General features: G+C 64.4%; 47 protein-coding genes and 1 tRNA gene (1 of these 48 running past the window's edge). 38 read left to right on the top strand and 10 right to left on the bottom strand.

The features are described 5' to 3' along the window. A protein-coding gene (gene yihA, locus AC56LR_RS14940; RefSeq protein ID WP_497131549.1) for a ribosome biogenesis GTP-binding protein YihA/YsxC crosses the window boundary here: on the bottom strand, nucleotides 1–289 show its start. 464 nt of this gene lie to the left of the window's left edge; only the first 289 of its 753 coding nucleotides appear in the window; it begins with the start codon at nucleotides 287–289; its stop codon lies off the left edge, out of view. A 170-nt stretch (nucleotides 290–459) separates the two neighbouring features. On the opposite strand from yihA, the gene AC56LR_RS14935 reads away from it, so the two are divergent. The 5 genes from AC56LR_RS14935 (at nucleotide 460) to msrQ (ending at nucleotide 6,287) form a co-directional block, all read left to right on the top strand. Next, nucleotides 460–1,122, top strand: a complete 663-nt coding sequence (locus tag AC56LR_RS14935; RefSeq protein ID WP_497131547.1) for a c-type cytochrome — start codon at nucleotides 460–462, stop codon at nucleotides 1,120–1,122. A 186-nt stretch (nucleotides 1,123–1,308) separates the two neighbouring features. Continuing rightward, nucleotides 1,309–3,402 carry a cytochrome c biogenesis protein ResB gene (locus AC56LR_RS14930; RefSeq protein ID WP_497131546.1) on the top strand — a complete coding sequence of 698 codons (2,094 nt, stop codon included), beginning with the start codon at nucleotides 1,309–1,311 and terminating at the stop codon, nucleotides 3,400–3,402. A gap of 24 nt (nucleotides 3,403–3,426) precedes the next feature. Next, nucleotides 3,427–4,593 carry a c-type cytochrome biogenesis protein CcsB gene (gene ccsB / locus AC56LR_RS14925; protein ID WP_497131544.1) on the top strand — a complete coding sequence of 389 codons (1,167 nt, stop codon included), beginning with the start codon at nucleotides 3,427–3,429 and terminating at the stop codon, nucleotides 4,591–4,593. Between the two features lie 95 nt (nucleotides 4,594–4,688). Then, nucleotides 4,689–5,660: a protein-methionine-sulfoxide reductase catalytic subunit MsrP gene (msrP, locus tag AC56LR_RS14920; protein ID WP_497131542.1), complete on the top strand. Its 972-nt coding sequence runs from the start codon at nucleotides 4,689–4,691 to the stop codon at nucleotides 5,658–5,660. Nucleotides 5,661–5,663: 3 nt separating this feature from the next. Beyond that, nucleotides 5,664–6,287 carry a protein-methionine-sulfoxide reductase heme-binding subunit MsrQ gene (gene msrQ / locus AC56LR_RS14915; protein ID WP_497131540.1) on the top strand — a complete coding sequence of 208 codons (624 nt, stop codon included), beginning with the start codon at nucleotides 5,664–5,666 and terminating at the stop codon, nucleotides 6,285–6,287. A gap of 34 nt (nucleotides 6,288–6,321) precedes the next feature. Here msrQ and lysA read toward each other — a convergent pair whose 3' ends face one another. Both lysA and lptM read right to left on the bottom strand, forming a co-directional pair. Further along, entirely contained in the window at nucleotides 6,322–7,608 is a 1,287-nt protein-coding gene (gene lysA, locus AC56LR_RS14910) for a diaminopimelate decarboxylase (protein WP_497131539.1), read from the bottom strand. An 8-nt stretch (nucleotides 7,609–7,616) separates the two neighbouring features. Beyond that, nucleotides 7,617–7,784: an LPS translocon maturation chaperone LptM gene (gene lptM, locus AC56LR_RS14905; RefSeq protein WP_497131537.1), complete on the bottom strand. Its 168-nt coding sequence runs from the start codon at nucleotides 7,782–7,784 to the stop codon at nucleotides 7,617–7,619. A 41-nt stretch (nucleotides 7,785–7,825) separates the two neighbouring features. Between lptM and cyaY the strand changes: the two genes are divergently transcribed. Continuing rightward, entirely contained in the window at nucleotides 7,826–8,155 is a 330-nt protein-coding gene (cyaY, locus tag AC56LR_RS14900; RefSeq protein ID WP_497131535.1) for an iron donor protein CyaY, read from the top strand. A gap of 105 nt (nucleotides 8,156–8,260) precedes the next feature. Here cyaY and AC56LR_RS14895 read toward each other — a convergent pair whose 3' ends face one another. Further along, on the bottom strand, nucleotides 8,261–10,594 hold the full coding sequence (locus AC56LR_RS14895; RefSeq protein ID WP_497131534.1) for a penicillin-binding protein 1A: 2,334 nt from the start codon (nucleotides 10,592–10,594) through the stop codon (nucleotides 8,261–8,263). A gap of 353 nt (nucleotides 10,595–10,947) precedes the next feature. Between AC56LR_RS14895 and AC56LR_RS14890 the strand changes: the two genes are divergently transcribed. The 8 genes from AC56LR_RS14890 to AC56LR_RS14855 all read left to right on the top strand — a co-directional run bounded on the left by AC56LR_RS14890 (nucleotide 10,948) and on the right by AC56LR_RS14855 (nucleotide 20,932). Continuing rightward, complete coding sequence (locus AC56LR_RS14890) at nucleotides 10,948–12,012, top strand: pilus assembly protein PilM (RefSeq protein WP_497131533.1); 1,065 nt, start codon at nucleotides 10,948–10,950, stop codon at nucleotides 12,010–12,012. Continuing rightward, nucleotides 12,012–12,650, top strand: coding sequence for a PilN domain-containing protein (locus tag AC56LR_RS14885; protein WP_497131531.1), 639 nt, complete (start codon nucleotides 12,012–12,014; stop codon nucleotides 12,648–12,650). Before AC56LR_RS14890 ends, AC56LR_RS14885 begins: the two co-directional genes overlap by 1 nt. Next, nucleotides 12,647–13,354 (top strand): type IV pilus inner membrane component PilO, encoded by a 708-nt coding sequence (locus tag AC56LR_RS14880; protein WP_497131529.1) that lies wholly within the window; start codon nucleotides 12,647–12,649, stop codon nucleotides 13,352–13,354. Before AC56LR_RS14885 ends, AC56LR_RS14880 begins: the two co-directional genes overlap by 4 nt. After that, a complete protein-coding gene (locus tag AC56LR_RS14875; protein WP_497131527.1) occupies nucleotides 13,351–13,893 on the top strand; it encodes a pilus assembly protein PilP in 543 nt (180 codons plus the stop codon). The genes AC56LR_RS14880 and AC56LR_RS14875 overlap by 4 nt, the downstream gene beginning before the upstream one ends. Beyond that, the gene (locus tag AC56LR_RS14870; RefSeq protein WP_497131526.1) at nucleotides 13,890–16,064 is read left to right on the top strand and encodes a type IV pilus secretin PilQ; all 2,175 of its coding nucleotides are present in this window, start codon (nucleotides 13,890–13,892) and stop codon (nucleotides 16,062–16,064) included. The genes AC56LR_RS14875 and AC56LR_RS14870 overlap by 4 nt, the downstream gene beginning before the upstream one ends. Nucleotides 16,065–16,107: 43 nt before the next feature. After that, entirely contained in the window at nucleotides 16,108–18,057 is a 1,950-nt protein-coding gene (locus AC56LR_RS14865; RefSeq protein WP_497131524.1) for an Ig-like domain-containing protein, read from the top strand. Between the two features lie 125 nt (nucleotides 18,058–18,182). Then, a complete protein-coding gene (gene aroKB, locus AC56LR_RS14860) occupies nucleotides 18,183–19,793 on the top strand; it encodes a bifunctional shikimate kinase/3-dehydroquinate synthase AroKB (RefSeq protein ID WP_497131590.1) in 1,611 nt (536 codons plus the stop codon). 5 nt (nucleotides 19,794–19,798) lie between these two features. Further along, on the top strand, nucleotides 19,799–20,932 hold the full coding sequence (locus AC56LR_RS14855) for a deoxyguanosinetriphosphate triphosphohydrolase (RefSeq protein WP_497131523.1): 1,134 nt from the start codon (nucleotides 19,799–19,801) through the stop codon (nucleotides 20,930–20,932). Between the two features lie 180 nt (nucleotides 20,933–21,112). Here the strand turns inward: AC56LR_RS14855 and mutY are convergent, their stop codons facing one another. The 3 genes from mutY to mutM are packed head-to-tail and all read right to left on the bottom strand — an operon-like array spanning nucleotide 21,113 to nucleotide 24,977. Then, complete coding sequence (mutY, locus tag AC56LR_RS14850; RefSeq protein ID WP_497131521.1) at nucleotides 21,113–22,216, bottom strand: A/G-specific adenine glycosylase; 1,104 nt, start codon at nucleotides 22,214–22,216, stop codon at nucleotides 21,113–21,115. Then, complete coding sequence (locus tag AC56LR_RS14845; protein ID WP_497131519.1) at nucleotides 22,213–24,120, bottom strand: dynamin family protein; 1,908 nt, start codon at nucleotides 24,118–24,120, stop codon at nucleotides 22,213–22,215. Before AC56LR_RS14845 ends, mutY begins: the two co-directional genes overlap by 4 nt. Nucleotides 24,121–24,143: 23 nt before the next feature. Beyond that, a complete protein-coding gene (mutM, locus tag AC56LR_RS14840) occupies nucleotides 24,144–24,977 on the bottom strand; it encodes a bifunctional DNA-formamidopyrimidine glycosylase/DNA-(apurinic or apyrimidinic site) lyase (protein ID WP_497131517.1) in 834 nt (277 codons plus the stop codon). Nucleotides 24,978–25,081: 104 nt separating this feature from the next. Between mutM and AC56LR_RS14835 the strand changes: the two genes are divergently transcribed. From AC56LR_RS14835 to pth, 7 genes are all read left to right on the top strand, one after another. Continuing rightward, nucleotides 25,082–26,908, top strand: a complete 1,827-nt coding sequence (locus AC56LR_RS14835) for a tetratricopeptide repeat protein (RefSeq protein ID WP_497131516.1) — start codon at nucleotides 25,082–25,084, stop codon at nucleotides 26,906–26,908. Between the two features lie 50 nt (nucleotides 26,909–26,958). Beyond that, nucleotides 26,959–27,558, top strand: a complete 600-nt coding sequence (gene lolB / locus AC56LR_RS14830; RefSeq protein WP_497131514.1) for a lipoprotein insertase outer membrane protein LolB — start codon at nucleotides 26,959–26,961, stop codon at nucleotides 27,556–27,558. 6 nt (nucleotides 27,559–27,564) lie between these two features. Then, nucleotides 27,565–28,452: a 4-(cytidine 5'-diphospho)-2-C-methyl-D-erythritol kinase gene (ispE, locus tag AC56LR_RS14825; RefSeq protein WP_497131512.1), complete on the top strand. Its 888-nt coding sequence runs from the start codon at nucleotides 27,565–27,567 to the stop codon at nucleotides 28,450–28,452. Nucleotides 28,453–28,532: 80 nt separating this feature from the next. Beyond that, a tRNA-Gln gene (locus tag AC56LR_RS14820) sits at nucleotides 28,533–28,609 on the top strand. Between the two features lie 157 nt (nucleotides 28,610–28,766). Next, nucleotides 28,767–29,717 (top strand): ribose-phosphate pyrophosphokinase, encoded by a 951-nt coding sequence (locus AC56LR_RS14815; protein WP_497131510.1) that lies wholly within the window; start codon nucleotides 28,767–28,769, stop codon nucleotides 29,715–29,717. Between the two features lie 202 nt (nucleotides 29,718–29,919). Further along, complete coding sequence (locus AC56LR_RS14810) at nucleotides 29,920–30,507, top strand: 50S ribosomal protein L25/general stress protein Ctc (protein WP_497131508.1); 588 nt, start codon at nucleotides 29,920–29,922, stop codon at nucleotides 30,505–30,507. Nucleotides 30,508–30,845: 338 nt separating this feature from the next. Continuing rightward, on the top strand, nucleotides 30,846–31,430 hold the full coding sequence (gene pth / locus AC56LR_RS14805) for an aminoacyl-tRNA hydrolase (protein WP_497131506.1): 585 nt from the start codon (nucleotides 30,846–30,848) through the stop codon (nucleotides 31,428–31,430). A gap of 3 nt (nucleotides 31,431–31,433) precedes the next feature. On the opposite strand, the gene AC56LR_RS14800 is transcribed toward pth, so the two are convergent. Continuing rightward, a complete protein-coding gene (locus AC56LR_RS14800) occupies nucleotides 31,434–33,269 on the bottom strand; it encodes a DUF3857 domain-containing transglutaminase family protein (RefSeq protein ID WP_497131504.1) in 1,836 nt (611 codons plus the stop codon). A 96-nt stretch (nucleotides 33,270–33,365) separates the two neighbouring features. Here AC56LR_RS14800 and AC56LR_RS14795 point away from each other — a divergent pair, with 96 nt between their 5' ends. The 9 genes from AC56LR_RS14795 to AC56LR_RS14755 all read left to right on the top strand — a co-directional run bounded on the left by AC56LR_RS14795 (nucleotide 33,366) and on the right by AC56LR_RS14755 (nucleotide 47,329). Continuing rightward, the gene (locus tag AC56LR_RS14795) at nucleotides 33,366–34,463 is read left to right on the top strand and encodes a patatin-like phospholipase family protein (RefSeq protein WP_497131503.1); all 1,098 of its coding nucleotides are present in this window, start codon (nucleotides 33,366–33,368) and stop codon (nucleotides 34,461–34,463) included. 180 nt (nucleotides 34,464–34,643) lie between these two features. Continuing rightward, on the top strand, nucleotides 34,644–35,735 hold the full coding sequence (gene ychF / locus AC56LR_RS14790; RefSeq protein ID WP_497131501.1) for a redox-regulated ATPase YchF: 1,092 nt from the start codon (nucleotides 34,644–34,646) through the stop codon (nucleotides 35,733–35,735). A gap of 684 nt (nucleotides 35,736–36,419) precedes the next feature. Beyond that, a complete protein-coding gene (locus tag AC56LR_RS14785) occupies nucleotides 36,420–39,197 on the top strand; it encodes a type I restriction endonuclease subunit R (protein ID WP_497131499.1) in 2,778 nt (925 codons plus the stop codon). Then, nucleotides 39,197–40,765, top strand: a complete 1,569-nt coding sequence (locus tag AC56LR_RS14780; protein ID WP_497131497.1) for a restriction endonuclease subunit S — start codon at nucleotides 39,197–39,199, stop codon at nucleotides 40,763–40,765. Before AC56LR_RS14785 ends, AC56LR_RS14780 begins: the two co-directional genes overlap by 1 nt. Beyond that, nucleotides 40,762–42,750, top strand: coding sequence for an RNA/DNA-binding domain-containing protein (locus AC56LR_RS14775; protein WP_497131495.1), 1,989 nt, complete (start codon nucleotides 40,762–40,764; stop codon nucleotides 42,748–42,750). The genes AC56LR_RS14780 and AC56LR_RS14775 overlap by 4 nt, the downstream gene beginning before the upstream one ends. After that, nucleotides 42,747–44,207 carry a class I SAM-dependent DNA methyltransferase gene (locus AC56LR_RS14770; protein ID WP_497131493.1) on the top strand — a complete coding sequence of 487 codons (1,461 nt, stop codon included), beginning with the start codon at nucleotides 42,747–42,749 and terminating at the stop codon, nucleotides 44,205–44,207. The genes AC56LR_RS14775 and AC56LR_RS14770 overlap by 4 nt, the downstream gene beginning before the upstream one ends. A gap of 87 nt (nucleotides 44,208–44,294) precedes the next feature. Further along, the gene (bla, locus tag AC56LR_RS14765) at nucleotides 44,295–45,197 is read left to right on the top strand and encodes a subclass B3 metallo-beta-lactamase (RefSeq protein ID WP_497131491.1); all 903 of its coding nucleotides are present in this window, start codon (nucleotides 44,295–44,297) and stop codon (nucleotides 45,195–45,197) included. A 60-nt stretch (nucleotides 45,198–45,257) separates the two neighbouring features. Next, nucleotides 45,258–46,103 carry an MOSC domain-containing protein gene (locus tag AC56LR_RS14760; protein ID WP_497131489.1) on the top strand — a complete coding sequence of 282 codons (846 nt, stop codon included), beginning with the start codon at nucleotides 45,258–45,260 and terminating at the stop codon, nucleotides 46,101–46,103. A 107-nt stretch (nucleotides 46,104–46,210) separates the two neighbouring features. Next, nucleotides 46,211–47,329: a GGDEF domain-containing protein gene (locus AC56LR_RS14755; protein WP_497131487.1), complete on the top strand. Its 1,119-nt coding sequence runs from the start codon at nucleotides 46,211–46,213 to the stop codon at nucleotides 47,327–47,329. A 109-nt stretch (nucleotides 47,330–47,438) separates the two neighbouring features. Here the strand turns inward: AC56LR_RS14755 and AC56LR_RS14750 are convergent, their stop codons facing one another. After that, on the bottom strand, nucleotides 47,439–49,418 hold the full coding sequence (locus AC56LR_RS14750) for a monovalent cation:proton antiporter family protein (protein ID WP_497131485.1): 1,980 nt from the start codon (nucleotides 49,416–49,418) through the stop codon (nucleotides 47,439–47,441). A gap of 76 nt (nucleotides 49,419–49,494) precedes the next feature. Here AC56LR_RS14750 and AC56LR_RS14745 point away from each other — a divergent pair, with 76 nt between their 5' ends. From AC56LR_RS14745 to AC56LR_RS14710, 8 genes are all read left to right on the top strand, one after another. Next, nucleotides 49,495–50,517, top strand: coding sequence for a KpsF/GutQ family sugar-phosphate isomerase (locus AC56LR_RS14745; RefSeq protein WP_497131483.1), 1,023 nt, complete (start codon nucleotides 49,495–49,497; stop codon nucleotides 50,515–50,517). Beyond that, nucleotides 50,518–51,048 carry a KdsC family phosphatase gene (locus AC56LR_RS14740; protein ID WP_497131482.1) on the top strand — a complete coding sequence of 177 codons (531 nt, stop codon included), beginning with the start codon at nucleotides 50,518–50,520 and terminating at the stop codon, nucleotides 51,046–51,048. Nucleotides 51,049–51,066: 18 nt separating this feature from the next. Next, nucleotides 51,067–51,666, top strand: a complete 600-nt coding sequence (gene lptC, locus AC56LR_RS14735) for an LPS export ABC transporter periplasmic protein LptC (protein ID WP_497131480.1) — start codon at nucleotides 51,067–51,069, stop codon at nucleotides 51,664–51,666. A 28-nt stretch (nucleotides 51,667–51,694) separates the two neighbouring features. Beyond that, entirely contained in the window at nucleotides 51,695–52,249 is a 555-nt protein-coding gene (gene lptA / locus AC56LR_RS14730) for a lipopolysaccharide transport periplasmic protein LptA (protein ID WP_497131478.1), read from the top strand. Further along, nucleotides 52,246–53,019, top strand: a complete 774-nt coding sequence (gene lptB, locus AC56LR_RS14725; RefSeq protein ID WP_497131477.1) for an LPS export ABC transporter ATP-binding protein — start codon at nucleotides 52,246–52,248, stop codon at nucleotides 53,017–53,019. Before lptA ends, lptB begins: the two co-directional genes overlap by 4 nt. 2 nt (nucleotides 53,020–53,021) lie before the next feature. Further along, nucleotides 53,022–54,500 carry an RNA polymerase factor sigma-54 gene (locus AC56LR_RS14720; protein ID WP_497131475.1) on the top strand — a complete coding sequence of 493 codons (1,479 nt, stop codon included), beginning with the start codon at nucleotides 53,022–53,024 and terminating at the stop codon, nucleotides 54,498–54,500. A 58-nt stretch (nucleotides 54,501–54,558) separates the two neighbouring features. Then, nucleotides 54,559–54,912 (top strand): ribosome hibernation-promoting factor, HPF/YfiA family, encoded by a 354-nt coding sequence (gene hpf, locus AC56LR_RS14715; protein WP_497131474.1) that lies wholly within the window; start codon nucleotides 54,559–54,561, stop codon nucleotides 54,910–54,912. A 120-nt stretch (nucleotides 54,913–55,032) separates the two neighbouring features. Further along, on the top strand, nucleotides 55,033–56,115 hold the full coding sequence (locus tag AC56LR_RS14710) for an enoyl-CoA hydratase/isomerase family protein (RefSeq protein ID WP_497131473.1): 1,083 nt from the start codon (nucleotides 55,033–55,035) through the stop codon (nucleotides 56,113–56,115). Between the two features lie 107 nt (nucleotides 56,116–56,222). Here the strand turns inward: AC56LR_RS14710 and AC56LR_RS14705 are convergent. Then, nucleotides 56,223–57,671, bottom strand: a 1,449-nt coding sequence (locus tag AC56LR_RS14705) for an Ig-like domain-containing protein (RefSeq protein WP_497131471.1), incomplete at its 5' end; no start/stop codon positions are given.

Genomic DNA, 57,671 nt, shown 5'->3' with positions numbered 1-57,671 from the left:
CATAGCCGGGAAGATCGACCAGCAGGGCGCGGATCTCGTCGACGATGGTCGGGTCCTTGCGGTGCTGGCCCACGTGGGCGCCGCCGATCGAGAAATAATTGATGTGCTGGGTGCGGCCCGGCGTCTTCGACGCAAAGGCCAGGCCCTTTTGATTGGTGAGAATATTGATCGCCGTGGATTTGCCCGCATTCGAGCGCCCGGCGAAGGCAATCTCCGGCACCTGGGTGTCGGGGAGATCGCGCAGCTGATTAACGGTCGTGAAGAACCGGGCTTGCCATAGTTTGGACATGCGATTTGTGCGTGGGGAAAGGTTTAAGTGACAACTGAATGGCGATGAGGAAACAAAGCTATTGTACAATAAGGGGTTAATCCCTGCTCCGCCGGGGGGTATCGGCAAGACTGCTGCACTGTTTCACTGCAAATTCCAAAATCTGCTTTTGACTTTTTCAGGGTGCTTGAATGAATCGTTTGACGTTTTCGCTTGTGAAGTCCTTGTTGGTTGCAACCCTGGCCGTATGCGGCAGCGCGTCCGCCGCCGATGTGCCCCACGTCGCCAACAAGGCCGATCCGGCCAAGGGCGGTACCCTCTATGATTCGGGCGATGCCGCGCGCGGCCTGCCGGCCTGCATGTCCTGCCACGGCGCCGCCGGCAACTCGACGATCGTCGCCAACCCGAAGCTGTCGAACCAGATCGAAGCCTATACCTACAAGCAATTGGTCGATTTCACCACCCCGCAGCGCCAGCAGCCGGTCATGACGACCTATGCCAAGATGCTGACCGACGAAGAAAAGCGCCATATTGCGGCTTACCTCGCCGTGCAAAAGGCCAAGCCGGGCGCCGCCAAGAACAAGGACACCGTGGAACTGGGTCGCAAGATCTACCGCGGCGGCATCGCCGAGAAGGGCGTCGCTGCCTGCGCCAGCTGCCACGGCGCCACCGCCGGCGGCATGCCTGCCCAGTACCCGCGCCTGTCGGGCCAGCACCAGGACTACACCTATGCCCAGCTCGACGCCTTCAAGACCGGCACCCGCAAGAACAGCGTGCAGATGACCACGCTGGCGCAGCGCATGTCGCCGGAAGAAATGAAGGCGGTATCGGACTATATCGCCGGTCTGAAATAAGCAGCGCCGGTATCGTAAAATCGGCGTATTCACGCTGTTGAATTGGTAGGGTGGGCGGGTTTTCCCGCCCGCGCGTTCAGCCGGTAGATGAACAGCCGCACGGGCAGCATCACCGATGTTTGAACGCGCGGGCGGGAGACCCGCCCACCCTACGTTAGCGCGGGCGTTTCACGGAAGCTGTAGAACATGAGTACCACCGGAATTGAACTGAACACCCGCCGCCGCGGCTTTGCCGAAGCGGTCGAGCTGGTGTCGTCGATGCGCTTCGCCATCAGCCTGCTCACGATCGTCGCCATCGCCTCGATCATCGGCACCGTGCTCAAGCAGAACGAGCCGATGCCGAACTACGTCAACCAGCTCGGTCCCTTCTGGTTCGAGGTCTTCGACAAGCTCGGCCTGTACAGCCTGTATTCGAGCTGGTGGTTCCTGCTGATCCTGGTCACCCTGATCCTTTCGACCGGCCTGTGCGTCGTGCGCAACGGCCCGAAGATGATGCGCGACATGCGCAGCTGGCGCGAGAACGTGCGCGAAGAGTCGCTGCGCAATTTCCACCACAAGATGGAATGGACTGCGCCCCTGGCCAGCGCCGCGCTGGCCGGCCAGACCGCCGAACGCCTGCGCCACGCCGGCTACGCGGTCAAGCTGGTAGCAAAAGACGGCGGCACCCTGGTGGCGGCCAAGAAGGGCGCCGGCAACAAGTTTGGCTATATCTTCGCGCATTCCGCGATCATCATCATCCTGCTGGGCGGCATGCTGGACTCGGAATTGCCGGTCAAGTTCCAGCAATGGTTCCTGGGTAAGACGCCCTTCAGCGGCACCGGCGTGATCGCCGACATCCCGGCCCGGCACCGCCTGAGTACATCCAACCCCACCTTCCGCGGCAATACCCTGATCGCCGAAGGACAGGCCAGCAACAGCGCTCTGCTGCCCCAGGCGTCCGGCGTGCTGGTGCAGGAACTGCCCTTCACCATCCAGCTGAAGAAATTCGTCGTCGATTTCTACTCGACCGGCATGCCCAAGCTGTTCGCCAGCGAAGTGGTGGTGCACGACCACGAAACCGGCAAGACCTTCCCGGCCACGATCAAGGTCAACCACCCGCTGATCTACAAGGGCATCGCCGTCTACCAGTCGAGCTTCGACGATGGCGGCAGCAAGCTCACCCTCACCGGCTTCCCGATGGCGGGCAGCAAGGCGGACGCCTTCCAGATCGCGGGCGCGGTCGGTTCCAGCACCGAACTGAAGCAAAATGGCGAGACGTATTCGGTCGAATGGTCGGGCTTCCGCCCCTTCAACGTCGAGAACGTCGCCGCCGGCCAGGACGCGCGGGCGGTGGCGAAGAACACCTCGTTCAACGAGCAGCTCACGGCAACGCTGGGCAAGGCGTCCGGCTCGGCCGCAAAAAACGCGGACAACAAGGATTTGAAGAACGTCGGCCCGAGCGTGCAGTACAAGCTGCGCGACAAGACCGGCCAGGCGCGTGAATTCATGAACTACATGCAGCCGGTGACGATCGACGGCGCCCAGGTCTATCTGGCCGGCGTGCGCGCCAGCCCGTCCGAGCCCTTCAGCTACCTGCGCATCCCGGCGGACGACCAGTACAGCGTGCGCACCTGGATGCGGCTGCGCGCGGCGCTGGCCGACCCGGCCCTGCGCGCGGTGGCGGCAAAACGCTATGCCGAACGCGCGCTGGCGCCGGAGCAGCGTGGCGAGGGCGGCCTGGGCCGCCAGCTGGAAGAATCGGCAGCCCGCACGCTGGCGATCTTCTCCGGCGCGGACGGGCGCGGCGGCTTCGCCGGCGTGTCGCAGTTCCTGGAAAAGATCCCGGCGGCCGAGCAGGAAAAGGCCGCCACGATCTTCATGAAGATGCTCAACGGCACCCTGTGGGAGCTGTGGCAGGCAGCGCAGGCGCGCGCCGGCGAGCCGCCGGTCGAACCGACCGAGGCGCACGGCCGCTACCTGCAACTGGCTACCAATGCCCTGTCCGACAGCGTGTTCTACGGCGCCCCGGTCTACCTGCAGCTGGACGAATTCGTCGAGGTCAAGGCCTCGGTGCTGCAGCTGACCCGCTCGCCGGGCAAGCCGATCGTGTATTTCGGTTGTCTCTTGCTGGTAGCGGGCGTGTTCGCAATGTTCTATATTCGTGAACGACGCCTGTGGGTGTGGGTGCGCGAAAGCGACGAGGGCGCGCATGCGCTGATGGCCATGAGCACCCAGCGCAAGACGCTCGATTTCGAGCGCGAGTTTGTAGACCTGAAAGAAAAACTGCCGCAAACGGCGTAAGCCCCGCGGCATCTGGAGAGAACGATGGAACTGTCCCAAACGCAGGCGAGCCAGCCGAAGACCTATATCCGGGAAGCCGGTTTCTTCCGGCGCCTGAGCGCCATCGACTGGCTGTATGGCGCCGGCCTGCTGGCGGCGGCGCTGTTCGCGCTGAACCGCTACGGCCATTTCATGGACGGCTATGAGCAGGCCATCCTGGTGCTCACCGCGCCGACCTTTGCGCTGCTGGGCTGGCACTGGAAGCCGGTGCGCTGGCTGATGCCGCTGGTGGCGCTGCTGTCGCTGTGGTCGATCTCGATGTATGGCGGGTCGATCGACGCCGCCAACACCAAATTCTTCCTGAAATACATGCTGTCGAGCCAGTCCGCAATCCTGTGGATGAGCGCGCTGTTCGTGTTCTCGACCGTGTTCTACTGGCTGGGCCTGGCGAGCCGCTCGGAATTCGGCGGCGCCATCGGCAGCAAGCTGTGCTGGGCCGCCGTGGTGCTGGGCGCGACCGGCATGATGGTGCGCTGGTACGAGTCCTACCTGATGGGCGCCGACGTCGGCCACATCCCGGTGTCGAACCTGTACGAAGTGTTCATCCTGTTCTCGCTCATCACCGCGCTGTTCTACCTGTACTACGAGCAGCGCTATGCCACCCGCCAGCTCGGCGCCTTCGTCCTGCTGATCATCGCGGCGGCCGTGGGCTTCCTGCTGTGGTACACGGTGTCGCGCGACGCCGCGCAAATCCAGCCGCTGGTGCCGGCGCTGCAAAGCTGGTGGATGAAGATCCACGTACCGGCCAATTTCATCGGCTACGGCACCTTCGCGCTGGCCGCCATGGTCGGCACCGCCTACCTGCTCAAATCCCACGGCATCCTGGCCGACCGCCTGCCGGCACTCGAGGTGCTGGACGACGTGATGTACAAGTCGATCTCGGTCGGCTTCGCCTTCTTCACCGTCGCCACCATCCTGGGCGCACTGTGGGCCGCCGAAGCCTGGGGCGGCTACTGGTCCTGGGATCCGAAAGAGACCTGGGCGCTGATCGTCTGGCTCAACTACGCGGCCTGGCTGCACATGCGCCTCATGAGCGGCCTGCGCGGCCGCGTGGCGGCCTGGTGGTCGGTGGTGGGCCTGCTCGTGACCACCTTCGCCTTCCTCGGCGTGAACATGTTCCTGTCGGGCCTGCATTCCTACGGCGAACTGTGATTGTCCAAGGCGCGCCCACTCCTAAGTGGGCCGCCTAACGCAGGCTTAAGGGAAACTGGTGTAAGGTAAAACCTCAATCGCTTGCGAGGTTCGCCATGCTTATCAAACCCAGCCAGGACAAGCTCGTCCTCCCATCGGAAATCACGCCGCGCGAGGTCTACGAAGAGCGCCGCCGCTTCATCGCCCGCATGGCGGCCACGGCCGCAGTCGGCAGCGGCCTCTGGGAGATGGCCAACCGCGAAGCCTTTGCCCAAGCAGCCGGCCAGCGCCTCGCCGCCACCGCCAACGCCACCTTCTCCACGCAGGAAAAGCAGACCTCGTTCAAGGACGCGAGCTCGTACAACAACTTCTACGAGTTCGGCACCGACAAAGGCGACCCGGTCGAGAACGCGCACACCCTGAAAACCCGCCCATGGACGGTGACGATCGAGGGCGAAGTCAAGAAGCCCATCACGCTCGACATCGACCGCATCCTGAAACTCGCGCCACTCGAGGAACGCGTCTACCGCCTGCGCTGCGTGGAGGGCTGGTCGATGGTGATTCCCTGGGTCGGCTATTCGCTGTCGGCGCTGCTCAAGCAGGTCGAGCCGACGGGCAATGCCAAGTACGTCGAATTCACCACCCTGGCCGACCCGCGCCAGATGCCGGGCCTGCGCACCTCGGTGCTCGACTGGCCTTATGTCGAGGGCTTGCGCATGGACGAGGCCATGCACCCGCTGGCGCTGCTGGGACTGGGCATGTACGGCCAGGTGCTGCCGAACCAGAACGGCGCGCCGGTGCGCCTGGTGGTGCCCTGGAAGTACGGCTTCAAGTCGGCCAAGTCGATCGTCAAGATCCGCCTGACGAGCCGCCAGTCGCGGACCGCCTGGAACGATTCGGCGCCCAACGAATACGGCTTCTACTCCAACGTGAACCCGAACGTGGACCACCCGCGCTGGTCGCAGGCCACCGAGCGCCGCATCGGCGAGGACGGCTTCTTCCAGAAGAAGCGCAAGACCCTGATGTTCAACGGCTACGACCAGGTGGCCTCGCTCTACACCGGCATGAACCTGAAAAAATTCTTCTGACCGATGGCGTTCAACCCGTCCACCAAGCAGATCGGATACATCAAGGCGGCGCTGTTCGTGCTGGCGCTGCTGCCTTTCCTGCGCATGGCCTATCTAGTGGCGCAGGGCGTGCCGGTCGAGCCGCTCGAATTCCTCACGCGCGGCACCGGCGACTGGACGCTCTACTTCCTCTGCATCACGCTCACGGTGACGCCGCTGCGCCGCCTGACGGGCTGGAACTGGGTGATCAAGCTGCGCCGCATGTTCGGCCTGTTCTCCTTCTTCTACGTGGTGCTGCACTTCACCTGCTTCCTCTGGTTCGACCATTTCTTCGATGTCGCGGAAATGCTCAAGGACGTGGTCAAGCGGCCCTTCATCACGGTCGGCTTCATCGCCTTCGTGCTGCTCATTCCGCTGGCGGCGACCAGCACCAACGCCATGATTCGCCGCCTTGGCGGCAAGCGCTGGCAGCAGTTGCACCGGCTGATCTATGTGATCGCGCCGCTGGGCATCCTGCATTTCTGGTGGATGAAGGCGGGGAAGAACGATTTCGAGGAGCCGATCATCTTTGGGGTGATCGTGGCGGTGCTGCTGGGATTGCGGGTGTATTGGCGCTTCGCGAAGAAATCGCAGGCCACACGCGCATGAAAAAACCCGCCGGCGGCGGGTTTTCGCTTTTGCATCATGACGCTTGTTCGAGCATCGATTCCAGCGCAAACAAGTCCGCCGGATTCTCGCGCTGGCGGATCAGGTGGACCTGGTCGCCATCGACGATGACTTCGGCCGCGCGTCCGCGCGTGTTGTAGTTCGAGGCCATGGTCATGCCGTAGGCGCCGGCAGTCATAATCGCCAGCAGGTCGCCCGGCTCGACGGCGAGTTCGCGCTCGCGCGCCAGCCAGTCGCCCGATTCGCAGATCGGGCCGACGACGTCATAGGTCAGCTTGTCGCCCTCGCGCGGCGCCACCGGCTGCACGCCCATCCAGGCCTGGTACAGGGTAGGGCGCATCAGGTCGTTCATGGCCGCGTCGACGATCGCAAAATTCTTTTCCGCGCCGGGTTTCAGGAATTCGATCCGGGTCAGCAGCACGCCCGTGTTGGCCACGATCGAGCGGCCCGGCTCGAAGATCACCTTGATCGGCTGGCCGCCATGCTTCTCCGCGCGCCAGGCATCGATGCGCGCGAACAGGCGGCCCAGGTAGGTCCCGACTGGCACCGGCGGCTTGTCGCCCTCCGCGCCATAGTCCACGCCCAGGCCGCCGCCGATGTCCAGGTGGTGCAAATGAATGCCTTCGCTGCCCAGCTGGTCGATCAGTTCGATCAGCTTGTCCAGCGCCTCCAGCAGCGGCGCGTCGTCCAGCAGCTGCGAGCCGATATGGCAGTCGATGCCAACCACGTCCAGGTTCGGCAGCGCGGCCGCGGCGCGGTAGGTATCGAGCGCGTCGTCGAAGGCCACGCCGAACTTGTTGGCCTTCAGGCCGGTGGCGATATAGGGGTGGGTCTTGGCGTCGACGTTCGGGTTCACGCGCAGCGAGACCGGTGCGCGCTTGCCCATGCCGGCGGCGACCTCGTTCAGGCGGTGCAGTTCGGGGATGGACTCGACGTTGAAGCACAGAATGTTCCTTTCCAGCGCCAGTTTCATCTCGTCGACGGTCTTGCCGATGCCCGAGAAGATGGTCTTGCCCGGGTCGCCGCCGGCCGCGATCACGCGCAGCAGTTCGCCGCCCGAGACGATGTCGAAGCCCGCGCCTTCACGCGCCAGCAGGTCGAGGATGGCCAGGTTCGAGTTGGCCTTCATCGCATAGCACACCAGCGCATCGCGGCCTTTACAAGCATCGAAATAGGCGCCGAAGTTTTCCAGCAGCGCGGTCTTCGAATAAACATAGGTCGGGGTGCCGAATTGTTCGGCGATGGCGCTCAAGGCAACGCCGTCGGCGTGCAGCACGCCGTTCTGGTACGAGAAATGCGACATCAATGGCTTTATTTGGTCGGTGCCGGGACGGAGGCGTTGTTGGACGGGACGGGTTGGGCAGGCTGCGCGGCAGGTTTTGCGGGCGGGTTTGGCAGGTAGAGCGGGCCGGTCTGGCCGCAGCCGGCGAGGGCGGCGAGCATGGCTGCGCCGCAAAGAAGTGCGATCGAGGACTTCACGATTAGAATGGGGGTTTGATTAGCAGACTTTGGAGTGTAGCATGACCGAATCCGAATTTTTGGCGCTGGCCAAAAGCACCCTGGACCGCATCGAGGAATGCCTCGACCGCCTCAACGACGAAGACGTGGTGGACGTGGAATGCAAGCGTAGCGGCAACGTGCTCGAACTCGAGTTCCTGCGCAACGGCTCGAAAATCATCATCAACAGCCAGGCCCCGCTGCAGGAAATGTGGCTGGCGGCGCGTTCGGGCGGCTATCACTACAAGCGGATCGGCGAGGAATGGCGCAACACGCGCGACGATACCGAGCTGTTTGCCTCGCTGTCGCAATGCGTGACGGAGCAGGGTGGGGCGCCAGTCGCATTGGGTTGAATCGTAGGGTGGGCGGGAAACCCGCCCACCCTACGGTGCGCGGCGGACCTGGGTAAACAAAAATGGCGGCCAATCGGCCGCCATTTTTTTACAACTGTCAAAAAATCAGAACAATTCGTTCCTCACCGCGTCGCGCGCCTTCTGTTCGGCCGGCGCCGGCGGGGCGCCGACGTCCAGCGACTGCACCCCGGTGCCCGGCGGGTTCTCGGCGTAGTAGTACTCGCCATTGGCCTGGATCAGCCCCGGCGGCAGTTCGCGCTCGACGTTCTCCTCGCCCTTGAGCGCCTTGCCCATATAGCCGATCCAGATGGGCAGGGCCAGGCCGCCGCCGGTTTCGCGGTTGCCCAGGTTCTTCGGCTGGTCGTAGCCGATCCAGGCGATGCCCACCAGTTTCGGGTTGTAGCCGGCGAACCAGGCGTCGATCGAGTCGTTGGTGGTGCCGGTCTTGCCGGCCAGGTCGGTGCGCTTGAGCGACAAGGCCTTGGTGGCGGTGCCGTGGCGGACCACGTCGCGCAGCATGCTGTCGACCAGAAAGGCGTTGCGGCCGTCGATCACGCGGTTCGCTTCGATGCCGGCGCGCTCCGGACGCGCCTCGGACAGCACCTTGCCGGCGCTGTCGGTCACCTTCGAGATGATGTAGGGGCTGACGCGGTAGCCGCCGTTGGCGAACACCGCATAGGCGCCGGCCATCTGCAGCGGCGTGGTCGAACCCGCGCCCAGCGCCAGGGTCAGGTAGGCCGGGTTGCGGTCCGGGTCGAAGCCGAAGCGGGTCGCGAATTCCTGGCCGTAGCGCGCGCCGATCTTGTTCAGGATGCGGATCGAGACCATGTTCTTCGACTGCGTCAGGCCGCGCCGCATCGTCATCGGGCCTTCGTACTTGTTGTCGTAGTTCTTCGGCTCCCAGGCCTGGCCGCCGGTCTGGCCGGCATCGAAGCTGATCGGCGCGTCGTTGATCACGGTGGCCGGCGACAGCCCGCGTTCGAGCGAGGCCGAATAGATGAAGGGCTTGAACGAGGAACCCGGCTGGCGCCAGGCCTGCGTCACGTGGTTGAACTTGTTGCGGTTGAAGTCGAAGCCGCCCACCAGGGCTCGGATCGCGCCGTCGTCGGTGTTGGCCGCCACAAAGGCCGATTCGACTTCCGGCATCTGGGTGATGATCCATTGCGACTCGTCGTCCTGCATCACGCGGATCACGGCGCCGCGGCGCAGGCGGCGGTTCGGCGCGGCCTTCTCGGACAGCCAGGACTTGGCAAAGGCCAGGCCCGCGCCGTTCATCTTGATGGTCTCGCCCGAGGCGATGGTGGCGGTCACCTGGCTGGGCGAGGCGGCCAGCACGATGGCGGCCACGATGTTGTCGCTGTCCGGATGCTCGGCCAGCTCGGCTTCGATGGCTTCGTCGGCTTCGCCCTTCTCGCCCGGGATCTCAATGTACGACTCCGGCCCGCGGTAGGGGTGGCGGCGCTCGTATTCCATCACGCCGCGGCGCACCGCCAGGTAGGCCGCGTCCTGGTCGGCCTTGGTGATGGTGGTGAACACGTTCAGGCCACGGGTATAGGTGTCTTCCTTGAACTGTTCGTAGACCAGCTGGCGCGCCATCTCGGCCACGTACTCGGCGTGCACGCCGAAGGCCGTGCTGTCCGACTTGATCTTCAGCGGCTCGGCTTTGGCCTGGTTGAACTGGGCGTCGGTGATGTAGCCGAGCGAATGCATGCGCTGCAGGATGTACTGCTGGCGGGTCTTGGCCCGGGTCGGGTTGACGACCGGGTTGTAGGCCGACGGAGCCTTCGGCAGGCCGGCCAGCATCGCCGCTTCGGCCACGCTGATGTCGCGCAGGTCCTTGCCGAAATAGATCTGGGCCGCCGACTGGAAGCCGAAGGCGCGCTGGCCCAGGTAGATCTGGTTCATGTAGAGCTCGAGGATCTGGTCTTTGCTCAGGTTCTTCTCGATCTTCCAGGCCAGCAGCGCTTCATAGGCCTTGCGCTTGAAGGTCTGCTCCGAGGACAGGAAGAAGTTGCGCGCCACCTGCTGGGTGATGGTCGAGGCGCCCTGGCGCGCGCCGCCGGTCGCGTTCTTGAACGCCGCGCGCAGGATGCCCAGGTAATCGACGCCGCTATGCTCGTAGAAGCGGTCGTCCTCGATCGACAGCACCGCCTTCTTCATGACGTCCGGGATGTCCTTGAAACGCACCAGGGTGCGGCGCTCCTCGCCGAACTCGCCGATCAGGACGTTATCTGCGGTAAAGATCCGCAGCGGCATCTTGGGGCGGTAGTCGGTGATGGTGTCGAGGGCCGGCAGGTTCGGGTAGGCCATGGCGAGCGCGAACACGAGCACCAGCACGCCGATGGCCGCCAGGCCGCTGAGGGCGGCCAGCGCCAACAGCAACAGGCGCTTCGCGCTGTATTTCGACGGTGAAGAAGGTGACGCTTGTTTCTCTTTCATGCTGGCTTTCGCAGTATTAGTTCACTTCATTAAGCGCCTCATTATAAGGCAGCCATTTCACCTGCCCAAGGAATTGAGCTCAACAGGACGGCCTTAACAATATCAAGCAGGAAACGGTCGTGGCAGCGGTGATAACACCCTTCGTCATAGTGTGGCGCGCGCGCCCCGGAATGCGATGTTCCTGCATAGAAATATCTTGTCTGGGTGCATCCTTATTGCTACGATCTCAGGCACTGCCTCATATATGTGCATCAAGTATGTGATTTGGTGCAGGTTTATAGAAATAAATCCCGCGTGCGGGCGTTCAACATCAAATCCCGCGTCAAGCGGGAAGGGCACCAGGGAGTCCGCTCGTGATCAATCTAGCTTCCTTGTTTGGAAAGTCCAGCCCGCCGTTGGCCGGGCTCGACATCAGCACCTCGGGCGTACGCCTGGTGGAGCTGGCCGACGCCGGCAAGGGTGAATTGCGCCTCGAGCGCTTTGCCGCCGAACCGCTGCCGCGCGGCGCGGTCGTCGACGGCAATATCGAAAACATCGAGCAGGTCGCCGACGCCGTGCGCCGCGTCTGGACCCGCAGCGGCACCCGCGCCAAGCATGTCGCCCTCGGCATGCCGCCGGCCTCGGTCATCACCAAGAAAATCATCCTGCCGGCCGGTATGTCGGAAGACCAGCTGGAAGTACAGGTCGAATCCGAAGCCAGCCAGTACATTCCCTTCGCGCTGGACGAAGTCAGTCTCGACTTCGACGTGATCGGCCAGGCCCCGGCGTCGACCGAAGACATGGAAGTCATGCTGGCCGCCGCCCGCCGCGAGAAGGTCGAGGACCGCGTGGCGATCGCCGAAGCGGCGGGCCTCACCGCCACCGTGATGGACATCGAATCGTATGCGGCGCGCGCCGCCCTGGCGCGGGTCGCCGGCGGCAAACCGGATCAGATCATCGCGCTGTTCCAGATCGGCGCCCACTCCACCCACGTGTCGGTGCTGCAGAACGGCGAGACCATCTACGAACGCGAGCAGCCTTTCGGCGGCAACCAGCTGACCCAGGACATCGTGCGCGCCTATGGCATGGCCTTCGAGGAAGCCGAAAGCCGCAAGACGGCCGGCGACCTGCCCGAGAACTACCGCGCCGAGCTGCTGGGCCCCTTCATGGAAAGCGCAGCGCTGGAAATCACCCGCGCGATCCAGTTCTTCTTCACCTCGACCCCCTACACCCGGATCGACGCGCTCTACCTGGCCGGCGGCTGCGCCGCGCTGCCGGGACTGCTGGAACTGATCGGCAACCGCACCCGCATCCCGAGCAGCATCGTGGCGCCGTTCGCGGGCATGTCTTTTGGCCCGCAAGTGCGCGAACAGCAGCTGCGCCACGAAGGCGCGGCCTACCTGGTCGCCTGCGGCCTTGCCATGCGGAGGTTTGGCTGATGATCCGGATTAACCTGTTACCCCACCGCGAAGCCAAGCGCAAGCAAAAGCAGAAAGCGTTCGTCGCGCTGCTGGCCCTGGGCGGCGTCGCCGGCGCCGTCGTGGTGCTGCTGGTGGGCGGCTACAACGCCAGCCGCATCGCCACCCAGAACCAGCGCAACCTGGTGCTCAAGACCGCCAGCGCGGAGCTGGACAAGAAGATCGGCGAAATCAACACGCTCAAGGAAGAAATCGAGGCCCTCAAGGCGCGCCAGCAGGCGGTCGAGGACCTGCAGGGCGACCGTAACCAGCCGGTCTACCTGCTCGACGAACTGGTGCGCCAGACCCCGGAAGGCGTGTACCTGAAGTCGTTCAAGCAGGAGGGCCAGAAGGTGACGCTCACCGGCTACGCCCAGTCGCAGGAGCGCGTCGCTGAACTGCTGCGCAACGTCTCCGGCCCCTCGCCCTGGCTCGAGCGTCCCAACCTGACCGAGGTGAAGGTCGCCACCCTGGCGCAGAGCAAGACGGGGCGCAAGGTCGTCGAGTTCAGCATGGACGTGGCGATCAAGCGTCCGCGCGAGCAGGCAGAGGACGGGGCCGCCCTCCCGGGCGCCAGGCCCGCCGCCAACGCTGCCAAGGGCGGAACGGACACACCATGAATATCGATCTCAAAGACCTCGGCGCCCGCCTTGCGGCGCAGTTCCAGGACCTGCAGGGGCGCCCGCCCGGCCAGTGGCCGCTGGCCCCGCGCCTGCTGTGCGCCACCGGCGTGATGGCCGCCGTCGTCGGCCTCGGCTATTTCTTCTACTGGGATGGCCAGTTCGAGAAGCAGAAGAAGGGCGCCAAGGAAGAAACCAGGCTGCGCGCCGAATACAAGACCAAGATGGCCCAGGCCATCAACCTCGCGGCGCTGCAGGCGCAGAAGGTGCAGGTCGACCAGTACGTCGAGCGCCTCGAGAAGCAGCTGCCGAACCGGTCGCAGATGGCGGACCTGCTGTCCGACATCAACCAGGCCGGCGTCGGCCGCGGCCTGCAGTTCGAGCTGTTCAAGCCGGGCCAGGAAGTGGTGCGCGACTACTATGCCGAGCTGCCGATCAACATCAAGGTGAGCGGCAAGTACAACGACGTCGGCGCGTTCGCCGCCGACATGGCCAACCTGCCGCGCATCGTCACGCTCAACAACATGGCGCTCACGTCCAAGGACGGCACGCTGCAGCTGGAGGCGGTGGCCAAGACCTTCCGCTACCTGGATCCGGAAGAGATCGAGGCGCAGAACAAGGCGCGCGACGACAAGAAGGGCAAAGGCAAAGGCAAGGGTAAAGGCAAGGACAAGGCCAAGCCGGCAAAAGGAGCGAAGAAATGATGCGCCTGCGATTAGGCGGCGCCCTGTGCGCCGCGGCATTGCTGGCCGGTTGCGGCGACGGCGACGTCAAGGAAGTGCGCGACTGGATGAAGAAGGTCGAGCGCGAGACCGTGCCGGCCGTCAAACCCCTGCCGGAACCGAAGCAGTTCGTCCCCTACGCCTATCAGCCGGGCGCCGCGGTCGAGCCCTTCAGCCAGGACAAGCTGCTCGGCGAGATGGCGCGCGTGGCGCAGGCGTCCGGCAGCCCGATGCAGCCGAACCTCGACCGTCCGCGCGAGCCGCTCGAGAGCTACCCGCTCGACACCATGCGGATGGTGGGCACGCTGCAAAAAGGCGGCGCGAACTACGCGCTGGTACAGATCGACGCCCTGATCCACCAGGTCAGGGTCGGCCAGCGCATCGGCCAGAATCACGGGTTGGTCACGCGCGTTTCCGAGAGCGCGATCGACATCAGGGAAGTTGTGCAGGACGCCACCGGTGACTGGGTCGAACGCAAGGCGACGATCGAGTTAGCGGAAAGCAAGGAGACCGGGAAATGAGCCCAAACACCACCATTCGCATCACCGTGCCGCTCTGGCTGGCGCGCGCAAGCGCCGCCATGTTGCTGGCGCTCGGCGCCGGCGCAGCCGCCGCGCAGGGCAATGCGATCGAGTCGATCACGGCCAACCAGCAGGGCGCCAACGTGGTCCTGAACATCGCCATGCGCGAGGCGCCGACCAAGGCGCCGATCGGCTTCTCGATCACCAACCCGGCTCGCATCGCCCTCGATTTCGGCGCCACCGCGAACGCCACCGGCAAGTCGTCCCAGGACATCAACCTGGGCGACGTGCGCGGCCTGAACCTGGTGCAGGCCGGCGAGCGCACCCGCATGGTGCTGAACCTGGCGCGTCCGCTGAACTACGCCGCCGCCATCGACGGCAAGTCGGTGATCGTCACCGTCGAAGGCTCGGGCGGCGTGGCCCAGGCCGTGAACGCGTCGGGCCTGCCGGTCGCCGCGCCCGCGGCTGCCGCCCCAGCCGGTAAACAACTGCTGCGCGACCTCGACTTCCGCCGCGGCGCCAATGGCGAAGGCCGGGTCGTGGTCGACCTGCCGCATGGCCAGGTCGGCGTCGACGTGCGCCAGGTGGGTAACCAGATCCTGGTCGACTTTGCCAAGACCGGCCTGCCGGAAACCTTGCGCCGGCGCCTGGACGTGACCGATTTCGGCACCCCGGTGTCGCGCATCACGACCGCCGTGCAGGGCCAGAACGTGCGCATGACCATCGACGCGCAAGGCGTGTGGGAACAGTCGGTCTACCAGAGCGACACCCAGCTGGTGGTGGACGTGCGCCCGATCAAGGAAGACCCGAACAAGCTCGCGCAAGGCAGCACCGGCTACCGCGGCGAGAAGCTCTCGTTCAACTTCCAGAACGTGGAAGTGCGCGCCGCGCTGCAGGCGATCGCCGACATCTCGGGCCTGAACATCATCACCAGCGATTCCGTGACCGGCAACCTGACCCTGCGCCTGCGCGACGTGCCCTGGGACCAGGCGCTGGACGTGGTCCTGCAGGCCAAGGGCCTGGACATGCGCAAGAACGGCAACGTGCTGTGGATCGCGCCGCGCGAGGAACTGCTGACCAAGGAAAAGCTCGAGCTCGAGCAGCGCGCCCAGATCGCCGACCTCGAGCCGCTGCGCTCCGAGATCTTCCAGCTGAACTACCAGAAGGTCGAGGCCTTCCGCAGCGTGTTCGGCCTGGACTCGGCCGGCGGGGCCTCCGCCGACAGCAAGAACCGCGTGCTGTCCAAGCGCGGCAGCGCCGTCATCGACCCGCGCACCAACCAGCTGTTCGTCACCGACGTGGCCTCCAAGATCGAAGACATCCGTAAGCTCATCCTGAAGACCGACGTCGCCTCCAAGCAGGTGCTGATCGAAGCGCGCCTGGTGGAAGCCAACGACGGCTTTTCGCGCACCCTCGGCGCCAAGCTGGGCTTCTCGGACATGCGCGGCATCCGCGGCGGCGACGCCGGCTGGTCGGTCGGCGGCAACGAGCGCCTCGCCATCGCCGGCAACCTGACCGGGGTCGGCCAGGCTACCGGCCAGGTCGCCAACAGCGGCGACAGCTTCAACAACATGAGCCTGGTGAACCTGCCGGCCGCGGCGATCGGCGGCATCGCGCCGTCCTCGCTGGCCTTCAGCCTGTTCTCCTCGGCCGCCAACCGCTTCCTGAACCTGGAACTGTCGGCGCTGGAAGCGGACGGCAAGGGCAAGATCATCTCGAGTCCGCGCGTGGTCACCGAAGACAAGCAGCTGGCCGTGATCGAGCAGGGTATCGAACTGCCTTACCAGGTCGCCACCAGCAGCGGCGCGACCTCGATCACCTTCAAGAAGGCCAACCTGCGCCTCGAAGTGACCCCGCAGATCACCCCGGACGGCAACGTCGTGCTGGAAGTGGACGTCAACAAGGACTCGAAGGGCGAGGAAACCCGCGCCGGCTTCGCCATCAACACCCAGCACGTCAAGACCAAGGTGATGGTCGAGAACGGCGGCACGGTGGTCCTGGGCGGCATCTACCAGCAGACCGAACGCAACAACGAGACCAAGGTGCCGCTGCTGGGCGATGTGCCGGTGGTCGGCTACCTGTTCAAGACAAAGGGCCGCGAAAGCGCCAAGACCGAACTGCTGGTGTTCATCACGCCGAAAATCGTGACCGACGCCGCCGCCGCGCGCTGAGCCGGCATCCTTACCCGATCAACGAACAATAAAAAGTCCTGACATGACAACCCTGCGATCGAATTACCTCAAGGGCGGCGCCGCACTGGTGCTGGCCGCGGTACTGGCTGCCTGCGGCGGCGGCGGCGGCAATCCCGGCGCCACCACCGGCGGCGGCAGCACCGGCACCGGCGGCACCGGCGGTACCGTCACCCCGGCGGCGCCGACGGTGAGCCTGGGCTTTGTCAACGGCAGCGGCCAGGCCAGCAATACCCTCACCGGCGCCGCGCCGCTGACGGTGCGCGCCCTGGTGCGCAACGCCGCCGGCCAGCCGCTGCCGAACGTGCTGGTGTCGTTTGCCACCGATCCGGCGCTGGCGGTGTTTTCTCCGACCGCCGGCACCAGCCTGAGCGACGCCGGCGGCGTGGCCGTCGTGACCATGCGCACGGCCAGCCTGGCCGCGGGCGGGGCCGGCAAGGTCACGGCGACGACTTCGATCAGCGGCGCCACCGTCACCGGCGAAGCCAATTATTCGGTCGGCGCCACCGCGCTGACCTTCAGCGCCCTGCGCCTGGCGCCGGCGAGCATCGCGGCCTATGGCTCGACCGAGATCTCGCTCGACGTGCTGGCCAACGGCGCCCCCTACACCGGGCAGGTGCCGGTGAAATTCAGTTCGGCCTGCGCCACGGCCGGCAAGGCCACGCTGGCCGATACCGCCACCACCAACAACGGGACCGCGAAAGTGGTCTACCGCGACCAGGGCTGCGGCAACAGCGACGTCATCACGGCTTCGGCCACGGGCGTGGCCACGCCGGCGTCGGCGACCCTGCAAATCGCCCCGCCGGCCGCGGCGTCGGTGCAGTTCGTCTCCGCGCTGCCGAACGATAAATCGATCGTGATCCAGGGGCAGGGCGGCATCAACCGCACCGAGACCGCGACCCTGCGCTTCCGTGTGTTCGACATCTTCGACCGTCCGCTGGTGGGCCAGCGCGTCGACTTCAGCGTGGTGCCGGAAGGCGCCGTGCTTCTGAACAAGGCCACCGACACCACCGACCAGAGCGGCGAAGTCATCACCACGGTCAATTCGCGCAGCTTCCCGACCACCTTCCGCGTCCAGGCGACCCTGCCGCAAACCGCAACGGCCACCCGCCCGAACATCTCGACCACCTCGGACTCGATCGTCGTCACCACCGGCCTGCCGGTGCAGCGTTCGGTCTCGCTGAGCGTGACCCGCGCCAACCTGGAAGGCTGGAGCTACGACAGCGGCCCGACCACGCCGGCGGCGATGTTCAACATCCTGCTGGCCGACGGTTTCGGCAATCCGGTCGCCGACGGCACGCCGGTCGTCTTCCAGACCAACATGGGCGCGATCGGCTCGTCGAACAAGGGCGGCTGCAATACGCTCAACGGCGGCTGTTCGGTCGATTTCCGTACCCAGAACCCGCGCAATCCGCTGCCGAACGTCCCGGCCACGCCCTGCAATACCGGGCCGGGCTCGACCCCTGACGCCACCCGTCCGGGCGTGGCCACGATCTGCGCCAGCACGACCGACGGCGTGGTGACGCAGTTTGCGAAAGCGGCGGTGTTCTTCAGCGGCGGCTTTGCGGACAATGTCTTCCTCAACGGTACGACCAGGCTGTCGAAAGTCACTGCCACCGACATCGGACCTGTACCGGCGGACAATCCGCTGGTGTTCACGCTGCAGCTCAACGACCTGAACCTGAACCCGCTTCCGGCCGGCTCGACGGTGGCAGTCACCGGGATCGCCAACGGCACCGTGGTCGGCGTGGTGCCGGCGGTCGTGCCGAACATCTTCCCGCACGATGCCAATAACGACGACCCGACCGGCAACGTCATCAGCGGCAACCAGGGCTCGACCCACCGCTTCACGATCACCAGCGTCGGCGCCAAGCCCTGCACGGCCGGCAGCGTGGCGACCTTCGACGTCACCGTGACTACCCCGCGTGGCAACGTGAGCTCATACCCGTTCCGCGTCACCTTCAGCTGCCCATGATGGCCTGAGCCATCGAAGGATTGACGCAAAGAGAGGCGGCCAGTCTATACTGGCCGTCTTTTTTTATTTCTGCGGACCCGGCAGTGCCTCATCCCAAGAACAACAATATCTTCCTCGTTGGCTTGATGGGGGCAGGCAAGACCACCATCGGGCGCCAGCTCGCGCGCAAGCTCGGCAAGCGCTTCGTCGATTCGGACCACGAAATCGAAGCGCGCACCGGCGCCTCGGTGCCATGGATCTTCGAGATCGAGGGCGAGCCGAGCTTCCGCCGCCGCGAAGCCGACATGATTCGCGACCTGACCAAGCAGGACAACCTGGTGCTGGCCACCGGCGGCGGCGCCGTGCTGGACCCGGCCAGCCGCGCGCTGCTGGCCGAGCGCGGCACCGTGATCTACCTGCGCGCCGCGATCGGCAGCATCCTGCAGCGCACCTCGCACGACAAGAACCGCCCGCTGCTGCAGACCGCCGACCCGCGCGCCAAGCTGGAAGAGCTGCTGGCCGTCCGCGATCCGCTCTACCGCGAGATTGCGGACCTCGTCATCGACACCGGCCGACCTAACGTACAATCGATGGTACAAACCATACTGGACCAGCTCGCCGCGCTCGATACCGGACGCGCGCAGGAGCCGGCAAGCATTCCGATGAACGCACAGGCCACCACCACCCTCAACGTCGAACTGGGCGAGCGCAGCTACCCGATCACCATCGGCCGCGACCTGCTCGGCGACGCCGCGCTGCTCACCCGCCACATCGACAGCGGCAAGGTCGCCATCGTCACCAATACCGTCGTCGCTCCGCTCTATCTGGCCAAGGTCGCCGGTACGCTGCGCGCCGCCGGGCGGGAAGTGGTCGAGATCGTGCTGCCCGACGGCGAAGAGCACAAGACCTGGCAGTCGCTCAACCTGGTGTACGACGCGCTGCTGGCCAACCGCTGCGACCGCAAGACCACCCTGGTGGCGCTGGGCGGCGGCGTGATCGGCGACCTGACCGGCTTTGCCGCCAGCAGCTACATGCGCGGCGTGCCTTTCGTGCAGGTGCCGACCACGCTGTTGTCGCAGGTCGATTCCTCGGTGGGCGGCAAGACCGGCATCAACCACCCGCTGGGCAAGAACATGATCGGCGCCTTCTACCAGCCGCGCGCCGTGATCGCCGACACCGCCACCCTCGACACGCTGCCCATGCGCGAACTGTCGGCCGGCCTGGCCGAAGTGATCAAGCACGGCGCCATCCTGGACGCCGCCTACTTCGCGTGGATCGAGCAGAACATCGCCGGGCTGGTGGCGCGCGATCCGGCGGCGATGGCCTATGCGATCGCGCGTTCCTGCGAGATCAAGGCCGAGGTGGTGCGCATGGACGAACGCGAAGGCGGCCTGCGCGCCGTGCTCAATTTCGGCCACACGTTTGGGCACGCGATCGAATCGGGCCTCGGCTACGGGAACTGGCTGCACGGCGAAGCGGTCGGCTGCGGCATGGTGATGGCGGCCGATTTGTCGGCGCGCCTCGGCCTGGTCGATGCCGCCACCGTCGAGCGCGTGCGCGCGCTGGTGGCCGCCGCCGGCCTGCCGACGAAGGCGCCGGACCTCGGCCAGGAGCGCTGGATCGAGCTGATGGCGGTGGACAAGAAGAACGAGGGCGGGGCGATCAAGTTCATCCTGCTCAAGCCCCTGGGCGCGCCGTCGATCGCGACGGCGCCGCTTGATACCCTGCGCGCCACGCTGGCCGCCTGCATACAGTAAATATCATGGACTTCGACGCACGCCTCGCACCCTATGCAGCCCATTCGTCGAAGTCGCGCGGCCGCGAGCACCGGGAGCCGCCGGCCGGTTCGCGCAGCGAGTTCCAGCGCGACCGCGACCGCATCATCCACTCGACCGCCTTCAGGCGCCTCGAATACAAGACTCAGGTCTTCCTGAACCACGAGGGCGACCTGTTCCGCACCCGGCTCACGCACAGCATCGAGGTGGCGCAGATCGGCCGCACCCTCGCGCGCAGCCTGCAGCTGAACGAAGACCTGGTCGAAGCCACCGCGCTGGCGCACGACCTCGGGCACACGCCTTTCGGCCACGTCGGCCAGGACGTGCTTAACGAATGCATGAAGGACTACGGCGGCTTTGAGCACAACCTGCAAAGCCTGCGCGTGGTGGACACGCTCGAAGAACACTACGGCGCTTTCGACGGCCTGAACCTCACCTTCGAGACGCGCGAGGGCATCCTGAAACACTGCTCGCTGACGAATGCGCGCGAGCTGGGTGAACTGGGCCAGCGCTTCATCGACCGCAGCCAGCCCAGCCTGGAAGCCCAGCTGACCAACCTGGCCGACGAGATCGCGTACAACAACCACGACATCGACGACGGCCTGCGTTCGGGCCTGCTCACGATGGCGCAGATGGAAGAAGTCGAGCTGTTCGCCCGCCACCGGCACGCGGTGGAGGCGCAGTACCCGGGCCTGCCGGGACGGCGCACGCTGTACGAGACGATCCGGCTGATGATCACGCAGATGACGGCGGACCTGGTCGACACGTCCAGGGCCTTGATCCTGGATGCCGGGCCCTTGAGCATCGACGACGTGCGCAGCCTGCCGCCCTTGATCCGCTTTTCAAGCCAGATGCGCGCGGAGACCACGGCGCTCAAGCGTTTTCTCTACGCGAATCTGTACCGCCACTTCCAGGTCAACCGCATGCGCGTCAAGGCCAGCCGCATCGTGCGCGAGCTGTTCGACGGCTTCATGCAGGACCCGGTGCTGCTGCCGAACGACTACCAGGTCGAAGGCGATCCGATGGGACAGGCCAGGAAGATTGCGGATTACATTGCGGGGATGACGGATCGGTATGCGATCCGCGAGCATCGGCGGATTTTTTCGCTGGATCACTTCTGAGCAGCGATAGCGAACTCGCCAGCCACCAACTCGTCGTTCCGGCGAAGGCCGGAACCCAAGTTTTGGGCGTGCCTGCTAGCGCTTGAGTTCTGCGGTAACGCTCGCAAACTTGGATCCCGGCCTTCGCCGGGATGACGGTTTTTAGGCTAGCGGGAGAATGAGTGCAGTGGTTGGCTGGCGTCAGCTGAACAGGCCAGGCCTCCCCAACTCCAGCAACAGCTTCTTCACCGGCGCCGGCAGCGGCGCCGCGTCGATCCGGTCCAGGTCCCACCACACATGCCGCCCGGTCGCGCTCCCGCGCGCCGACAGCGCGACCTGCCACGGTGCGATATGCAGCTTGTAGTGCGTGAACACGTGCACGAGCGGGCGTAGCGCCTGCACTTCTTCCACTGCGCCGAATTGCGCCGCAGCGGCCGACACCTCCGCCAAGGCCATCGCGTCCACCTCGACAGCCAGGTGCCCATCCACCTCCGGCAGCGACAGCAGCCCACCCCAGATCCCGGTGCCGGGCCGCTGCTCGAGCAGCACCTGCCCGCCGTCGATCACGACCAGCAGCGCGGCGCGTTTTTCCGGCGAAGTCTTCTTTGGTTTACGCACCGGGAGTTCCGCCGTGCGGCCCGTGGCATAGGCGACGCAACGCTCCTTCAGAGGGCAGCGCGGGCAGTCCGGGCGGCTGCGGGTGCATAAGGTAGCGCCCAGGTCCATCAAGCCCTGCGTGTACGACTCGATGCCCGTTTCCGGCAGCAGCGCCTCCGCGCGGCGCCACAGGGCCTCTTCGACCCGCTTCTCGCCCGGATACTGCTCGATGCCGAACACGCGCGCGAATACGCGCTTGACGTTGCCGTCCATGATCGCGGCCCGCGCGCTCACCGAGAACGCGGCAATCGCCGCCGCGGTCGAGCGGCCGATGCCCGGCAGGTCCGCCAGCAGCGCCGGGTCGCCCGGGAACACGCCGCCGTATTCCGCCACCACGCGCCTGGCGCAGGCGTGCAGGTTGCGCGCGCGGGTGTAGTAACCCAGGCCGCTCCAGTGGGCCATCACGTCTTCCGATGGGGCCTCGGCCAGCGCCTGCACGGTCGGGAAGCGTTCCAGGAAGCGCGCGTAATAGCCGAGCACTGCGGCGACCTGGGTCTGCTGCAGCATGATCTCGGACAGCCAGATGCGGTAGGCATCCGTCGTGTTCTGCCACGGCAGCGTGTGGCGTCCATGGGTGCGCTGCCAGTCGATCACGGCTTGCGAAAAAGTCGGGTCGGCCAGCTGGTCGAATTCGGTCAGACGTTTCATGCAGGGTGTGTATCCAGTGTGGCGGCGACCTGCGCGGACAACTCCGCCAGGCGCGTACGCGTGCCTTCGAGCGCCAGGCGGCTGCCCTCGAAGGCGGTGATTTTCTGTTCCAGGCTGTCGGTGGCCTCGAAGATGCGGCCGATCGAGGCCTGGCGGCCGCGCAGCTGCTCGCGGTGTTGGCGGATCGCGCCTTCCAGCGGCGCCATGATCACCTTCAGCCAGGCTTCGGCGTCCAGGTTCGCGCTGCGGAAACTGCGCCGTACGCGCGAGGCGATCGAGTCGAAGAAGCGCTCGAGCAGGGTGGCGCGGCTGGTCATGAGCAGGGTGGCGGTGCCGAACTGCTTCAGGAACAGCTCCTCGACTTCGTCGATCTCGCGCCGGTAGCGCGCGAAGGACAGCGTCATCGGGCTGGCCAGCGCCAGGCCATGCTCGGCCGAGAACTTGCGCACCATGGTGTCGAGCATGGCGCCGATCTCGTCGACCTTGGCGCTGGACGCGTCGAGATTGGCGCGCGCCGCTTCGAAAAAGGCGCGCACGGGCTGGCGCATGCCGGTTGCGAAGCGCGCCGCCTGCATCTCGGCGCGCACGGCGTCGGTCTGCTCCTGTACGGTGTCCATTCCCAGGGTCGAATACAGCTCGGTCGACAGGCGGGCGAAGACCGCGCGCGTGCCCTGCAGCTTGAACAGACTGGCGTCGAATTCCTTTTTCTCGGCCTCCACGCGGCGCATCATGTGCGCGATCACGTTCTGGTTCTTGCCGCGCAGGCTCTTGAGCTCTTGCAGCTGGTCGACCAGGTCGCGCATGCGCGCGCCGGCCAGCGCCGCCTGGCCGGCGGCCAGGGCATCGAGGTCCAGGCGCAGCTGGCGCCGCACGATCTCCTTGCGCGCCGGGATCAGGTCGTGGAACAGGGCCGCTTCCAGCGCGCCCAGGCGGCTCTTCTCGAACAGGGCCATGTCGCCGTTGATCTTGCCGACCAGGGCTTTTTGCGCGGAGACCGGATACACGCGCGCGCTGTCCAGGCCCAGCTCGCGGGCCACGCTCAGTTGCTGGCGCGCGATCTCGGCGTCGTTCTGTTCCGGCGTGCGCAGCTCGTCCCACATCGCGTCGATCTTGTTGAGCACCGCCAGCCGTCCCGGCCCGGCCCCGATATGGGTGCGCCAGACGTCGATGTCGCTCTTGGTCACGCCGGTTTCGGCGGCCAGGACGAACAGCACCGCGTGCGCGTTCGGGATCAGGTTCAGGGTCAGTTCCGGCTCGGTCCCGATCGCGTTCAGGCCCGGCGTGTCGAGGATCACCAGCCCCTGCTTGAGCAGCGGGTGGGGCAGGTTGATGATGGCGTGGCGCCACTGCGGGATCTCGACCGTGCCGTCGGCGCCCAGGCTGGTGGCGGTCTCCGGGTCGTTCGGGTCCCACAGGCCGTAGCGCTCCGCTTCCAGGGCCGGTACGCGGCGCGTCAGGCTCACCTGGCGGAAGGCCTCGGTCATGCGTTCGGGAGCGTCGAGGTCGAGCGGCAGCACCGTCCAGGCGGCCGGATCGTCGCGGAAGTCGCTGGTGGACAGGTGCTCCGCGCGGGTCTCGATCGGCAGCAGGCGGATGCAGGGCGGCAGCGCCGCGTCGTACAGCAGCTCGGTCGGGCACATGGTGGTGCGCCCGGCGCTCGAGGGCAGGATGCGCTGGCCGTAGTCGGCGAAGAAGAGCGCGTTGATCAGCTCGGTTTTACCGCGCGAGAACTCGGCCACGAAGGCCACCGACAGGCGGTCGTCGCGCAGCCGCGCCAGGGCCCGCGCCAATTGCTGCTCGCCGCCGCCGTCGACCAGTGCGGCATCGCGCAGGGCCGCGCCATAGGTTGCCAAAGCTGCGGTGACGGCGGCGCGCCAGGCGCCATACTGTTGGAAATCCTGCATGTTGTGTACCCGTGATCGAGAAACTAGCGCTGGCACTGCATGCAATAGAAAGTCGAACGCTGGCCCTGCTTGATCTGGCGGACCGGCGACCCACAGTTGCGGCAGGGCACTCCTGCACGATCATAGACGAAATATGTCTGCTGGAAATATCCAGATTGTCCGTTTACAGCAATAAAGTCCTTCAGCGTGCTGCCGCCCTGGACAATGGCGGCGGCCAGGATCTCCTTGATCGCGGCGGCCAGCCGGTCGTAGCGGGCGCGGCTGATGCGCGCGGCCGGGGTTTTCGGGTTGATCCTGGCCTGGAACAGGCTTTCGCAGGCGTAGATATTGCCGACGCCAACCACGATGTCGCCCGCCAGCAGCACCTGCTTGATCGGCGCGCTGCGCTTGCGCGTCTCGCGGTGCAGCAGCTCGCCCGAAAAGCCGTCTTCGAGCGGCTCGACCCCCAGGCCGCGCAGCAAGAGGTGGTTGCCAATCTCGCCCTCGTCCTGGTCGTGCCAGAGCACGGCGCCGAAGCGGCGCGGATCGTGCAGGCGCAATACCTGCTGGCCTTCCGGACCCGCCACGACCAGGTCGAAATGGTCGTGCGTGCGCGGCTCGACCCCGGGCGGCAGCACGCGCAGGTGGCCGGACATGCCCAGGTGGATGATCAGGGCGCCATGCTCGAAGTGGACCAGCAGGTATTTGCCGCGCCGGTCGGTGTGGGTGATGCGCTTCCCGACCAGCAGGCTGGACAGGCCGGGCGGGAAGGGCCAGCGCAGGCCTTCGCGGCGCATGACCACCGCTTCGACGACACGGCCTTCGATATGGGGCGCGACACCGCGCCGGGTGACTTCGACTTCTGGGAGTTCGGGCATGGGGAGGTACTCGGTGACAATTCTTGGAAAGCAAACACGCTGCATTGCACGCGGGCGCATGCTAGAGCGTAGAATCAGAGGACACCCAGCACACAGGATTTGCCTTGAAAAACGCTTTCGTCATTGTAACCCTCTCCAGCATCCTGGCGGCGTGCGCTGTCGCGCCCACACAGCAGCCGGCGGCCAGTGCCGCTCCGGCAGCGGGCGCTGGCGTCCCGCTCGGGCAGGAGCCGGACGAGACGGCGGCAGCCACGGAATCGGACGACGACGCGCAAGCCAGGCTGCGGGCCGAGATCGAGGCGCGCCTGCCGAAGGTCGAACTGACCAGCAGCATGCTGAACCAGCTACTTAAGGCCGAGTTCGCATTCCGCAAGGGCGACTGGCAGGGACCCTATCTCACCATGCTGTCGCTGGCCCAGCAGACCCGCGACCCGCGCCTGGCGCGCCGCGCGGCCGAAATGGCGGTCACGGCCCGCCAGGCCGACGACACCCTGGCCGCCGTGCGCCTGTGGCGCGAGCTCGATCCGGCCTCGGACGAAGCAACCCAGTATTTCGTCGGCATGGTGGTCACCTCGGACGACATCGCCGAAGTCGAGCCGATCTTCGTCGAACGCCTGAAGGCGGCGCCGCTCAAGGAGCGCGGCGTGCTGATGTTCCAGATCCAGCAATTGCTGGGCCGCGCCAAGGACAAGGATGCCGCCGCCGCCATGCTCGAGCGCATCGTCAGCCCCTACAACGGCACGCTGGAAGCGCACATCGTGCGTGCCCAGGCGGCGCTGGCCCGCGCCGACAAGGCGGCGGCCGTGCGCGAGGCGCAGGCGGGCCTGGCGGCCAAGCCCGATTCCGAAATCGCCATGCTGATGATGGCCCAGGTGCTGGAAGACGACGCCAAGGCCGCGCCGATGCTGGAAGCCTTCCTCAAGCAGCATCCGGAAGCGCGCGAAGTGCGCGCCGCCCATGCGCGCATCCTGGTCAACCAGAAGCAGTACCCGCAGGCCCGTGCGCAGTTCGAGGCGCTGCTCAAGGCCAAGCCGGACGACGCCGGCAACCTGTACGCGCTGGGCGTGCTGGCCAGCCAGATGAACGACGCCAAGGCGGCCGAAACCTATTTCACGCGCTTCGTGGACGTGCTGGGCCGCAGCCCGGAAGACGACCGCGACCCGACCCGCGCGCTCCTGATCCTGGCCCAGCTCGCCGAAGACCGTGGCGACTTCCCGGCTGCCTTGCTGTGGCTGGAAAAAATTCCCGCCGGCACCGAACCGCAACTGCTGTTCAATGCCCAACTGCGCCGGGCGGGCGTGATGGCCAAGGCCGGCGACCTGGCCGGCGGACGCCGGCTGCTGGCCGGCCTGGCGCCCGCCGAGCCGGCACAGCAGGCCCAGGTGGCGGTGGCGGAATCGCAACTGCTGCGCGACGCCGGCCAGGTGCTGGAAGCCTATGCGCTGATGGAAGCGGCCGCCAGGCGCTTCCCGAAAAATCCCGACCTGCTGTACGACTTTGCGCTGCTGGCCGAGAAGATCGGCCGGGTCGAGATCATGGAAAAGGTACTGCGCGAGGTGATGGTGCTGGCGCCGGACAACCACCACGCCTACAACGCCCTCGGCTATTCGCTGGCCGAGCGCAACCTGCGCCTGCAGGAAGCCCATGCGCTGGTCGCCAAGGCGCTCGAGATGGCGCCGGGCGACGCCTTCATCATGGACAGCATGGGCTGGGTCCAGTACCGCCTCGGCAAGCTCGACGAAGCGGAAAAATACCTGCGCCAGGCCTATGCGCTGCGCAGTGACCCGGAAATCGCCGTGCACCTGGGTGAGGTGCTGTTCCAGAAGGGCAAGCAGGCGGATGCCCAGCAATTGTGGCGTGAAGCACGCGCCAAGGATCCGCAGAACGACACGCTGCGCAGCACGCTGGCGCGGCTTCGGCAGAGCTTGTGAAATAATCTACGGTCGCCTCAGCGCATAACGAAACAAATTTCCTCGATCCGATGCCAATTACCCGACGCCTGACCCTGCTCGCCATCGCCGCCACCATGCTCGCCGGCTGCGCCACCACCAGCACCAATGTCGCCACCGTCGGCGCCTACCGCGACAGCATCGACCTGAATGGCCGCCTGGCGGTCAATTACCAGAAGGACGGCAAGACCGAATCCTTGAACGGCAATTTCAACTGGGCGCAGCGTCCGGGGCATGTCGACGTCGAGCTGGTGTCGCCGCTGGGGCAAACCGTGGCGACCATCGCCGTCACGCCGGGCTCTGCTACTTTGACGCAAGCCGGCCGCAAGCCGGTGACGGCAAGCGATATCGATGGCCTGACCCAGCAGACGCTGGGCTGGCCGCTGCCGGTCTCGGGCCTGCGCGACTGGCTGCAGGGCTATGCGGTGGACGCCGGCGGCCAGCGCTTCTCGGCTTCGCCCGCCAACAACAGCGTGACCACGCGCGACGGCTGGCGCCTGCGCTTCGTCGAGTGGCAGGATGCCAAGGCGGCCCAGCCGGCGCCGCGCGTGATCCATGCCGAGCGCGCCGCGGCGGGGGACATCCAGGACCTGTCGATCCGTATCGTCGTGAACCCGGCAGGGCAGGGGTAAGAGCGCATGCGTTCGCTGCACCATTGCCCGGCCCCGGCCAAGCTCAACCTGTTCCTGCACGTCGTCGGCCGCCGCGCCGATGGCTACCACCTGCTGCAAAGCGTGTTCCAGCTGATCGACCGCGCCGACACCCTGCATTTCGACCTGCGTGACGACGAGCTCATCGTGCGTACGAGCGACATGCCGGGCGTGCCCGCCGAGCAGGACCTGGTCGTGCGCGCCTTGCGCCTGCTGCAGGCGGAATATGCGCGCCGCTACGGGCGCCTGCCGCCGGGCATCGACGTGGCGGTGGAAAAGATCCTGCCGATGGGTGGCGGGCTGGGAGGAGGCTCGTCGGACGCTGCCACCGCGCTGATGGCGGCCAACCACTTGTGGCAGGCAGGATTGACGCAGCAGGAGCTGATGAACCTGGGACTGCCGCTGGGCGCCGACATTCCCTTCTTCCTGTTCGGCGAGACCGCGTTTGCCGAGGGCGTGGGCGAGTCGCTCCAGCCCGTGCGCGGCCCGGAATGCTGGTATGTCGTGATCGAGCCGGGCGTCGCCGTGCCGACCCCGGCAATATTTTCTGCCCCGGATTTGACAAGGGATACCGAGCGGGTCATAATATCGGACTTTTCCAGCAGCTACGATGTTTCAGGCAAGCATCGCGGTTTTGGGAAAAATGATTTGCAGGACGTGGCTGAACGCCTGTTCCCGCCGGTAGCAGAGGCGGTCGAATGGTTGGGCAGGCATGGCGATGCCAGGATGACTGGCTCCGGAGCGTGTGTATTCTGCGCGTTCTCCAGCGAGCGCGAAGCGGATCAGGTGGCGGCACTCGTGCCAGGCACTTGGCGAGCATGGAAAGCGCATTCGTTGTTGAGGCATCCGATGAAATCGCTCTTGCAGAATCAGTGAGTTATGGAATAAAATTTTGCCTGTCGCGACGTTAAGCGTTAAAATACGCAGAATGTAACGGCAAGCAAGTGCAGTCGTGTAGGGGAATCGCCAAGCTGGTTAAGGCACCGGATTTTGATTCCGGCATACCAAGGTTCGAATCCTTGTTCCCCTGCCAAAGTTTTCCCGGCTGTCGATGCTCAAGCGTCCAGCGGGTAAAAACCGCGGTGCAATGCTCCGCAAGCATCGGCAACGCAGCGTCGTCAAACATCAGCCGGTTCAGCCGGCTGATTGTTTTTCAAGTGTCAACTCTTCTATCTCTTGGGACTTCCTCCATGGCTTACGAAAACCTGATGGTTTTTACCGGCAATGCCAATCCGGCACTAGCAGAGGGGGTCGCTAAGAACCTCGGCATTCCACTCGGCAAAGCAATGGTCTCGAAGTTCTCGGACGGCGAGGTCATGGTCGAGATCAACGAGAACGTGCGTGGCAAGGATGTCTTCGTCCTGCAATCGACCTGCGCACCGACCAACGACAACCTGATGGAAATCATCCTGATGGTCGACGCGCTCAAGCGTGCGTCCGCTGGCCGCATCACCGCCGCGATTCCTTACTTCGGCTACGCCCGCCAGGACCGCCGCCCGCGTTCGGCGCGCGTCGCGATCTCGGCCAAGGTCGTCGCCAACATGCTCGAAGAAGCCGGCGTCGAGCGCGTCCTGATCATGGACCTGCACGCCGACCAGATCCAGGGCTTCTTCGACATCCCGGTCGACAATATCTACGCATCGCCGATCCTGCTGGGCGACCTGCAGAAGCGCAACTACGACGACCTGCTGGTCGTGTCGCCGGACGTCGGCGGCGTGGTGCGTGCCCGCGCCCTGGCCAAGCGCCTCGGCTGCGATCTGGCGATCATCGACAAGCGCCGCCCGAAGGCGAACGTGTCGGAAGTCATGAACATCATCGGTGAAGTCGAAGGCCGCAACTGCGTCATCATGGATGACATGGTCGACACCGCCGGCACCCTGACCAAGGCCGCCGAAGTGCTCAAGGAGCGCGGCGCCAAGAAAGTGGTTGCTTACTGCACGCACCCTGTCCTGTCGGGTCCGGCAATCGACCGCATCAACAATTCGCCGCTCGACGAGCTGGTCGTCACCGACACCATCCCGCTGAGCGCAGCCGGCGCCGCCTGCACCAAGATCCGCCAGCTCACCAGCGCACCATTGCTGGCCGAGACTTTCAAGCGCATCGTCAAGGGTGACTCGGTTATTTCGCTGTTCGCTGAATAAGCAACAGAACGTCATTTGGCGGCGCGCCAGGCTGGAAAAGCCTGGCGCGCCGTTGTACTATCTCAGGCTCACCGAATTCTTGAGCGCGCACTACGGCGCTCTTTCATGACTGTCCCTGGTCGCGGGGATGGTCACCACAATTGGGTTACCGGGCTGGCGCATCTGTACCGGCATTCGGACCCATTTATACTTGGAGTTTCACATGAAAGTTGTTGCATTCAACCGCACCCTGCAGGGCACCGGAGCGAGCCGCCGCCTGCGCAAGGCTGGCCAGACCCCAGGCATCATCTACGGCGGCACCGCTGCCCCAGTCCTGATCGCCCTGGACGGCAACGCCCTCTGGCACGCGCTCAAGAAAGAAGCATTCCACGGTTCCGTGCTCGACCTCGAAATCGACGGCGCCACCCAGCAAGTCCTGCTGCGTGACTTCCAGATGCACGCATACAAGCAACTGGTCCTGCACGCTGACTTCCAGCGCGTCGACGCATCGCAGCCGATCCACACCAAGGTCGCCCTGCACTTCATCAACGCCGAGACCTCGCCAGCCGTCAAGCTGAGCAGCGCAGTCATCTCGCACGTGCTGAACGAGCTGGACGTGTCCTGCCTGCCAGGCAAGCTGCCTGAGTTCATCGAAGTCGACCTGAGCAAGCTGGAAGCCGGCCAGTCGATCCACACCGACGACCTGACCCTGCCAGAAGGCGTGACCGCGCTGACCCACGGCCAGAACCTGACCATCGTCACCTCGTCGATCCCACGCGGCGCCGTGTCGGCTGAAGCAGCTGCTGAGTAATATCTTCTTGTAGCACCGCGCGAGCGGTGCGAAAGAAACAGAACCCGCCGTGGCTTGCCCGGCGGGTTTTTTGTCGACCGTCATTCGTGACGTCGTGTTTTTCGTAGGGTGGGCGGCTCCACCCGGTAATGCGAGCAGCCCAAACCATCACCGCCGCCCGCGCGTTCAATCAGTGGATGAGCAGACGCTCAGGCAGCCTTGCCATGGTTTGAACGCGCGGGCGGCGATCAGGGTAACACCGGGCATCTTCCGGGTAGAGCCGCCCACCCTACGAACGGCGGACGCTTATGCCGACGGTTTTCAGCGATAATCCTGTCTTTCCCAGAATCACTCATACCATGTCCATCCGACTGATCGTCGGCCTCGGCAACCCGGGCCCGGAATACGAACAAACCCGCCACAACGCCGGCTTCTGGCTGGTCGACAACCTGGCCAATTCACTGCCCGGCTGCCGCCTGCAGCGCGAAGCACGCTTCAACGCCATGGTCGCGAAGACCCGCATCGCGGGCAACGAGGTCTGGCTGCTGGAACCGCTGACCTACATGAACCGCTCCGGCCAGTCGGTCGGCGCGCTCGCGCGCTTCTACAAGATCAATCCGGATGAAGTGCTGGTCGTGCACGACGAGCTCGACATGCTGCCTGGCGTGGCCAAGCTGAAGAAAGGCGGGTCCTCGGGCGGGCACAACGGCCTGAAGGACATTACCTCAGCCCTCGGCACCCAGGACTACTGGCGCCTGCGCCTGGGCATCGGCCATCCGCGCAGCCTGAATCTGCAGCAGGGCGTTGCCGACTTCGTGCTGCACCGCCCGCGCCGCGAAGAGCAGGTGCTGATCGAGGAATCGATCGACAAAGCCTTGCGCATCATTCCGCTGGTCTGCGAAGGCAAGATGGATGTGGCGACCATGCAGTTGCACACCGCCTGATCGCTAACGCCCCTGCACCACCACCTGCCCGCGCAGGTCGCGCATCATGCGCTCCAGCGCCGGCCGCATGACGCGGTAGTCGCTTGGCGTGCAGGTTGCCGCCGTATGCCGGAACTGAAGCCGTCGCTTCACCACCACCGCATCGCCCTGCCGCGCATACTGCGAGCGGTAGAAGAATCTTCCATCGTCCACTACCAGCGGTTTCGGCAGCGCCAGCACGCGCGTTTTGGCCGGCAGCCGATAGCGCAGCTCGTCCTCGGCGTCGACGGCGGGACAGACGAATTCCTGGCGCCGCTCCGGCTCGCGCCCCAGGTCGAATACCGCATCGCCCAACCCTCCCCAGAAGTTGTAGGTCGTCGCCAGGGCGACCGGCCCGGGCAGGTGCACGAAGCCGTTGGTTGCGCCCGAAAAAGCCAGCGTGTAGTCGCTCGAGGACGCATCGAGTTCGCCCGGCTCGAGCAAACCGTCACCCGTCTGTCCCAGCCCCGCCAGCAGGCGCCGCACGAAGCGCTCGCGCTCACCTTGCGGCGTGGCGCGTACCGCCTGCCGGTAGGGTTCTGCAATCGCGCCGCCACTGGTGCGCGCGACGTGGAAGCGGCTGCTGCCGTCGCGCGCGATGTCGAAGCGGGTAAAGGTGCGGCTGCGTGCCGGCTGGAATACCGGCGTCACCGCGAAGCTGCCGCTGTCGGCCAGCAGCACCGGTTTGCCCAGCAGGGCGGGCGCCAGGTAACCGCCGGCGACCGTTGCTGCGGTCGGGTCCAGGTACAGCTGCAATTGCGGCACGTAGACGATCACATGGTTCAGCACACCGAGCGTCGGCACGGCCGGCAGGCGGTAGGCGTCGTCGCTGTTGACCAGCGCGGCGCTGCCCGGGATGCCGGCTGCGGCAAGCAGCGCCTGCAGCAGCGCCGCATGGTCCTTGCAGTCGCCATAGCGGTTGGCCAGTACGGCCGGCGCGGGATGCGGCACCACGCCGCCCGGGCCGAGATAGACCGCGACGTAGCGGATATTGCGCCTGACCCAGTCGGATAGTGCGATCGCACGGGCACGCGGATCGGCAATTCCTTGCGTGATCCCGGCCGCGAGTTTCGTGATGGCCGCGTCGGGCAGGGCCGCCGCCGCCGCGCGGGCGTGATAGGCGCGGGCAAAGGCCGCATAGTCCGGGAAGGTGGTGACGGCCAGCCGCCGGCCGTAGTCGACATAACTGACGGAACCTTGCTCGATGCGCTCGTGCTCTCCCTCCACATAGCGCCAGCTCGTGCGGCGCCGGCCCGGCGGGCTGTCGTTCGACGCCTGTTCGAAGCCCACCGCGTCGGCATACAGCATCATCGAGGCGGGCAGGTCATAGGTCAGCCGGAAGTCTTTCGTGGGGAAGGGGCGGGCGATGGTGAAGTCTTCGAACTGGCCAGGAAACAGCGGCGTGTGGCGCCGCAGCCGATAGCGCAGGTTGAGGGTGTCGCCCACGGCGACGTCGGGGAAGATGACGACTTTCAGGCGCGTGTCCTGGAACATCGGCGCATCCTGGGATACCGCTTCCTGCTGTTCGCGGATCTGGCTGGGTGCAACCGGCACGCGTCGACCGTCGACCTTGGCGGTCCAGCCCTCGACGGAGACGACCTCGTCGAGCGAGGCATTGAAGCCGATGAACTGCTCGGCATGCAGCTCGATGGCTGCGCTGGTATGGATGTTCTTTACCAGCTCGACGTCGAGCACGTAGGACCCGTCGGCCTCGACCGTGAAATGCTGGTGGTAGCGCTCGACGGTGATGGCGTTGTCGCTCGCCGCCAGCGGGCCGCAGGCGAACAGCAGCATGAGAACCAGGGCAAGTCGAAACGGCATGGCGGACTCCGCAAACAGGAATGGACCATGTTACGTAGCAGCCTTCTCCGACCCTTGCGCCAGCACAAGCGTGTTCTTCCTGCGATAATTTTGCCCATGAAGGCACTCACATTCCACGCCGGGCCGCTGGCCCTGGCCCAGCTCGGCGCACAAGGCTTGCGCGCACAGGACATCGCCATCGTTCCGGCCGCTGCCGGCGGACCGAAAGGACTGATCTTTCAGGCCGTCGACCAGTGGATGTTCGGCGAATGGCTGCCGTCCGCCCCGCGCGAGCGCGACCTGATCGGCGCCTCGATCGGCGCCTGGCGCATGGCCGCCGCCTGCCAGCGCGACCCCGCCAAGGCATTCGCGCGCCTGGGCGAGCTCTACGCCGGCCAGCGCTACACGAGCAAGAAGCCGACCCAGGGCGAAATCGACGAAGTGGTGCAGGGACTTCTAGGCGAATTCGTGCGCGGCCACGAAGATGACATCGTCAGCCATCCCCACCACCGCCTGCACCTGCTGGCCGTGCGCGGCAAGGGCGGGCTGGCCGCGCCCGCGCATCCACGCGCCGAACTGCGCGGCTTCGCCGCGGCGGCGCTGCACAATGCCGGCTCGCGCGACTGGCTCGGGCGCCTGCTCGAGCGCGTCGTGATCGGCGACGAGCGGTCAAAAGCGCCGTGGCTGCGCGAGCGCTTCGACGCGTTTACGACCCATTTCTCGTCGCTCACGCGCGACAACCTGGCCAGCAGCCTGCTGGCCTCGGGCACGCTGCCGCTCTTGATGAAACCAGTCACCGGTATCACGGAGGCTCCGCCGGGCAGTTACTGGGACGGCGGCATCATCGACTACCACCTGGCCTTGCCCTATGCGCGGGCCGCTGGCGAGGCCAGGGGCGACCTGGTGCTGTACCCGCACTTCACCCAGCATATCGTGCCGGGCTGGCTCGACAAGGGCTTCCCGTGGCGCCGGGCCGCGCGCGGCGCCAACCGCGGCTGGCTCGACAACGTGCTGATCATCGCGCCGTCCGACGATTTCCTGCGCAGCCTGCCGCGCGGGAAGCTGCCGGACCGGGCGGATTTCAAGTTTTATGGACTCGACCATGACGCGCGCATCCGCGACTGGCAGCGGGCGATGGGGGAGGGGCAGCGGCTGCGGGATGAACTGGCGGAGTTCGTGGCCAAGCCTGATTTGTCGCGGGTGCGGCCGCTTTAGTACTTGGGTGTTCGGAATTGCCGGCCCCGCCGAACATAGAATTTCTGCTGACAAAACGACAAGCCCATGTCCACGCCGAGCCGGTTTTTTCAGCAGCCCGCACCGTCCGCGGTTACAATGTGGGGTTTTGGAGCCGGGCTTCCTTTCCGCTCCGCGTCCACCGAATTAGAAAGAATTCCCATGAGTCTCCAATGCGGCATCGTCGGCTTGCCGAACGTCGGCAAGTCCACCCTGTTCAACGCCCTGACCAAGGCCGGCATCCCGGCCGAGAACTACCCGTTCTGCACGATCGAGCCAAACGTCGGCGTGGTCGAGGTGCCGGATCCGCGCATGCAGGCACTGGCAGACATCGTCAAGCCGGAGCGCATGGTGCCGGCCATCGTCGAATTCGTCGACATCGCCGGCCTGGTGGCGGGCGCCTCGAAGGGCGAGGGCCTGGGCAACCAGTTCCTGTCGCACATCCGCGAAACCGACGCCATCGTCAACGTGGTGCGCTGCTTCGAAGACGACAACGTGATCCACGTGTCCGGCAAGGTCAACCCGATCGACGACATCGAGGTCATCCAGACCGAGCTGGCGCTGGCCGACCTGACTGCCGTCGAAAAGGCGATCCACCGCGAGAACAAGAAGGCGCGTTCGGGCGACAAGGACGCGGCCAAGCTGGTGGCGATCTGCGAGCGCATCCTGCCGCACCTGAACGAAGGCCAGCCGGTGCGCACCATGGGCCTGGACGCCGACGAGATGCTCCTGATCCGTGACCTGCACCTGATCACCGCCAAGCCGGCCATGTACGTGGCCAACGTGTCGGACACGGGCTTTACCAACAATCCGCTGCTGGACCAGCTGACCGAATTCGCGAAGAAGCAGAACGCGCCGATCGTGGCGATCAGCGCCGCGATCGAAGCGGAAATCGCCGACCTCGACGACGCCGACAAGGCCGCCTTCCTGGGCGACATGGGCATGGACGAGCCGGGCCTGGACCGCCTGATCCGCGCCGCCTACAAGCTGCTCGGCCTGCAGACCTATTTCACCGCCGGCGTGAAGGAAGTGCGCGCCTGGACCGTGAAGGTCGGCGCCACCGCCCCGCAAGCCGCGGGCGTGATCCACACCGACTTCGAGCGCGGCTTCATCCGTGCCCAGACCATTTCGTATGACGACTACATCGCCTTGAAGGGCGAAGCCGGCGCCAAGGAAGCGGGCAAGATGCGCGCTGAAGGTAAGGAATACGTGGTCAAGGATGGTGATGTGTTGAATTTCCTGTTCAACGTCTAAGCATCAGGTCGGAATCCGACGGATTCCGATGGACATTAAACGCCCCGATCTGTCTTCAGGTTTGGGGCGTTGTCTTATCCGCGAGTTGGCTGGGCTTTGACAACTCTAGATCGTACTTAGATTTAGCAGATCTAAATTTGGCGCGACCACTATGCTCTTCTTGCCTGAGAGTTTTTCAACACAATAGGCTAGAAGCGGTATGCCACGGTCATGAGCTGGCTATATTCGCGGTGCCGTTCAAACCTCTGATGCCCCAGCGCCGCCCGCGTGACAGCGATTCTTCATTCTGGCGCCCCGCATTGTTCGTCTAGTAGCAGCTTGGCAATTCCAATCACATCCGTGGCATGAAAATGCCGCAGAGGAAATGCGCTGCCGCTACAATATGGCCATGCATACAGACGGCCTTATCTGCGAACTTGCTCTACGCCTGCACCGCTCCGGTAAGGCGCGGACTCGGCTCCATCTACCGCAGTTAGAAGGCGGCTATGCAGACCACACCTCGCCAATAGTTCGTTTTGACAAAAAGGTGCGTCAGTTCGCCAGTTTTCCAAGCCAGCCAGTCTTCCTCTTGGCCTATGGTGTGTTACTGAGCCAAGGCGCTGAGCCAGGCGCGCGATCAAACCCCTTGCGCCATATCGGTTATTGCCGGGCGACAAACCCGCACTTTGGGAAGGAGGAAGATGCATGACGCCAGAAGCTAAGGCCCGACAGCAGATCGACCAGAAACTCGAACAAGCCGGCTGGGTTATCCAGGACATGAAACATTTCAACCTGTCAGTCGGGTTGGGCGTGGCCATACGCGAATACACTACCGACACCGGCCCGGCCGATTATGTGCTGTTCGTGGATCGCGTGGCCTGCGGCGTGATCGAGGCCAAGAAAGACAGCGCTGGCGAGAATCTCACCGTAATCGAAAGTCAGACCGAGCGCTACGCCGGAGCCAACCTCAAATGGCGCAAGGACAACACGCTACTGCGCTTTCTGTTCGAGGCCACCGGCCAGATCATCCGCTTCACCGATAACGCCGACCCGGCACCGCGCTCGCGCGAACTATTCCACTTCTTCCAGCCCGGTCAACTCAAGGAATGGCTGGCCCAGCCCGACACCCTGCGACGCCGCCTCATCGAGCAGATGCCGGCGCTGCCCGAACAAAACCTGCGCGACTGCCAGATCAGCGCCGTCACCGGGTTGGAAAAATCGCTGGCGAAGAACAGGCCGCGCGCGCTGATCCACATGGCCACCGGCGCGGGCAAGACTTTCACCGCCATCACCGCCGTCTACCGCCTGCTCAAGTTCGGCGGCGCCAAGCGCATTCTGTTCCTGGTCGATACCCGCAACCTCGGCAAGCAGGCGCACCAGGAATTCATGGCCTATACGCCACCGGACGATGCGCGCAAATTTACCGAGCTTTACAACGTACAACGGTTGGCATCTTCCAGCATCGACCCGCACGCGCAGGTGTGCATCAGCACCATCCAGCGCATGTACTCCATCCTTAGCGGCGAGCCCATCGATGAAGCCGCCGAGGACGTGTCGCTCAACGAGGTGCAGCAAACGGCGAAGCAGGAAAAGCTGGTTCGCTACAACCCGGCGATTCCGGTCGAGGAATTCGACTTCATCATCATCGACGAGTGCCATCGCAGCATCTACAACCTGTGGAAGCAGGTGCTCGACTACTTCGACGCCTACCTCATCGGTCTCACCGCGACGCCAGACAAACGCACCTTCGGTTTCTTCAACGAGAACATCGTCGCCGAATACAGCTACGAAGACTCGGTGGCCGATGGCGTGAACGTCGGTTATGACGTGTACGAGATCGTCACCGAAGTCACCCAGAAAGGCGCGGAGCTGAAGGCAAAAGAGTGGGTGGATCATCGCGACCGCGCCACTCGCAAGAAGCGCTGGGCCGAAACTGAGGAAGACACTGCCTATTCCGCCAAACAGCTGGACAAATCGGTGGTCAATCCGAGCCAGATCCGGCAGGTGATCCAGGCAATGAAGACGGCGGTGGAAACGCAGATCTTCCCTGCACGCCAGGAAACGCCCAAGACCCTCATCTTCGCCAAGACCGACAGCCATGCCGACGACATCATCAAGATCGTGCGCGAGGTCTACAACCAGGGCAACGCCTTTTGCCGCAAGGTCACCTACAGCGAAAAGGACGCCGATGGCGTGCTGACAAGCTTTCGCAATGACTTCCATCCACGCATCGCAGTCACCGTGGACATGATCGCCACCGGCACCGATGTGAAACCGCTGGAAGTGCTGCTCTTCATGCGCGATGTGCGCAGCAAGGGCTATTACGAACAGATGAAAGGCCGCGGCGTGCGTAGCCTGGATGCCGACAGTCTGAAGCGCGTCAGCGGCAGTGCCGACGGCGCCAAGACCCGCTTCGTACTTATCGACGCGGTGGGCGTGGAAAAATCCTGCAAGACGGAAAGCCGCCCGCTGGAAAAGAAACCCGGCGTGGTGCTGAAAGATCTGCTGCAGGGCGTGGCCTTGGGACACCGCGACGACGACACCGTGCTGTCACTGGCCAACCGCCTGGTGCGCCTGAACAAGCAGCTCGATGACAAGGCCAGGGCTCGCATCGAAAAGCACAGTGGCGGCATCCCGTTGGGCGGGCTGGGCAAGGCGCTGATTCATGCGTTGAACCCGGATGCCATCGTGCAAACCGCGCTGGCCACGGCGAAGGCGAAGGGCATCACCCGCAGCGAAGACAGCTTGCTTCCCGAAGAAATCGACGCCGCCCGCACGACTCGTGTGATGGCAGCCTGCGCGCCTTTCGATAATCCAGAACTGCGCGACGAAATTGAAAACGCCCGCCGCGAGCGCGAGCAGCTCATCGACCACATTAACCTGGATCAGGTGACATTCAGCGGCTTCTCCGAGCAGGCCGAGGCGCAGGCGCACAAAACGATCCAGAGCTTTGCCGACTACCTCAAGACGCACAAGGATGAAATCGCCGCGCTCGGCTTTTTCTACGCCCAGCCCTATCAGCGCCGCGCGTTGACCTTTGACATGATTGAAGAGTTGCACGAGCAGTTGAGCCGCCCACCGCTGATGCTCACCACCGAGCGGCTCTGGAGCGCCTATGCTCGGGTACAGACCAGTCGGGTGGAAGGCGCGGACAAGAAACGCCAGCTTACCGATCTTGTGTCCCTCGTGCGTTTCGCGCTCGGACTGGATCGTGAACTCAAACCCTTTGCCGACGAAGTGGACCGGCGCTTCCAGGCTTGGATCTGGCGCCACAACGCCCAGCGCGGGAGCGCTTTCAGTGCTGAGCAAACCGAATGGCTGCGGCTGATGAAGGAGCACATTGCGAGTTCGTGCTCGATCGATCGCCAGGATTTTGATTACGCCGAACTGGCCGATAAAGGCGGGCTGCAGAAGGCTTGGGGGCTATTTGGTAAGGAGTTGGATACACTGATGAATGAAATGAATGAGGAGTTGGTCGCGTAATGGCTTTTACGATGTCCGTTGCCGAAGTAATCGCGGCAGATACGACTGGATTGTTGGCAAAGCACGTTTCGTGGGAGCGAGTTCCCTTGGCCGCAGTGGCAGCAATCCTGAATGGCGCACCATTCGATTCATCACTTTTTAGCTCAACGGTTGGCATCCCTCTTGTTCGCATTCGAGATGTGCTTTCTGGCGAGACCACAACCTTTTACATGGGCACATACGACGACGTGTACTTGGTGAAACAGGGTGATCTGCTGATCGGCATGGATGGTGATTTCAACTGTGGTTACTGGGGTTCGCAGCGTGCTCTTTTGAACCAGCGGGTTTGTAAGGTCACGCCCAACGGTTCGTTCTACGACAAGCGATTTCTTGCTTATGTATTGCCTGGGTATTTGGCAGCAATCAATGCCAACACGCCATCAGTTACTGTGAAGCATTTATCATCGAAGACCACCGGCGCGATTGACCTGCCTCTTCCACCTCGCGCTCAACAAACCCGCATCGTCGCCAAGCTCGAAGAGCTGCTGTCCGACCTCGATGCCGGCGTGGCAGAGCTGAAGGCGGCGCAGAAGAAGTTGCAGCAATACCGCCAGTCCCTGCTCAAGGCTGCCGTGGAAGGCGCGCTCACGGCCTCATGGAGGGAAACACAGCGGGGCGCGAAGACGCCCCTTGAGACCGGCGCGGAACTATTGGAGCGCATCCTTCGCGAGCGCCGCGTCCGCTGGGAAGAGAAGCAGCTCGCCAAGTTCAAGGAACAAGGCAAAACCCCACCCAAGGATTGGCAAAAGAAATATCCCGAACCTGTTTCGTCGGACACCACCGGCCTTCCGGCATTGCCGGAGGGGTGGGTGTGGGTGAGTATGGATCAGCTTTCGCATTTCGTTCGGAACGGTATCTCCAAGACTCCAAACACGAATAGTGTTGGTTACTCCATCCTCAGAATCAATGCCGTTCGCGCCATGTCGGTTAGCTTCAACGAGACCAAAAACATTGATCTTGTTGCAGACGAGGCAGCAGACTACTTCATCGAAAATGGCGACTTGCTGGCGACGCGATACAACGGCAGCGTGGACTTGCTTGGTGTCGTTGGCCTCGTGCGTAACCCCCCATCCGAAATGCTTCACCCCGACAAGCTGATCCGAATGAAGCCCGTTGTTGAAGGGGCATTGGGACTATGGATTGAGATAGCAGCAAACACTAGTTACTCGCGAAAGCATATTGTTAAGCGAGTCAAAACGACTGCTGGGCAGACCGGGATTTCCGGCGAAGACTTGAAAAAGATGCCAATCCCGTTGCCTCCGCTTACTGAGCAGAGCATTTCAGTGGAACTCGTATCCCGTCAGCTTGCGGCATTGATTGAGCAGCATTCGGCGGTCGAGCGTGCGCTCAAACAATCTTCCGCCCAACGCCAAAACATCCTCCGCGCCGCCTTCGCCGGCCAGCTCGTGCCGCAAGACCCGAATGACGAACCCGCGAGCGTGCTGCTCGAACGCATCCGCGTCGAGCGCGCCGCACAGGCCGCCACGAAAAAGCCGCGTGGGCGCAAGACAGAGAAAGCCGCAGCATGAACGACCTGGTTGAAGAACCGTGGAGCGAGGAAGACTTCGCTGGCCTGGCCGAATCCTCCGATCTGGAGTGCAAGGCGGCACAGGGGCGCGATGGACGTGGCGAGCTCCCGGAGGATTTCTGGAAGAGCTACAGCGCCATGGCCAATACCGACGGCGGAGTCATTCTGTTGGGCGTGCAGGAGAAGCCGCGCGGGCAGTTCCGGGTGCTGGGGATTTCCGATGTCGAGCGGGTGCGCAAGGCGCTGTGGGACAACCTGCATAACCGGAAGCAGATCAGCCTCAATTTGTTGAGCGAGACCGACGTCCAGCCAACCCAGGTTGCCGGCAAAACGGTGCTGCAGGTGCGGGTGCCGCGTGCGCTTCGTCAGCAGCGGCCTGTGCATATGGGCAGTAATCCTTTCGGCGGCACCTGGTTGCGCCGCTTTGAAGGCGATTACGCCGCCGACGACGAAGCGGTGCGCCGTATGCTGGCGGAGCGTGTGGAAGATGCGCGCGACGAGCGCGTGCTCAAGGGCTTTGACTTCGGCGACCTGGACATGGACACCGTGGCTGCCTACCGTAACCGCTTTGCAGCGGTGAAGCCGGGCCATGTATGGACGGATCTTCCGGTACCGGAATTTCTTGAGCGCATAGGCGCCTGGGGCAAGAACCGCGAAGAAGGCTATAGCGGGCTGCGGCTGGCGGGCCTGCTGATGTTCGGCCGCGCCGAGGTGATTCGCGACGCGTTGCCGCATTACATGGTGGACTTTCAGGAGCGTCCCGAGGCCAAAACCGAGAAGCGCTGGATCGACCGCCTAGTGCCTGACGGCAGCTGGTCAGGCAACCTGTACGACTTTTTCCGCCGCGTGTACCAGAAGCTCACGGCCGATCTAAAGGTGCCGTTTCAGTTGCAGGATGGCCAGCGGGTCGAAGACACGCCTGTGCATGAAGCGCTGCGCGAGGCGCTGGCCAACACGCTGATCCATGCGGACTACACGGGGCGCGTGTCGGTGCTGGTGGTCAAGCGACCCGATATGTATGGCTTTCGCAATCCGGGACGGATGCGCATTCCACCGGAAATTGCCATTCATGGCGGTAATAGCGATTGCCGCAACCGCCGCCTGCAGACGATGTTCCAACTGGTGGGCTACGGTGACCATGCCGGTTCAGGCTTGCCCAAGATTTACACCAACTGGGCAGGCCAGCACTGGCGTCGACCGGTGCTGTACGAGCTGGCGGAGCCCGAGCAGACGCTCATGGAGTTGCGCATGAGCAGCCTGGTGCCGGCGCAAGCCGTTGCCGAGCTGACCAAGCTGTTGGACGCGCGTTTTGCCGCGCTGCCGGAAACCGCGCGCCTGGCCCTCATCACGGCGCAGGTGGAGGGACTGGTCAGCCACGACCGACTCAAGCAAATATCCACCGACCATCCCGCCGACCTGACCAAGATGCTGCGCGGTCTGGTGCGGGACGGGTTTCTGGTGCCGGACGGCGCTGGCCGGGGAATGGTTTATTTTCTACCTTGGCAACGGCGCTCTGCGGCGACGGTGTTTGACTTGGCTGATCAGGCCGGTTCGGCAGCGAGCGCCGATGTTGTACCACCGGACCTCGCTGCCGTACCACCGGAGCTAGTCGCCGTACCACCGGAGCTAGTCGCCGTACCACCGGAGCTAGCGTCGCCAGCTTCTGCGCTGGCTGGGCCTTATCTCGACTGGTCGACGCTCCCTGATGCGCTGCAGGCCCAACTGATCGAACAGGGGCGCATGGTATCCGGGCAAGGGCGCGTGGCCCCGGCGACCCTGCGGGAAACCATTCTGGCACTCTGTACCAATCGCTTGCTGGGGCTGCGTGTGCTGGCACAGGCGCTGCGACGCGACCCGGACGATCTGCGCAAACGAACACTTACTCCCATGGTCAGGGAAGGCGCCCTGCGCACCGCTTATCCTTCCATGACGGACCCACGGCAAGCGTATACCGCTTCGACCAATTCTGCGGAAAATAACGAATGAACACCTCCAACCTCATCCAGAAAGTCTGGAACTTTTGTCACACGCTGCGCGATGACGGCGTGGGCTATGGCGATTACCTGGAGCAGCTCACCTACCTGTTGTTCCTGAAGATGGCCCACGAGTATGCGCAGGAGCCGTACAACCGCGACACGCACGTTCCCAAGGGTTTCGACTGGGCCACCTTGCGCAGCAAGACCGGCGAGCCGCTGGAAGCGCACTATCTCGCCACCCTTCACAAGCTGGGTTCCGGGCCGGGCATGCTGGGCGCGATCTTCTTCAAAGCACAGAACAAGATTCAGGACCCGGCCAAGCTCTCGCGCCTGGTGCAGATGATCGACGAGCAGAGCTGGGTGGGCATGGATGCCGACACCAAAGGGGACTTGTACGAAGGGCTGCTGCAAAAGAACGCGGAGGACACCAAGAGTGGCGCTGGCCAGTACTTCACGCCGCGTGCCGTGATCCAGGCCATGGTGGAGTGTGTGCGACCAGAACCGGGCAAGACCATTGCCGACCCGGCCTGCGGCACGGGCGGCTTCTTCCTCGGTGCCTACAACTGGCTGACCCGCCCGAACGCCACGTTGAACAAGGCGCAAAAAGCTTTCTTGCGCGATGCAAGCTTCCATGGCAACGAGATCGTGCCCAGCACACGCCGTCTATGCCTGATGAACCTGTTTCTGCATAATATCGGCGAGCTGGACGGCGAACCTTCAGTGGATCGTTCGGATGCCCTGATCGCGGAGCCAAAACGCAAGGTAGATTACGTGCTGGCCAACCCGCCGTTTGGCAAAAAGAGCAGCATGACCATCACCAACGAGGAGGGCGAGGAAGACCGCGACGCGCTGACCTACGAACGCCAGGATTTCTGGGAAACCACCTCGAACAAGCAGCTCAACTTCCTGCAACACATCGTCAGCATGCTGAAGGTAGACGGCAAGGCTGCCGTGGTGTTGCCCGATAACGTGCTGTTCGAGGGTGGTGCTGGCGAGAGGATTCGCAGGAAATTGCTGGAGACCTGCGACGTGCATACCATCTTGCGCCTGCCCACGGGCATCTTCTATGCGCAGGGTGTGAAAGCCAACGTGGTGTTCTTCGACAATGCGCCCAAGGACGGTCGTGTGCATACCAAAGGCGTATGGTTCTACGACCTGCGCACCAACAAGCACTTCACGCTGAAGACACGCACACTGAAGCTCGATGACTTGCAGGACTTTATCACCTGCTTCCACCCGGAAAGCCGTCACGAGCGACAAGAAACTGAACGCTTCAAGTATTACCGCTACGAAGACTTGATCGCCCGCGACAAGGCCAGCCTGGACATTTTCTGGTTAAAAGACGACAGCCTGGACAAGCTCGATGACCTGCCGCCACCCGATGTGCTGCAGCAGGAAATCATTGAGCATCTCGAAGCAGCCTTGGTTTCGTTTCGGGATGTGGCAGTCGGATTGCGGGGAAACTGACATCCGTACAGTTGGACTGCCGCGTAAGTCCAAGTATCCGGACATGCCGAACAATTTCACTAGCTGCCACGACGAATGATGAAGAACATGATGAAACCGGCCGTCCTGGTGCTGGCACTGGCGGGCATGAACGGCGCGCTGGCGCAGGATGCAATCAAGTGCACGTCCTGCGTCGAATGGAACCAGCTCGCCGCGCCATTCACCATCCATGGCAACGCCTACTACGTCGGCACCGCCGGCCTGTCCGCCATTCTGGTCACCGGCCCGCAAGGCCACGTCCTGCTCGACGGCGCGCTGCAGCAGTCGGCGCGGCTCATCCAGAAAAATATCGAAACGCTTGGCTTCAAGATGAAGGACGTGAAGCTGATCCTCAACTCGCACGCCCACTTCGACCACGCCGGCGGCATCGCCGCGCTGCAAAAAGCCAGCGGCGCGATCGTCGCCCACAGCCCGCACGGCGCCCAGGTCCTGCGCGACGGCACGCCGGGCACGGACGACCCGCAATACGACCCGAAGGACCGCTTCCATATCCCGAAGGTCGCGCAGGTAAAGGAAGTAAAAGACGGCGAAACCCTGAGCGTCGGCCCCCTGCGCTTCACGGTCCACCACACCCCCGGCCACACGCCCGGCGGCACGACCTGGACCTGGCAGTCGTGCGAGCAGGGCAGGTGCCTGGACATGGTCTACGCCGACAGTCTGACCCCGGTGTCCACCGATGGCTTCTACTACAGCGGCGGCGCCAATTACCCGGACCGTACCGCGAGCTTCCGGGCCACCCTCGCCAAGGTGGCCGGCCTGAAATGCGACATCGTCATCGCCGCCCATCCGTCCGCCACCGACGCATTTGCCAAAGCCGCGGCCAGGACCGCGCAGTCCAACCCCTTCATCGATCCGGAAGGCTGCCGCAAGCTGGCCGCGGGCGCGACCCGCAACCTCGACGCACGCCTGCTGCGCGAACGCGAGGAGAAGGCGAAAGCGGCCGGCCGCTGAGCGTGTCAACGAGGTCGAACCCTGCCATACTGTCGGCCTTCATTCGCAAGGGTTGACAGCATGGCCACCGTTACCGAACTCGTTCTCTACCCGATCAAGTCCTGCGCCGGCATCCATGTCGCCGAAGCGGCATGCGGCATCGACGGCTTCTCCGCGCAAGGCGTGCATGACCGCGAGTGGATGCTGGTCACCCGCGACGGCCAGTTCCTGACCCAGCGCGAGTATCCGCGCATGGCGCTCATCACCCCCCGCATCGACGGCGATACGCTGGAAGTGACCGCGCCCGGCATGCCGCTGCTGCGCCTGCCCCTGGCGCACGATGCAGCCGCCCCCACCGTCGCCGTGCAGATCTGGTACGATCGTGTAAGCGCCGCCGACTGCGGCGACGCCGCTGCCGCCTGGTTCGCCGAAGCCGTGGGCGCCGATTGCCGCCTGGCGCGCTTCCGCCCGGAAGTGCAGCGCCCCACCAGCACCAAATGGACCGGCGGCGCCCCGTCGGCCACCCGCTTCGCCGACGGCTACCCGATCCTGCTGATCGGACAGGCCTCGCTCGACGACCTGAACGCAAAGCTGCAAAGCGCCGGCCGCGCGCCGCTGCCGATGAACCGCTTTCGCCCGAACCTCGTCCTCGATGGCCTGGAAGCCTTCGAGGAAGACTTCGTCGAATCGCTGACCGCCGGCGAATTGAGTGTGCGACCGGTGAAACCCTGCGCCCGCTGCCCGATCCCCTCGATCGACCAGGCCACCGGCGCCATCGGCCCCGATCCGCTCGACATCCTGCAAACCTACCGCGCCAATCCGCGCATGGAAGGCGCGGTCTGCCTGGGCATGAATTGCATCGTCGCCAGCGGCGCCGGAAGCAGCCTGCGTGTGGGGCAGGAACTGGAAATGACCCTGAATTTTTGACACTTGTAAAAACTTTGTGTCGCTAAATCGCCCACCTTCGGGCGGTTTTCGTTTTCAAGCAAGGTCAGATGGCGTAATGTTACGGTTATTGCTGAAAGGAATTTTCAATGCACGAGCCAGATGCGCTGACGCGAGAGCTGATGTTGGAGAACGAGACCCTGCGTTCCCGCATGGCGTACCTGCTCGAACAGGCCGAGCGTAACCATTCGATCATGACGCGCCACCAGGCCTTCGACCTGCAGATCGTCGGCGCCGGCAGCTTCCAGGAACTGGTTTCGACGATTTTCCGCACGCTGCCTGTGATTTCGGAGCTCGATACGGTGACCCTGTCGCTGGTCGACCCTGAGGCCGACATCTATACCGTCATGTCCAAGCTGGGCGTCGACTACGAACAGCTGCAGGACCTGAGTTTCTGCGAGCACGCCAGCGATCTCGGTTTCGAGCACGTAGAGGGCCGCCGTCCGCGCCCGCTGCTCGGGCCCTATGCGCCATCGCAGCACTGCGCGCAGTTCCCGCATCCGCCCGTCGGGCTGCAAAGCGTGGCCCTGGTGCCGCTGCTGCGCAACACGCGCCTGATCGGCAGCCTGAATCTGGGCAGTGCCGACGCGAACCGCTTCACCGCGGCCCTCGGCACCGACTTCCTCGAGCACATGGGATCGATCATCGCGATCTGCCTCGAGAACGTCATCAGCAACGAGATGCTCAAGTTTATCGGCCTGACCGATGCGCTCACGGGCGTGTACAACCGCCGCTACATCGACCGCCGGCTGGTGGAAGAGATCGCGCGGGCGCGCCGCCAGGGCTATCGCATTTCGTGCCTGTACATCGACATCGACCACTTCAAGCAGGTCAACGACAGCGTCGGACACGGGGGCGGCGACGACGTGCTGCGCGAGGTGGCGTCGCGGATCAAGGCGGAACTGCGCATCTCGGATGCGCTCGGGCGTTTCGGGGGCGAGGAATTCGTGGTGCTCCTGATCGATGCGGGGCTGGAGAGCGCCAGCGTGGTCGCGCAGCGCATTCGTAACAGCGTGGCGGTGACGCCGGTGGACCTGTCGAGCGGCGAGCACGTGTCGGTGACGGTGTCGATCGGGGTGGCGACGCTGGATGATTTCGAGCGCGATCATGCGATCGAGGGCGTGGCGCAGGATCTGGTGGCGCAGGCGGATACGGCCTTGTATCGCGCCAAGGCGGATGGGCGTAACCGGGTAGTCACGGTTTCGTAGGGTGGGCGGGTTCCCCGCCCGCGCGTTCAACCGTCACGAGAATAGCCGCGCGGGCAGCAGCACCGTAGTTTGAACGCGCGGCCGGGAAGACCCGGCCACCCTACACAAGTCACAACAGCCGGCTCTCGGCCCTGCTCACCGCTTCCCCCGCCCCGCGCAACACCAGCACATCCCCCACCAGCAGCATCGTCTCCGGATCCCAGCTCAGGCTCTGCCCGTTGCGCCGCAGCGTGGTCACTTCGGCCCCGACTTCTTCCAGCTCCATCTCCTTGATGCGCCGCCCCACCGCGGCCGCTTCGCTGCGCAGCGTCACCGAATGCAGCCGCACATAGGTGTGTTCCGGATCGTCCGACACGTCGCCCGCGCCATGGAAGTAGCCGCGCAGCGAGGCATAGCGTTCGTCGCGCGCGTTCTGCACGCGGTGCACCACGCGGCGCAGCGGCACGCCCATCACGACCAGCGCGTGCGAGGCCAGCATCAGGCTCGATTCCAGCGCTTCAGGCACCACTTCGGTGGCGCCGGCGCGCTTGAGCTGATCGAGGTCGCTGTCGTCGTGGGCGCGCACGATCACCGATAAATTCGGCGCCAGCTCGTGCACCAGGTGCAGCACCTTCAGCGCGAGCGGGGTATTGGCGAAGGTGATCACCAGCGCGCTGGCGCGGTTGATGCCGGCCGCGATCAGGGCTTCGCGGCGGGCGGCGTCGCCGTAGGACACGTTGGCGCCGGCGGCCTGCGCTTCCTGCACCCGTTCCGGGTCCAGGTCGAGCGCGTACCAGGGCAGTTTTTCCTCGCTCAGCAAGGTGGCCAGGCTCTGGCCGCTGCGTCCGAAACCGGCGATGATCACGTGCTTCTGGGTCTTCATGGTGCGGCTGGCGAGCTGGGTCAGCTGGAGCGACTGCATCATCCATTCGTTGGCCGCGACCTTCATCACGATCTTGTCCATGTTCTGGATCACGAAGGGGGCGACCAGCATCGACAGCACCATCGAGGCCAGCACCAGCTGGATCAGGAAGTCGTCGATCAGCTTCGAGCCGGAGGCGAGGTTCAGCAGCACGAAGCCGAATTCGCCGGCCTGGGCCAGCGCCAGGCCGGTGCGCATCGACACGCCGTCGCTCGAGCCGAAGGCCTTGGCCAGGGCCGCGATGATCGCGAATTTCAGCAGCACCGGGAACACCACGAGCGCGAGCACCAGCCACCAGTGCTGCAGCACGACGCCGACGTTGAGCAGCATGCCCACCGTGATGAAGAACAGCCCGAGCAGCACGTCGCGGAAGGGCTTGATGTCTTCTTCCACCTGGTGCTTGTACTGGGTCTCGGAGATCAGCATGCCGGCCACGAACGCGCCCAGCGCCAGCGACAGGCCGGCCTGCTCGGTGACCCAGGCAAGACCCAGCGTCACCAGGAGCAGGTTGAGCATGAACAGCTCCTGCGAGCGGCGCTTGGCGACGATGGTGAACCAGTTGCGCATCAGCTTCTGTCCGAAGATCAGGAGCAGGGCCAGCACGAAGGCCGCCTTGAGCGCCGCCCAGCCGAGGGTCGCGGCCAGTTCTTCGGGCGGGCGCGCCAGCGAGGGGATCATGATCAGGAGCGGCACCACCGCCAGATCCTGGAACAGCAGGATGCCGATGATGCGGCGCCCATGCTCGCTCTCGAGTTCCAGGCGTTCGGTCAGCATCTTGACGACGATGGCGGTGGACGACATGGCCAGCGCCCCGCCCAGCGCGAAGGCCGCCTGCCAGCTCACATGCATCTCGGGCACCCACCAGGAGATGAACAGGCCGAAGCCCATGGCGGCCGCGATTGTCAATACGACTTGAGCCAGACCCAGGCCGAACACGATGCGGCGCATCGATTTGAGCTGGGCCAGGGAGAACTCCAGCCCGATCGAAAACATCAGGAAGACGACGCCGAATTCGGCCAGCGCGTGGGTGGCGGGACTGTCGTCGGCCAGCGCCAGCGCGTGGGGGCCGATGAGGACGCCGACGGCCAGGTAGCCGAGCATCGGCGGCAGGTGAAGCATCCGGAAAGCGACCACGCCGAGTACGGCGCAGCCCAGCAGGAGCAGGGTCAGTTCAAGTCCGGAATGCATCTTCCCCGTGATTCGTTGTTGTAGTTTGTTACCACTGGCAAGTTTTTTGCTTGGCCAATTCGTTTATACTGCCACGATGAGTGTAACCGATGAAAAAACAATGCTGAAAAGTTTTGATGCCGACCAGGCCCGCCGCGTGCTGGAGCTGGGCCGCGAGACCCTGGCCATCGAGGCCGACGCCATTCGCGCGCTGCATGCGCGCCTGGGCGACGACGACAGTTTCGTGCGCGCCGTGCAGCTCTTGTTGGGCTGTACCGGGCGCGTAGTGGTGTCCGGCATGGGCAAATCCGGCCACATCGGCCGCAAGATTGCCGCCACCCTGGCATCGACCGGCACCCCGGCCATGTTCGTACACCCGGGCGAAGCCGCCCACGGCGACCTGGGCATGGTGACGGCGCAGGATGTCTTCATCGCCATCTCGAACTCGGGCGAATCGTCCGAGCTGCTCGAAATTTTGCCAGCTGTCAAAAGAATGGGCAGCAAGGTGATCTCGATGACCGGCAAGCCGCATTCGCGCCTGGCCAAGCTGTCCGAGATCCACCTCGATATTTCGGTGGCCAAGGAAGCCTGCACGCTCAATCTCGCCCCGACCACCAGCACCACCGTGACGCTCGCCATGGGCGACGCCCTGGCGGTGTCGCTGCTGGATATGCGGGGTTTTCGCGAAGAAGACTTCGCGATGTCGCACCCGGGCGGGGCCCTGGGCCGCCGCCTGCTGACGCACGTGCGCGACGTCATGCGCAGCGGCGACGCGATTCCCGCCGTGAGCCCCGACACGCCGCTGGCCAAGGCCCTGCTGGAAGTCTCGCAGAAGGGCATGGGCATGACCGCCGTGATCGACGACGAGCGCCGCCCGGTCGGCGTGTTCACCGACGGCGACTTGCGCCGCCTGATCGAGCGCCTGCACGATTTCTCGAACATCGCGATCCGCGACGTGATGCATGCCGGCCCGCGCACCGTGCACCCGGAACAGCTGGCGGTCGACGCCGTCGCCGTGATGGAAGAATTCCGCATCAACCAGATGCTGGTGGTGGACCTTGACGGCCGCCTGGTCGGCGCGCTCCACATCCACGACCTGACCCGCGCCAAGGTAATCTAAATGACTCCACTGGAACACATGCAGCGCGCCGCGCGCGTGAAAGTCATGATCTTCGACGTCGACGGCGTGCTCACCGACGGCAGCCTCACCTACGGCCCGGACGGCGAAGTCACCAAGACCTTCAATGTGCTCGACGGCCTGGGCATCCAGTTGCTGGGCAAGACCGGCGTGCAGACCGCGATCATCAGCGCGCGCCTGTCGCCGATCGTGGTCAAGCGGGCAAGCGATTTGGGCATTGCCCACGTCTACCAGGGCATCCACGACAAGCGCATCGGCTTTGCCAAGCTGTTAGACGCCACCGGCGTGACCGCCGAGGAATGCGGTTACATCGGCGACGACGTGATCGACCTGCCGCTGCTCACGAAAGTCGGCTTTGCCGTGGCCGTGCCCTCGGGCCACCCGGAAGTGCAGCACCGCGCGCATTACGTCACGAAGAACGCGGGCGGGCGCGGCGCCGTGCGCGAAGTCTGCGACCTGGTCATGCGCGCCCAGGGCAGCTACGAACAGGCGCTCGCGCCTTACTTCGCCTAAGCGCTCGCACGAACAGATATGGTCACGTACAAGCGCACCGCCCACCGCTGGAGACTGCTCAGCGTCATGATCATCGGCGTCTTCCTCGCCTTCGGCAGCTTCTGGCTGGTGCAGGTGATGGACAGCGACGATGGCGATACGCGCCTGGGCGGGCCGATGGACGAGCCGGATTACATCGTCGAAAATTTCTCCTTCGTGCGCATGACCGAAGAGGGCAAGCCGAGCTATGTCGTGTCGGGCAAGCGCCTGGCGCACCAGCCGCAGGGCGACGTCTCCGAGGTCGAGCAGCCGGTGGTGCAGGGCATGACCCCGGGGCGCCCGCGCACCACCGTGGTGGCCAACCGCGGCCGCATCTACCACGAAGAACACCGCGTCGACCTGCTCGGCAAGGTCGACATCCAGCGCCCCGCCACGCCCACCAGCGAAGCGCTGCGCGTACGCACCGAGGCACTCACCGTGCTGCCCGACGAAGAGATCATGAAGACCGACCAGCCGATCGTGATGCAGCTCGGCGCCTCCACCATCCGTGGCACCGGCATGGTCGCGAACAACGCGACCCAGAAGCTGCACCTGGCCAGCCGCGGCCAGATCGTCTATCCGCCACGCGCGCAACGCTAGCGCGCACGTCATCACAGGACAAGCACCCATGAAAAAAATCATCCTTGCCGCCCTTCTTGGCCTGGCCTCCCTCGGCGCCTTTGCCGAGCGCGCCGATTCGCTCAAGCAGGCCGTGATCAACTTCGACACCCTGGACGTCGACGAGGTCACGCAAACCCGCATCCTGACCGGCAACGTCGTGCTCACGCGCGGCACCCTGGTACTGAAATCCGACCGCGCCCAGGTGAAAGAAACTCCGGAAGGCTACATGAGCGTGACGCTTACCGCGGCGCCGGGCAAGCTGGCCACCTTCCGCCAGAAGCGCGACGGCGGCCCGGACCTGTGGGTCGAAGGCCAGGCCCAGCGCATCGAATACGACGAGCGCGCCGAGCTGGTGAAACTGTTCACGGCCGCCGAAGTGCGCGAGCTGGAAAGCGGGCGCATGACCAACGAAATCAAGGGTCCGTTCATCTCCTACGACAACCGCAAGGAAGTCGCCCAGGTGCGCAACGACGCCAGCGGCCAGAGCAAGGTTGGCGGCGGGCGCGGCACCCTGATCATCGCCCCGCGCCGTCCTGCAGCCGCAGAAGGCGGCAAGCAATGACGCTAGCCTCGACAAGCGTGCGCGAAGGCTGCAGCACCCTGATCGTCAAGGGATTGCAAAAGAGCTATGGCAAGCGGCTGGTGGTGCGCGACGTCTCGCTGCAGGTCGATTGCGGCGAAGTGGTCGGCCTGCTGGGCCCGAACGGCGCCGGCAAGACCACCTCGTTCTACATGATCGTCGGCCTGGTGCCGTCGGACGCCGGCTCGATCGACATCAATGGCACCGACATCTCGAGCCTGCCGATCCACCGGCGCGCGGTGCTGGGCCTGTCCTACCTGCCGCAGGAAGCCTCGGTGTTCCGCAAGCTCACGGTGGAAGAGAACATCCGCGCCGTGCTGGAACTGCAGCGCACCGATGAGGGCAAGGCCTTGTCGAAGGACGAGATCAACGAGCGCCTGGACACCCTGCTGGCCGAGCTGCAGATCGAGAAGCTGCGCGAGAGCCCGGCGCTGTCGCTGTCCGGCGGCGAGCGCCGCCGTGTGGAGATCGCGCGCGCGCTGGCGACCAACCCGCGCTTCGTGCTGTTAGATGAGCCGTTTGCCGGCGTGGACCCGATCGCCGTGATCGAGATCCAGCGCATCGTGCGCTTCCTGAAAGAGCGCAACATCGGCGTGCTGATCACGGACCACAACGTGCGCGAGACGCTCGGCATCTGCGACCGCGCCTACATCATCAACCAGGGGGCGGTGCTGGCCTCGGGCCGTCCGGACGACATCATCGCCGACGAGTCGGTGCGCCGCGTCTACCTCGGCGAACACTTCCGCATGTGACCATGAAACAGTCCCTGCAACTCCGCACTTCGCAGCACCTGGCGCTCACGCCGCAGCTGCAGCAGTCGATCCGCCTGCTGCAGTTGTCCACGCTCGAACTGCACCAGGAGCTCGAGCAGATACTGACCGATAACCCGCTGCTCGAACGCCTCGACGATCCGCTCGACCACTCGGTGCGCCTGCTGGCCGACGGCGCCATCAACAGCGCCCCCGCCAGCGGCGAAGCCCCGGCCGCGCAGCCGGCACAGGAAGGCGGCGAAGGCGAGGGCGCCAAGCCAGAGGCCGACGGCTTCGAAGACGGTGACCGCGACCGCGGCGAGCCTGACGGCGACTGGGGCGGCGAGGGCGGGGGCGCGCGCAGCGGCGACGACGAAGACGGCCGTCCGCAGCTGGAAGCCTGCAGCGTGTCGCTGCGCGAGCACCTGGCCGAACAGGTGCGCACCACCGGCTGCAGCGTGCGCGACCGCGCGCTGGCCGAACTGGTGATCGATGCGCTCGACGACAACGGCTATTTAGAGGAGCCGCTGGACGACATCCACGCGCGCCTGCCCGCCGAACTCGAGATCGAGATGGACGAGCTGCGCTGCGCGCTGGCGCTGGTGCAGAGCCTGGACCCGCTCGGCTGCGGCGCCCGCAGCGCGGCCGAATGCCTGGCCCTGCAGATCCGCCGCATGCCGGGCGTGCCGATGGTGACGCGGCGCCTGGCGCTGAAGATCGTCGAAGGCTACCTGAGCTGGTTCGCACAGCGCGAATACACCAAGCTCAAGAAGGCGCTGGACTGCGACGACGAAGACCTGCGCGAAGTGCAGGCCGTGGTCCGCCAGTGCAATCCGCATCCGGGCGCGGCCTTTGCGTCTGCCACCTCCGACTACGTGGTGCCGGACGTGATCGTGCGCCGCGCCAAGAGCGGCTGGTCGGTGATGCTGAATCCGGACGTGATGCCGAAATTGCGCGTCAACTCACTCTACGCCAACCTGCTCAAGCAGGGAAAAAGCGAAAGCCAGATGGGCGCGCAGCTGCAGGAAGCCAAGTGGCTGATCAAGAATATGCGCCAGCGTTTCGATACAATTTTGCGTGTGGCGGAGGCGATTGTAGAGCGCCAGCGCAACTTTTTCAGCCATGGCGCGGTTGCCATGCGTCCGCTTGTGCTGCGCGAGATTGCTGATACACTAGGCCTACACGAGAGCACGATTTCTCGCGTTACAACGCAGAAATACATGCTGACCCCCCACGGCATGTTTGAACTGAAATACTTCTTCGGAAGCCACGTCGCCACCGAAGCGGGGGGAGAAGCATCTTCCACGGCGATCCGCGCGCTTATTGCGCAATTGACAGGAGCAGAAGACCCTAAGAACCCTCTATCCGACAGCAAGATCGCGGAAATGCTCGGGGAACAAGGTATGGTCATTGCGCGCCGGACGGTAGCCAAATACCGTGAGGCGCTCAAGATTCCTCCCGTCAGCCTCCGCAAGTCTCTGTAACTGCACTGCCCACACCTACCTTGTGGCGCGGGCAGCGCGACATTTCAAAGGAGTGTGTATGAACCTCACTATCAGTGGTCATCATCTTGAAGTGACTCCCGCAATTCGTGAATACGTTCAGAATAAGCTCGAGCGCATTACCCGCCATTTCGATCACGTGATCGACACCCACGTGTTCCTCGCCATCGATAATCTCACCGAAAAAGAAAAACGGCAGAAAGCCGAGATCAACCTGCAAGTATCAGGAAAAATTTTGCATGTGGCCAGTGCCGCGCAAGACCTGTACGCGGCGATCGACACGCTGATGGACAGGCTGGACCGCCAGGTCATCAAGCATAAATCCATGCTGCAAAATCATAATCACGTGGCGCACAAGCGCCTGCCGGATCTCGGCGAAGCAGCCGCAGCGTAAATACGCGCAGCAGCAATGACAGCGAGGGCGTCTGAGGGGACGCCCTTTTTGCATCCAACAGGCTTCGCGTGCACGCGACTGTTCGGTAAAATGGATGTTTTTTCGATCACAGCACATCCCATGACCGACACCGTCCTGACCCGCGTCGCCAACCGCACCGGCGTCATTACGCTCGACCGGCCGAAGGCCCTGAACTCCCTGTCGCTCGACATGGTGCGCGCGCTCACCGCGATCCTGCGCGACTGGCAGCATGACACCGGCATCGACGCGGTCGTCATCACCAGCTCGAGCGAGAAAGCCTTGTGCGCGGGCGGCGACATCCGCTTCTTCCACGAGATGGGGCATGTGGGGCCGACTGGCGGCAGCGCGCTGCTGGAAGACTTCTTCACCGAAGAATACGCACTGAACCACCTGATCCATTTCTACCCGAAGCCGTATATCGCGCTGATGGATGGCGTGGTGATGGGCGGCGGCATGGGCATCGCCCAGGGCGGCCCCGATTGCGGCCTGCGCATCGTCACCGAACGCAGCAAGGTCGCCATGCCCGAGGTGAATATCGGCCTGTTCCCCGATGTCGGCGGCAGCCATTTCCTGTCGCACGCGCCGGGCCAGCTGGGCCAGTACCTGGGCCTCACCGGTTTGACGATCGGCGCGGCCGACGCGATCTACGTGGGCCTGGCCGACCTGTTCGTGCCGGGCGAGAAGATGGGCGAGTTGATGGCGCTGGTGGATACTACTGCGGGCGCGGATCTGCCGGCAGCGATCCGCGCGTTTGCCGCGCAGTGTGCGGGTGCTGCCGGCGCGAGCGAACTGCAGGCGCAGCGCGCGGTCATCGATGCGCATTTCGGCGCTTCCTCGGTGGCCGCCATCATGGCATCGCTCGCGCGCGACGAGAACCCGTTCGCGCAAAAAGCCTTGAAAGCCATGCGCCAGCGCTCGCCCCTGATGATGTGCGTCACCCGCGAACTCCTGCAGCGCGGCGCCGCGCTCGACGTGGCCGATTGCCTGCGCATGGAGCGCTCGCTGGTGCGCCACAATTTCGAACACGGCGAGGTGCTCGAAGGCGTGCGGGCGCTGGTGATCGACAAGGACAATGCGCCCAAGTGGACTCCGGCGACGCTGGAAGAAGTCACGCCGGAGATGGTGGCGAAATTCTTCGAGCCGGTCTGGCCTGATTACGCGCATCCGCTGCGGCACCTGTAGCAAGAAACACGGTTGATCCGGCTCGTACTTCGATGCCGGCGCGTCTATTCGATGTGGCCTGGTTCGAGCAAGGGCCTGCACTGCCAAAGCGCAGGCCCTAGTGCGCCCTATAGGGGCATGCCAAACGCAATGGCACCCGTCAGTGCCGAGACGCTCGGCACGCCGACCAGGACGATCGACGTACCAGGCAGGCTGATGAGTAGATCGTTGCCGGTGTCAGTGACATACTTCGCGATGAAAGCATCGACGCTCATCGGCGTTGAGAAGAAGTCTGCAAAAAACAGCTTGTCTCCCTCGGCGGCTTTGAAATCCAGGAGGCGGTCATTGCCGTTCTGGGGATCGAATATGAACTTGTCAGCGCCAGTACCGCCAGTGAGGATGTCATTGCCCTTGCCGCCCATGATGACATCACCTTCGGTGCCACCATCGAGCGTGTCATTGCCGCTGTCCCCGTAAAGATAGTCGATGCCTGCGCCGCCTGTCAGCCTGTCGTCCCCGTTGCCACCGTAGAGTGCATCGGTGCCGCCATAGCCAGAGAGCGTGTCATTGCCATTACCACCCTGGAGTACATCCTCGGCATTGTTGGTAAGATTGCCCGAGAGCGTGTCGTTACCGTTTCCTCCATTCAGATTCACGCCTTTGTCGCCAGTCGACCCTGTCATCAGCAAGGTGATGGAATCTGTACTCGTCAGCCCACCCGCATCCGTTACTGTGTAACTGAATACTGCCTTCAGCGCCTGGCCCATCACCATCCAGTCCAGCTCCGTGGATGGCAGGAGTGTGACGCTGGTTCCATCGGCCGAGATCTGCGCCTGCACATTCAGGGAAGAGAGCGCGACCTCCGCACGGGTGACCGGATTGATCAGTTTCGTAAGAGCATTGGGATCGCTGTTCGCCCAGCTCAGCGTTGCCACGTTCGAGCCCAGGGAAAGGATGTGCTTGTCGCCAGCATCCTGGTCGTAGACAGAATCGGCAACCTGGAAGGTAAGCGCTGCGTTTTCAATAGTGGACAGGCTGACCGGTGCGGCAACCGGCGCTTCGTTGACATTGTTGATGCCAAGGTTGATTGCCTGGGTGGTGTGATTGCCGGCGGTGTCCGTCGCGACTACGGAGAAGCGGTAGGCGTTTTGGCCTTCGTAGTCAGGGTTTTCCTTCAGTGTGACGACACCGTCAGCATTCAAGGCAAACTTGCCGGCATCGGTGCCATCCAGGCGATAGGTGACCGAATGCTCGTCTGTTGCCTGCGCCCGATACACAATCTCATTGGCGCCAATGTTTTCCGCAGCGCTAGTAGTCGCCGTGGAGATGAAACTCGGGCCTTTACTGTCGAGCGTAAAGCTGAGCGAGGCGTTCTTGCTGTTTCCCGCCTTGTCCGTATCGGCCACGCTGACGGTATGGTTGCCGTCGGCCAGCTTGCTGGCGTCGTAGCTGCTCACCACCGCGCCATCGACCGTGATGACGCGGGTTGCATCGCTGTCGGCCGCGTTGAAGCTCAAGCCGGCCTGGTTGGTCAGCTTGTCGCCGGCTTCGCCGCTGTCGGACGCCAGCGCCAGGGT

The sequence above is a fragment of the Telluria sp. ZT3P39 genome, assembly GCF_059685935.1.
Note: the sequence above shows the minus strand (reverse complement) of the source record. Positions and strands in the feature narration are given on the sequence as shown.

Excerpts from the sequence above, each read along its gene's own strand:
- hpf (WP_497131474.1), top strand. The coding sequence starts at position 54,559 with ATGAACCTCACTATCAGTGGTCATCATCTTGAAGTGACTCCCGCAATT.
- AC56LR_RS14865 (WP_497131524.1), top strand. The coding sequence starts at position 16,108 with ATGACAACCCTGCGATCGAATTACCTCAAGGGCGGCGCCGCACTGGTG.
- AC56LR_RS14785 (WP_497131499.1), top strand. The coding sequence starts at position 36,420 with ATGACGCCAGAAGCTAAGGCCCGACAGCAGATCGACCAGAAACTCGAA.
- msrQ (WP_497131540.1), top strand. The coding sequence starts at position 5,664 with ATGGCGTTCAACCCGTCCACCAAGCAGATCGGATACATCAAGGCGGCG.
- AC56LR_RS14815 (WP_497131510.1), top strand. The coding sequence starts at position 28,767 with ATGGCTTACGAAAACCTGATGGTTTTTACCGGCAATGCCAATCCGGCA.
- msrP (WP_497131542.1), top strand. The coding sequence starts at position 4,689 with ATGCTTATCAAACCCAGCCAGGACAAGCTCGTCCTCCCATCGGAAATC.
- AC56LR_RS14810 (WP_497131508.1), top strand. The coding sequence starts at position 29,920 with ATGAAAGTTGTTGCATTCAACCGCACCCTGCAGGGCACCGGAGCGAGC.
- mutM (WP_497131517.1), bottom strand. The coding sequence starts at position 24,977 with ATGCCCGAACTCCCAGAAGTCGAAGTCACCCGGCGCGGTGTCGCGCCC.
- AC56LR_RS14845 (WP_497131519.1), bottom strand. The coding sequence starts at position 24,120 with ATGCAGGATTTCCAACAGTATGGCGCCTGGCGCGCCGCCGTCACCGCA.
- AC56LR_RS14710 (WP_497131473.1), top strand. The coding sequence starts at position 55,033 with ATGACCGACACCGTCCTGACCCGCGTCGCCAACCGCACCGGCGTCATT.
- lptA (WP_497131478.1), top strand. The coding sequence starts at position 51,695 with ATGAAAAAAATCATCCTTGCCGCCCTTCTTGGCCTGGCCTCCCTCGGC.
- AC56LR_RS14745 (WP_497131483.1), top strand. The coding sequence starts at position 49,495 with ATGAGTGTAACCGATGAAAAAACAATGCTGAAAAGTTTTGATGCCGAC.
- lptC (WP_497131480.1), top strand. The coding sequence starts at position 51,067 with ATGGTCACGTACAAGCGCACCGCCCACCGCTGGAGACTGCTCAGCGTC.
- AC56LR_RS14855 (WP_497131523.1), top strand. The coding sequence starts at position 19,799 with ATGGACTTCGACGCACGCCTCGCACCCTATGCAGCCCATTCGTCGAAG.
- AC56LR_RS14935 (WP_497131547.1), top strand. The coding sequence starts at position 460 with ATGAATCGTTTGACGTTTTCGCTTGTGAAGTCCTTGTTGGTTGCAACC.
- AC56LR_RS14750 (WP_497131485.1), bottom strand. The coding sequence starts at position 49,418 with ATGCATTCCGGACTTGAACTGACCCTGCTCCTGCTGGGCTGCGCCGTA.
- AC56LR_RS14800 (WP_497131504.1), bottom strand. The coding sequence starts at position 33,269 with ATGCCGTTTCGACTTGCCCTGGTTCTCATGCTGCTGTTCGCCTGCGGC.
- AC56LR_RS14880 (WP_497131529.1), top strand. The coding sequence starts at position 12,647 with ATGAATATCGATCTCAAAGACCTCGGCGCCCGCCTTGCGGCGCAGTTC.
- lolB (WP_497131514.1), top strand. The coding sequence starts at position 26,959 with ATGCCAATTACCCGACGCCTGACCCTGCTCGCCATCGCCGCCACCATG.
- AC56LR_RS14895 (WP_497131534.1), bottom strand. The coding sequence starts at position 10,594 with ATGAAAGAGAAACAAGCGTCACCTTCTTCACCGTCGAAATACAGCGCG.
- aroKB (WP_497131590.1), top strand. The coding sequence starts at position 18,183 with ATGGGGGCAGGCAAGACCACCATCGGGCGCCAGCTCGCGCGCAAGCTC.
- AC56LR_RS14760 (WP_497131489.1), top strand. The coding sequence starts at position 45,258 with ATGGCCACCGTTACCGAACTCGTTCTCTACCCGATCAAGTCCTGCGCC.
- AC56LR_RS14770 (WP_497131493.1), top strand. The coding sequence starts at position 42,747 with ATGAACACCTCCAACCTCATCCAGAAAGTCTGGAACTTTTGTCACACG.
- bla (WP_497131491.1), top strand. The coding sequence starts at position 44,295 with ATGATGAAACCGGCCGTCCTGGTGCTGGCACTGGCGGGCATGAACGGC.
- AC56LR_RS14780 (WP_497131497.1), top strand. The coding sequence starts at position 39,197 with ATGGCTTTTACGATGTCCGTTGCCGAAGTAATCGCGGCAGATACGACT.
- ychF (WP_497131501.1), top strand. The coding sequence starts at position 34,644 with ATGAGTCTCCAATGCGGCATCGTCGGCTTGCCGAACGTCGGCAAGTCC.
- AC56LR_RS14930 (WP_497131546.1), top strand. The coding sequence starts at position 1,309 with ATGAGTACCACCGGAATTGAACTGAACACCCGCCGCCGCGGCTTTGCC.
- AC56LR_RS14885 (WP_497131531.1), top strand. The coding sequence starts at position 12,012 with ATGATCCGGATTAACCTGTTACCCCACCGCGAAGCCAAGCGCAAGCAA.
- lptB (WP_497131477.1), top strand. The coding sequence starts at position 52,246 with ATGACGCTAGCCTCGACAAGCGTGCGCGAAGGCTGCAGCACCCTGATC.
- AC56LR_RS14875 (WP_497131527.1), top strand. The coding sequence starts at position 13,351 with ATGATGCGCCTGCGATTAGGCGGCGCCCTGTGCGCCGCGGCATTGCTG.
- mutY (WP_497131521.1), bottom strand. The coding sequence starts at position 22,216 with ATGAAACGTCTGACCGAATTCGACCAGCTGGCCGACCCGACTTTTTCG.
- AC56LR_RS14775 (WP_497131495.1), top strand. The coding sequence starts at position 40,762 with ATGAACGACCTGGTTGAAGAACCGTGGAGCGAGGAAGACTTCGCTGGC.
- pth (WP_497131506.1), top strand. The coding sequence starts at position 30,846 with ATGTCCATCCGACTGATCGTCGGCCTCGGCAACCCGGGCCCGGAATAC.
- ispE (WP_497131512.1), top strand. The coding sequence starts at position 27,565 with ATGCGTTCGCTGCACCATTGCCCGGCCCCGGCCAAGCTCAACCTGTTC.
- AC56LR_RS14740 (WP_497131482.1), top strand. The coding sequence starts at position 50,518 with ATGACTCCACTGGAACACATGCAGCGCGCCGCGCGCGTGAAAGTCATG.
- ccsB (WP_497131544.1), top strand. The coding sequence starts at position 3,427 with ATGGAACTGTCCCAAACGCAGGCGAGCCAGCCGAAGACCTATATCCGG.
- AC56LR_RS14795 (WP_497131503.1), top strand. The coding sequence starts at position 33,366 with ATGAAGGCACTCACATTCCACGCCGGGCCGCTGGCCCTGGCCCAGCTC.
- lysA (WP_497131539.1), bottom strand. The coding sequence starts at position 7,608 with ATGTCGCATTTCTCGTACCAGAACGGCGTGCTGCACGCCGACGGCGTT.
- AC56LR_RS14720 (WP_497131475.1), top strand. The coding sequence starts at position 53,022 with ATGAAACAGTCCCTGCAACTCCGCACTTCGCAGCACCTGGCGCTCACG.
- cyaY (WP_497131535.1), top strand. The coding sequence starts at position 7,826 with ATGACCGAATCCGAATTTTTGGCGCTGGCCAAAAGCACCCTGGACCGC.
- AC56LR_RS14870 (WP_497131526.1), top strand. The coding sequence starts at position 13,890 with ATGAGCCCAAACACCACCATTCGCATCACCGTGCCGCTCTGGCTGGCG.
- AC56LR_RS14755 (WP_497131487.1), top strand. The coding sequence starts at position 46,211 with ATGCACGAGCCAGATGCGCTGACGCGAGAGCTGATGTTGGAGAACGAG.